Raw genomic sequence first — 57,671 nt, 5'->3', positions numbered from 1 at the left:
GAAACTGACTTCCTGCGCGCCTTTCAGCGCGGCCCGCACCGGCCCCAGCCCTTCCTCGATGTGCCGCGTAATATTTTCCAGCACCACAATGGCGTCATCGACCACGAAACCGGTGGAGATAATCAGCGCCATCAGCGAGAGGTTATCCAGGCTGTAGCCGAGCAGATACATCACCGCGCAGGTGCCGATCAGCGAAACCGGCAGCGCCACCGCCGGGATCAGCACCGCATTCCAGTTACGCAGGAACACAAACACCACGGCGATCACCAGAAGCGTGGCTTCCAGCAAGGTCATTTCGGTATCGCGCAGGGAAGCAGAAACGTTCGGCGAGCGATCCAGCGCCAGATTAAGCTGCACGTCGCCCGGCAGACTTTCTTTCATCAGCGGCAGCGCGGCCTTGATCGCCTCGATGGTTTCCAGCATGTTCGCGCCAGCCTGACGCGTCACGCCGATCATGACCGACGGTGTGCTGTTGTAATAACCGACGTTGTATTTATCTTCAACGGAATCATACACATTGGCAATATCGCTCAGGCGGATTGCCGAGCCGTTGATGTAGGTGACGATCAGCGTTTTGTACTGCGCGGCTGTACTTTGCTGGCCGTTACCTTCAATCATCCACGACTGATCCGAGCCCTGCAGCAGCCCTTTTGGCAGGTTGCTGGTGCTGTCGGCAATGGCGGTGCGAATGGTGTCGAGGGAAATTCCGTAAGAGGTGATCGCTTCCGGACGCAAATCAATGCGCACCCCCGGCAGCGCGGAACCGACCAGCGAAACCTGGCCGACACCGTTCACCTGCGCGATTTTCTGTTGCAGCTGGCTCGAGGCGATATCGTACAGCTCGCCTTTACTGCGCGTAGCCGACGTCAGCGCCAGCATGATAATCGGCGCATCAGACGGGTTGGCTTTACGATAGGTCGGCAGCGACGGCATGCTGCTCGGCAGCAAGGCGCGGGAGGCGTTGATCGCCGCCTGTACGTCGCGCGCCGCGCCGTTGATATCGCGATCCAGATCGAATTGCAGGATAACGCTGGTCGAACTCTGCGAGCTGCGTGAGGTCATTTCCGTCACACCGGCGATTTGCCCGAGCGCCCTTTCCAGTGGCGTCGCCACCGTTGCCGCCATGGTTTCAGGGCTGGCACCGGGCAGACTGGCGCTGACCAGAATGGTCGGAAAATCCACCTGTGGCAGCGGCGCAACCGGCAGCAGGCGATATCCCAGCAAACCGAGCAGGAGTATCGCCAGCGTCAGCAGCATAGTAGCGACCGGACGGAAGATGAAGAAACGCGAAATATTCATTTATTCCGCCTGGTTCGCTGCGCGGCGATGACGCGGATTCAGTCGGTGAGAAAGCCGGTCAAACATCAGGTAAATCACCGGCGTGGAGAACAGTGTCAGAATCTGACTGAAGATCAGACCGCCGACGATCACCAGTCCCAGCGGCTGACGCAGTTCCGCGCCGGATCCGCTCGCCAGCATCAGCGGCAGAGCGCCGAGCAGTGCGGCCATGGTGGTCATCATGATCGGACGAAAACGCAGTAAACAGGCCTGATGGATCGCCTCACGCGGCGACAGCCCCTGTTTGTTTTCCGCATCCAGCGCAAAGTCGATCATCATAATGGCGTTCTTTTTCACGATCCCGATCAGCAGGATCACCCCGATCAATGCGATCAGACTGAATTCCGTACCGGCAAAGATCAGCGAGAGCAACGCGCCCACCGCCGCCGACGGCAGCGTGGACAGAATGGTCACCGGATGAATAAAGCTTTCGTACAGAATGCCGAGCACCACATACATGGTCAGCAGCGCGGCGAGGATCAGCCACAGCGTGTTGCCGGTGGCACTTTCAAACGACGCCGCCGCACCCTGATAACGCAAAGTGATGCTGTCCGGCATGGCGATATCGGCCACGGTGGTTTTGATCGCCTGCTGCGCCTGTTCCAGCGAATAACCGTCTTTGAGGTTAAAGGAGACAGTGACCGCCGGGAACTGGTTGAGGCGCGCCTGCAACAGTGCGCCGGTGCGCATATGGATTTTGGCAATCGACGTCAGTTTCACCATGCCGTTAGTCGCACCGGAATTGGTGGTCGGGTTACCGCTGTCCGACGTTGTGGTCGTCGTCGTCGTCGCTGTCGCTACCGTGCCGCTGCTCGAAGAACTGTTGTTGGTCGCCAGATACACATCATCAAACGAAGCCGGTGACTGCTGGAACTCCGGGGCGACTTCCAGCACCACGCGGTACTGGTTCGCCTGGGTAAAGATGGTGGAAACCAGCCGCTGGCCGAACGCGTTGTACAGCGCGGTATCGACGTCTGAAGCGGTAATGCCGTAACGGGCGGCGGCATCGCGGTCCAGTTCTACATACGCAATCTGCCCCTGATTTTGCAGGTTGCTGACCACTTCGCTGAACTCCGGCTGCGTGCTGAGTTTTTCAATCAGCTTAGGCGTCCATTCCACCAGATTTTCACTGTCAGAATCATCCAGCGTGAACTGGTACTGGCTCGGCGTGACCTGATCGTCCACGGTCAGATCCTGCGAAGCCTGCATGTACAGTTCGATGCCCGGCACGTTGGCCGTCTCCTGTTGCAGACGCGCAATGATTGCCGGCGCACGTTCGCTGCGCTCATCGAAAGATTTGAGGCTGATCTGCAAACGCCCGCTGTTCAGGCTGGTGTTATTGCCGTCCACGCCAATGGTGGACGACACGCTTTCCACATCCGGATCGTTAAGAATGGCCGCGGTCAGCAGTTGCTGGCGGCGTCCCATTTCACTGAAAGAGACATCCTGCGACGCCTGGGTGATCCCCTGGATCATCCCGGTATCCTGCGACGGGAAGAAGCCTTTTGGCACAATCACATACAGCAACGCGGTAAATACCAGAGTGGCGGCGGCAACCAGCAGGGTGAGCTTCTGGTGATTGAGCACCACGATCAACATGCGGTCGTAACCGGCGATCATTTTGTCGAAGAACTCGCCGCCTTTACGGTAAAACTTGCTCTGTTTTTCTTCCGGCGTGTGGCGCAGTAAATAGGCGCACAACATCGGTGTAAGCGTCAGCGACACCACCATCGACACCAGTATCGACACCGCCAGCGTGATGGCGAATTCGCGGAACAAGCGCCCGACCACATCGCCCATAAACAGCAGCGGGATCAGCACCGCAATCAGCGAGAACGTCAGGGAAATAATGGTGAAACCGATTTGCTGCGAGCCTTTCAGCGCGGCCTGCATCGGCGTTTCGCCCTCTTCGAGGCGTCGGGAAATATTCTCGACCACCACGATGGCGTCATCGATAACAAAACCGGTGGCGATAGTCAGCGCCATCAGCGAGAGGTTGTTAAGACTGAAACCGCACAGGTACATCACGCCAAAGGTGCCGACCAGCGAGAGCGGCACCGCAACGCTCGGGATCAGTGTCGCGGCGACATTGCGCAGGAACAGGAAGGTGACCATCACCACCAGCGCGACAGACAGCAACAGTTCGAACTGGACGTCGCTGATCGAGGCGCGAATAGTTTGCGTACGGTCGGAAATCACGCTGATTTTGACCGATTCCGGCAGCGCTTCCTGCAATTTCGGCAGTTGCGCTTTGATGGCGTCCACCACCTGAATCACGTTGGCACCCGGCTGGCGCTGCACGCTGATAATAATGGCCGGTTGTTTGTTCGCCCAGGCAGACAGGTACTGGTTTTCCGGCGCTTCGGAAAGCGTCGCGACATCGCGCAGACGCAGCGCTGCCCCGTTTTCGTAATTGACGATCAGGTTGCCGTATTCGGCGGCGGTGCGCAGCTGATCGTTGGCATCAATGGTGATCGAATGATGCGGGCCGTCGAAGCCCCCTTTCGAGCCGTTGACGTTACTGTTGCCGATCAGCGTATTGATGGTTTCCAGACTGAGGTTATGCGCCGCCAGTTTACGCGGATCGACCTGCACGCGAACCGCAGGCTGATGACCGCCCGCCAGCGTGACCATACCGACGCCGGAAATCTGCGACAGTTTCAGCGCCACGCGGGTGTTGACCAGATCCTGCACTTTGGTCAGTGGCAGGGATTCGGACGTCGCCGCCAGGGTCAGCACCGCGGCATCTGCCGGGTTCACTTTTTTGTAGGTCGGCGGATTCGGTAAATCGCTGGGCAGCAGGCTGTCCGCGGCGTTAATCGCCGCCTGGACTTCCTGCTCGGCCACGTCGAGGGACAAATCCAGCGAGAATTTCAGCGTGATAATCGAAGAGCCGCTGGCGCTGGTGGAATACATCTGGCTCAGACCGGCCATCTGACCGAGCTGACGCTCAAGCGGCGCGGTAATTCCTGATGCCATCACATCCGGACTGGCGCCCGGATACAGCGTGGTCACCTGAATGGTCGGATAATCGACCTGCGGCAGTGCCGAGGTCGACAGCATGTTGTAGGCGAAAATCCCCGACAACAGCACGGCGACCATCAGCAGAATGGTCGCGACCGGCCGGAGTATAAAGAGGCGTGAAGGATTCATTTAGACCCGCTGTCTTTACCGGCTGTATTTGGAGTTGCATCGGGCGCGGCGACAGTTTTGTCGGCACCGGTGGTGGCTTTATCCACACCGCCACTTTGCTCGCGGGCTTTAGACGAGCCGTCCGCTGCTGCAGCTTCACCGGAATTCGGCGTGACAATCTCGACTTTGGTGCCATTGTTCAGGCGGTCAATACCGGTAGTCACCACCTGCTCGCCCGGCTTCACACCGGACAAAATCGCCACCTGATCGTCACCAAAGTCTGGCCCGGATTTCACGCTGCGGCGCTCAATGGTGCTGTCGGCTTTCACCACATACACGAAATCGCCGTCGCTGCTCAGTTGCAATGCTGCCGCCGGGATCACCGTGGCGTCTTTCAGGGTCGCGACCTGTAAGCGGGCATTCACAAACTGGTTCGGATAGAGTTTTTCATCGGCATTATCGAACAGCGCTTTCAGTTTAATGCTGCCGGTGCTGGTATCAATTTCGTTGCTGATAAATTGCAGTTTGCCCTGTCCGAGCACTTCGCTGCCGCTCTGGTCAAAGGCAGTCGTCGGCAACTGATTGCCGCCACGCAACGCTTTAAGCAAGGTTTGCAGATTGCTTTGCGGCACGCTGAAGGTGACGGCAATCGGCTGGGTCTGAGTAATCGTCACAATGCCGGTGGTGGAACTGCTGGTGACCATGTTGCCCGGATCGACCAGACGCAGACCAACGTGTCCGCTGACCGGTGCGGTGATTTTTGCGAACTCAAGATTCAGCTTGGCGGCAGCGATTTGTGCCAGATCGGCTTTCACTGCACCGGCATACTGACCGGCGGTTGCAATCTGGCTTTCCAGATCCTGACGTGCCAGGGAATCTTGCGCATACAGTTTGCGGTAACGCGCCAGCGTCAGTTCAGCGCTTTTCGACAGCGCCTGATTCTGCGCCAAATCACCCTGATATTGTTCCAGCGTGGCCTGATAACTGCGCGGATCAATCTGCGCCAACAGCTGCCCCTGCTCGACTTTCTGCCCTTCGGTGAAATACACCTTCATCAGCTGACCATCCACCCGGCTGGTGACCGTGACTGTCGCGTTGGCGACAACGGTACCCAGCGCACGCAGATACACCGGCACATCGGCCTGCGTGGCTTTTCCGGCCTGCACCGGTGTGGCCATTCCGGCCATCATCTGGCCGCGCATCGCACGCATTCCGCCGCGGCCCGGCTTTTTATGGGCAGATGAGTCGGAAGCACTTTGATGGAAAGCAAAGAACCAGACCAGGATCGCAGCAACGATAATGGCGACGATAACCCACACGAGAGTGCGTTTTTTGGAACGAGACGAGGCAGTCGGCAGCATAAATTTCTTGGTTTCGCAGTATTAAAGAGGAGAAAGCAGCTGAAAAATGACCTTCAACCAGAGATTTTCAATATCAGTCAAAAACACATTATCCCTAAAAGGCTCACCGGCTGTTTTTAGGACAACGTAAAGATTTCGTTAGCAATTAAGAATTTTTATTTCATTCAGCCGGATGAATTATACGCACCAATTTATCCTTTCTGACCCTTTAATGTTAAGAACTAAATGAGAATGAATATTGAAGACACAGACAGAAAATCATTATGAAGTGTCAGCCAGTCGTGGAATTTTGTCAGGAAAACGCAGGATTAGCGTGAAATTTAACCTGCCCGCTCACCTTAACTGGTTATAAAATCAGAGGTAAATCCCGAAAATTGGATGTATTGATAATTTATATTGTTTGCGCCGACCACGGCTTGATAAGGTGAATTTTCTGATTGGTTTTCATCTTCTTGAAAGGGATTCAGGCGAATGCAGAAAAAATTTCAATCCAGACCGGTGATTGGGGTAACGCTGGACAGTGAGGAAGCCGGTGGCTACGCCGATTTTCCCTGGTATGCCCTGCGTCAAAACTACCTGAAAAGTCTGGCAGAGCTGGGCGCAGTGCCGCTGGCTTTGCCGCACCACGCGGAACTGGCGGATGAATATCTGTCGATGTGCGACGGTATTGTCGTGACCGGCGGCGCGTTTGATGTTCCGCCTGAACTCTTTAATGAGCAACAGACCAGCGATCAGGTGCGTCTGAAACCGGCCCGTACTGAATTTGAAAAAGCCATCGTCAAAGGTGCCATGCAGCGCAATATGCCGCTGCTGGGGATTTGCGGCGGTCAGCAGCTGCTTGCCGTGTTAACCGGCGGCACGCTTCATCAGCACATTCCCGATGCACTGCCCGATGCCCTTGAACACAGCACGACCGTCGATACCGAAAACGCCGGCGGCAAAAAGCGCGCCCGTCATCCTGTAGAGATTGTTGAAGGTTCGCTGCTCAGCCGCTGCGTCGATCGGGATCATTATGAGGTCAACAGCTCGCATCATCAGGCGGTGAAATCGGTCGGCCCCGGCTGCATTGTGAATGCTTATGCGCCTGACGGCGTGATCGAAGGCATTGAGTGCGAGGAGTATGATTTCTGCCTGGGCGTGCAATGGCACCCTGAATATCAGCAACATCAGCAGGATACGCAACTGCTGAAAGCCTTTGTCGCAGCATCGTCGCGCTATCAGCAGTCAATGCGCACAGCAGGTAAAGCCATGACAGAAGCGATGAACGACGCGATTTCCCGTCCGGGGAATGAGCAGGCGTGAATCAGGCGGCGCTTAAAATCAGAACCGGCCAGATACTGCATGATCTGGGCATCGACCCGCAGGTTATCGCACACCGTACGCTGCCTTACTTTGAAGAAGTAAGTGAGTACTTACTGGAGGATACTGAAACCGACGCAGAGAGCGGCAAAGTTTACCGGCTGATCTCCCCCGCTGCTGCCGCCTGGCATCAGATGAAACAACAGGCTGCCGCCGACGGCGTGGGCATTTATCTGGTCTCTGCTTTTCGCAGTCTGGATTATCAGGCGGGATTAATCCGCATCAAACAACAGGCAGGCATCCCACCGGAAGATTTCTTCACCTCGCTGGCGCCGCCCGGATGCAGCGAACATCACACCGGTCGCGCTATAGATATCAATACCCCCGGCTGCGACGAAGTGACCGGCGTTTTTGGCGAAACAGACGCTTTTCGGTGGCTGCAAACTCATGCCGCCCGCTTCGGTTTCGTGATGTCCTTTCCGCTGAATAATCCCTGGGGCTTTATTTATGAGCCGTGGCACTGGTGCTGGCATCCGCAATAAAACACAGTGACCTGCGTCTCAGTTTCCATAACTAAAATTGTCGTCGAAACATTTATCTGTTAGGCCAATTTTCTGTTTCATTTTTAGCACAAATAAAACACACTATGCCCTCAACAGGTGTCTGCCAGACAGATGCCTGATCCCAACATCTTCTTATAAGTCATAAATTTCAATGCAATCAGATACCGTTTCGCGCAGGACAGCATGGCTCCGCGTTGTGATGATGGCTATTGCCGCGTTCATCTTCAACACCACTGAATTCGTGCCTGTCGGATTACTTTCCGATATCGCCGCCAGTTTCAACATGAAGACCGCACAGGTCGGTCTGATGCTGACCATCTACGCCTGGGTTGTGGCGCTGATGTCACTGCCGCTGATGCTGCTGACCCGCAATGTTGAGCGAAAGCGCTTACTGATCGTCATCTTCGTGATATTCATCGCCAGCCATATTCTTTCGGTCGTGGCCTGGGATTTCTGGAGTCTGGTCGCCTCGCGCGTCGGTATCGCCCTCGCCCACGCGATTTTCTGGTCGATCACCGCATCACTGGCAATCCGTGTCGCACCGGCCGGTAAAAAAACACAGGCGCTCAGTATGTTAGCCACCGGTACCGCGCTGGCGATGGTGCTGGGCTTACCGCTGGGACGCCTGATCGGACAATACCTCGGCTGGCGCACCACCTTTATGAGCATCGGCATCGTTGCGCTGCTGACGCTGATTTGCCTGATCAAACTGTTGCCGCCGCTGCCAAGTGAACATACCGGTTCACTGAAAAGCGTGCCGATGTTATTCCGTCGTCCGGCGCTGGTCGGCATGTATCTGCTGACTGCACTGATAGTGACTGCTCACTACACGGCGTACAGCTACATCGAGCCGTTTATCCAGACCGTCGCGAATATGGGTGAAAACTTCACCACCTTCCTGCTGCTGATTTTTGGTGGCGCAGGTATTCTCGGCAGCATTGCGTTCAGTGTGCTTGGCAACCGCTTCCCGGCGGCGATGCTCAGCGGCCCGATCTTGCTGGTCACCCTCAGCATGTTGCTGTTATTTGTGGCGGTGATGAATCCGGTCGCTATTTCAGTCCTTTGTGTGATCTGGGGGCTGGCAATGATGATTATCGGCCTGGCACTGCAGGTGCGCGTGCTGGCGCTGGCGACCGATGCAACGGACGTTTCAATGGCGCTGCTTTCCGGCATCTATAACATTGGTATAGGCGCGGGCGCGCTGATCGGGAATCAGGTGAGTCTGCATCTGGAAATGAGCAACGTCGGCTATGCGGGCGGGCTGATCGGCTGCATCGCGTTGGTCTGGTGTCTGACGATTTTTAAACGCTATCCGCAGCTGAAAGTAACGAACTGATATCGGGACTTGAAAAGGAAAACCGGCACATCTGCCGGTTTTTTTATGCCTGAATGTTCAAGGAATTATCGCAATAACTTCAGATTCCCCGTCAGCGATTTAATCCATTTTTCCGGCCCGACCAGACCCACGCCATCCAGCACTTCATCGTATAAATCCCGCAGCGGAAATGTCATTTCGTATTGCTCGAACTGATGCATCGTGCGCGCAAATGCCGGGAACGGCACCACGCTGCGCTCGCCTGCTGCGTCCAGCGCTTTGAACATCAGCGCCTTAATGTGATCCGGCGTTGCCTGCAGAATGGGCAGCGGAGTTTTAGAGATAGTATCGGTCATGACGCCCTTTGCATCAGTCAGCGAACTGCCCGCCAGCATCGGGAATTTTGCTGCTAATCCGATACCAATTACGCCTGCCGTGTTCGCCAGTAATCCCGGTGGAAGTTCGGGATTGAGGATAATTGCCACCCGCAGGTTATCTGCCATTTTGTCCGCCCTTTTCATCATCATTGATGACAAAAATGATAGCGTTGAGCCGCGGAAAGGTGCTTTCTTTTTACGCGATAAAATGCCCTAATCTGGTCATCCCTTCCCCATAATCACATTTAAAAGGCAGATTATGTCTGTATCTGAAATTTCGCCGGCAGACCTTCGCATTCTTAGACAACTACAGAGTTCCGGCAGAATGACCAATCAGGAGCTGGCGGAAAAAGTGGGCATGGCTGCCTCGCCTTGCTGGCGGCGCATGAAACAGCTGGAAGACAGCGGTGTGATCACCGGTTATCAGGCGAACATTGACCGGAAAAAAATCGGGCTGGGGCTGCTGGCATTTATCCGGGTGAAAATCGACAGCCACAGCGAGGAAGATGCCCGGCGTTTTGAGCAGGAAGTCGGCGCGCTGCCCTCAGTGATTGCCTGCTATGCAATTGCTGGTGATGCGGACTTTCTGTTGCAGGTGGTGGCGAAAGATCTCGACAGTTTTTCCAGCTTCGCGATGGAAGTCGTGCGCCGGTTACCGGGGATTAAAGAGATGCAAACCTCGTTTGTACTCCGGGAGGTGAAACCGCTGGATGTGTTGCCACTGGAAGGGATTTAAGGACATTCGAGGGTATGGCAAAATGCTGAACGATGTTGAATAAAACACTTCCTGGCCAACATGACAAATAGATAGTTATGCGATAAAATTTACATAAATATGCAGAATCCCTTTTACCTGAAACCGGTTTTGCGTTATCAATATAGGCATTGAAACCTTTAGCAGACAGACCTAATTCATACAGGATTTAATCGATGACAACTATTCTCAAGCACCTTCCTATCAATCAGCGTGTCGGTATCGCGTTCTCCGGCGGTCTGGACACCAGTGCGGCGCTGCTGTGGATGCAGAAAAAAGGCGCGATCCCTTATGCGTACACGGCAAACCTGGGTCAGCCTGATGAAGAAGATTACGATGCCATTCCGCGTAAAGCGATGGAGTACGGTGCAGAGAAAGCCCGCCTGATTGATTGCCGTAAACAACTGGTTGCTGAGGGCATTGCCGCCATTCAATGTGGCGCATTCCATAACACCACCGCCGGTGTGACTTATTTCAACACCACGCCGCTGGGTCGCGCTGTGACCGGCACCATGCTGGTTGCCGCAATGAAAGAAGATGGCGTGAATATCTGGGGTGACGGCAGCACTTACAAAGGTAACGATATTGAGCGTTTCTATCGTTACGGTCTGCTGACCAATGCTGAACTGAAAATTTATAAGCCGTGGCTGGATACCGACTTTATCGATGAACTCGGCGGCCGTCATGAGATGTCCGAATTCATGATTCAGTCTGGTTTCGACTACAAAATGTCGACCGAGAAAGCCTACTCAACCGACTCCAACATGCTGGGCGCGACGCACGAAGCCAAAGATCTGGAATTCCTCGATTCCGGCGTCAAAATCGTTAATCCGATTATGGGCGTGAAATTCTGGGATGAGAACGTGGTCGTGAAAGCGGAAGAAGTGGTTGTCCGTTTTGAACGTGGCTACCCTGTTGCGCTGAATGGCGTGACTTTTGACGACAGCGTTGAGCTGATGATGGAAGCCAACCGCATCGGTGGCCGTCATGGTCTGGGTATGAGCGACCAGATTGAAAACCGTATTATCGAAGCCAAAAGCCGTGGCATCTACGAAGCTCCGGGAATGGCGCTGCTGCACATCGCTTACGAGCGTCTGCTGACCGGTATTCATAACGAAGACACCATCGAGCAATATCACGCAAATGGCCGTGTTCTGGGTCGTCTGCTGTATCAGGGCCGTTGGTTCGATCCACAAGCGCTGATGCTGCGTGACTCCGCTCAGCGTTGGGTCGCCAGTGAAATCACCGGTGAAGTCACTCTGGAACTGCGTCGCGGTAATGATTACACCATCATGAATACCGTGTCTGAGAACCTGACATACAAACCAGAGCGCCTGACCATGGAAAAAGGCGATTCTGTGTTCTCACCAGATGACCGTATTGGTCAGCTGACCATGCGTAACCTGGATATCACCGATACCCGCGAGAAACTGCAAAACTACGTTGAGACAGGCTTGCTGACTTCTTCCGCCTCTACCGGTTTACCGCAGGTGGATAACAATAATCTGCCACGCGGATTGCAGGTGAAGAATAAGTAATTGCTGTTGGTTTAAACAATTTGCAAGAAGTTGCAGAAGTCCCTTGTGTGCTCCTCCCCCTGCGAAGGGGGAGGCTGGGAGGGGGTTTCGCAAACCATAAAATAGCAAAAGCTTCCGCATTCCGATCTGACCTTAATACCCCACCCCAACCCTCCCCTTCGCAGGAGAGGGAGCTGATCGGTATCGAATTTTTGTTCTGGGATCAAATTTAAGATGTGTGAAAACGACGTTCAGGCAATACGAATAAAAGATATTGGGTAGTGAATTTTGTAGGGTAGTGAACAGATTTAAGGAAGAAGCTTTTGGAGCGGGTGAAGGGAATCGAACCCTCGTATGCAGCTTGGGAAGCTGCCGTTCTACCATTGAACTACACCCGCATCGGTGTGCGACTGGCATTATAACCGGTTACGACGGCGGAGCAAGGCGTGATTGCGGATAAACGCTGGAGTTTTAAGCAGTTAGCGTATGGCGTGATCTGCGGCATGAAAAAGGGCGCCGGAGCGCCCTTTTGTGGTTTCTGATGAAACTTATTTTTGTGTCTGCGGACGCATTGCCGGGAACAGGATAACGTCGCGGATGGTGTGGCTGTTGGTGAACAGCATAACCATACGGTCGATACCAATGCCCAGACCGGCTGTCGGTGGCAGGCCGTGTTCCAGCGCTGTTACGTAGTCTTCGTCGTAGAACATCGCTTCGTCGTCGCCTGCATCTTTCGCAGAAACCTGATCAGCAAAACGCTGTGCCTGGTCTTCTGCATCGTTCAGCTCAGAGAAGCCGTTACCGATTTCACGGCCGCCGATGAAGAATTCGAAACGGTCAGTGATTTCAGGGTTCTCGTCATTACGGCGCGCCAGCGGAGAAACTTCTGCCGGATACTCGGTAATGAAGGTTGGCTGGATCAACTGTGCTTCAGCGGTTTCTTCGAAGATCTCGGTCACGATACGGCCCAGACCCCAGCTCTTCTCGATTTTGATGCCGATAGATTCTGCGATAGCGGTCGCTTTAGCCAGATCGTCGAGATCAGCAACATGAGTTTCCGGACGGTATTTGCAGATCGCTTCGCGCATGGTCAGCTTGGCGAAAGGCTTGCCGAAATCGAAAGTCTGATCGCCGTACTGCACAACGCTGCTGCCCAGAACGGATTCAGTCAGCGTGCGGAACAGGGTTTCAGTCAGAACGATCAGGTCTTTGTAATCCGCGTACGCCATGTAGAGTTCCATCATGGTGAACTCTGGGTTGTGACGCGGAGAAACGCCTTCGTTACGGAAGTTACGGTTGATTTCGAATACGCGATCGAAGCCACCAACAACCAGACGCTTCAGATACAGTTCCGGCGCGATACGCAGGTACATGTCGATGTCGAGGGCATTGTGGTGGGTGATGAACGGACGTGCCGCTGCGCCACCAGGGATCACCTGCATCATCGGGGTTTCGACTTCAATGAAGCCGTTTTCCACCATGAAGCTGCGGATGCCAGACATGATCTGAGAACGGATTTTGAAGGTCTTACGGGAATCTTCGTTAGCGATCAGGTCGAGATAACGCTGACGGTAACGCGCTTCCTGATCCTGCAGGCCATGGAATTTATCCGGCAACGGACGCAGTGCTTTGGTCAGCAGACGCAGTTCAGAACAATGGATCGACAGTTCGCCGGTCTTGGTTTTGAACAGTTTACCGGTCGCACCCAGGATATCGCCCAGGTCCCATTTCTTGAATTGCTCGTTGTAGATGCCTTCCGCAAGGTCATCACGCGCAACGTAAAGCTGGATACGGCCGCCGACATCTTGCAAGGTCACAAAAGATGCCTTGCCCATGATACGGCGGGTCATCATACGGCCACCGACGGTGACTTCGATGTTTAATGCTTCCAGTTCTTCGTTGGTCTTTTCGCCATATTTCGCATGCAATTCATCAGAGATGCTGTCACGACGGAAATCGTTAGGGAAAGCGATACCGGATTCACGCAGTAAAGCCAGCTTCTCACGACGAGCTTTAAGCTCGTTGTTAAGATCTGGTACGTTTTCTGCGCTTTGCGCTGCTGGTTGTTGCTCAGACATTTTGGTTCCTCATAACCCGGCTTTCAAACTTGCCTCAATGAATTTATCCAGGTCGCCATCCAGTACGGCCTGCGTATTTCGCGTTTCGACGCCCGTGCGTAAATCTTTGATACGGGAATCGTCCAGCACGTAAGAACGAATCTGGCTGCCCCAGCCGATGTCAGACTTGTTGTCTTCCAGCTGCTGTTTGTCCGCATTTTTCTTTTGCATCTCATACTCATAAAGCTTCGCACGCATCTGCTTCATGGCCTGATCTTTGTTTTTATGCTGGGAGCGGTCGTTCTGACACTGAGTCACAATGTTGGTCGGAAGGTGAGTAATACGTACCGCAGATTCCGTTTTGTTGACGTGCTGACCACCCGCACCGGACGCGCGGTATACGTCGATACGCAGGTCGGCAGGGTTAATTTCGATTTCGATATCATCATCCACTTCCGGATACACAAACGCGGAACTGAAAGACGTATGGCGACGGCCACCGGAGTCGAACGGGCTTTTACGCACCAGGCGATGAACGCCGGTTTCTGTACGCAGCCAGCCGAACGCGTAATCACCGATAATCTTGATGGTTGCAGATTTAAGCCCTGCGACTTCACCGTCAGATTCTTCGATAACCTCAGTTTTGAAACCTTTGGCTTCTGCCCAGCGCAAATACATACGCAGCAGCATGCTCGCCCAGTCCTGCGCTTCCGTACCACCGGAACCCGCCTGGATATCGAGATAGCAGCTCGCGTTATCGTATTCGCCGGAGAACATGCGGCGGAATTCCAGCTGTTCCAGTTTGGCGGTCAGTACATCGAGTTCGGCAACCGTTTCGTTGAACGTGTCTTCATCGTCGGCTTCAACAGCCAGTTCCAGCAGGCCGGTCACATCTTCCGCGCCCTGCAACAACTCATCGATGGTTTCAACGATAGCTTCCAGAGAGGAACGTTCTTTGCCCAGCGCCTGTGCGCGTTCTGGCTCGTTCCAGACGTCCGGCTGTTCCAGCTCGGCGTTTACTTCTTCGAGGCGTTCTTTCTTGGCATCATAGTCAAAGATACCCCCGAAGAACGACTGTCCGCTCGGACAGGTCCTGAATGCGGTTCTTAACCGGATTAATTTCAAACATGATTTTTCGCGTCTTACGTTAGATTCGGAGTTGGCCCAATGCCATTCGAACCGCCGATTCTAACGGAATTAGCGGTCTTTTTATAGCAACGAGCCGTTTTTTTGCAGGGTTTATTGCGGGTGAAAATCGCTTATTTCGGCCATAAATGTTCGATGATCAACTGAACGCTTCGATTTCCCCGAAATTCATTGATATCCAGCCGGTACGCCAGCTGCACTTCGCGGATACTGCTGTCCGGCCAAAACGTCGGATCAATGTTAAAGGCGATACCGTCGAGCAGCGGGCCTCCGCCGACCGGTTCGATCATCAGTTTGAGATGGCGTTCTTTCAGCAGTTTTTGTTGCAGGATGCGGAAGGTGCCGTCAAACGTCGGTTCAGGAAACGCCTGTCCCCACGGACCACCGTCACGCAGCATTTCAGCCGTATCTATTGTCAGTTCATGAGCCGACAATTCGCCATCCGACCAGACCACGCCTTCAAGATGTGAAGGATCCAGCCATTCACCGACCAGTTCGGCGAACTTGTCACGAAATTCGTCGAACTTGCTTTCTTCAAGCGACAAACCGGCAGCCATCGCATGCCCGCCGAATTTCATCATCAGACCGGGATTAAGCGTATCGAGACGTTCCAGCGCATCTCGCATGTGCAAACCCGCAATAGAACGGCCGGAGCCTTTCAGAATGCCATCGCCTGCGGGAGCAAACGCAATCACCGGCCGGTTGAAACGCTCTTTCAGACGTGATGCCAGAATACCGACCACGCCCTGATGCCATTCCGGATGGTACATCGCAAGCCCAAACGGCAGCGCGTCGGTGCTCCGCTCGAGTTTGTCGCACAGCGCCAGCGCTTCAACCTGCATGCCCTGCTCTATTTCACGTCGGGTCTGGTTCAGCGCATCCAGATCACTGGCCAGCGCACGCGCCTGACCGATATCTTCGCTGAGTAAAAGCGCCACGCCAACCGACATATCATCAAGACGTCCGGCGGCATTGAGCCGTGGCCCGAGCGCGAAACCTAAATCGCTGGCGCACAATGTGCGGGCTTCGCGCCCCGCCACTTCGAGCAGCGCGCGGATCCCCGCCCGGCATTTTCCGGCACGGATACGGTTCAGCCCCTGATACACCATGATGCGGTTATTAGCATCAAGCGGCACAACATCCGCCACGGTTCCCAGCGCCACCAGATCCAGATGTTCAGCCAGATTAGGGATCGCCAGACCGTTTTGCTCGAACCAGCCGCTGTCACGTAAAGCACTGCGTAACGCCAGCATCAGATAGAACGCTACGCCGACGCCCGCCAGCGATTTAGACGGAAACTCGCAGCCGACCAGATTCGGGTTAATAATCGCTTCGGCATCCGGCAACGTTTCGCCTGGCAAGTGGTGATCGGTGACCAGCACCTGAATGCCCTTTTCATGGGCGAGCGTGACGCCTGCATGAGATGAAATACCGTTATCAACGGTCAGGATCAGCTCTGCGCCGCGTGACGCTGCCTGTTCGACGACTTCCGGGCTGAGGCCATAGCCGTCTTCAAAACGGTTAGGTACCAGATAATCCAGATTCCCGCAGCCCATGCTGCGTAAAGACAACAGCGTCAGCGCGGTGCTGGTTGCGCCATCCGCATCAAAATCACCGACGATAATAATACGCAGACGTTCAGCCAGCGCTTTTTGCAATAACGCGACCGCAGTATCAATGCCGTCGAGTTGCTGATAAGGCAGCATTCCGCGCACGCTGCGCTCAAGTTCCTGACTTTCTTTCACGCCCCGGGCGAGATACAAACGGCGCAACAAAGGGGAAAGATCGGCGGGAAGTTCCACGCCAGTCGCTGCCTCACGGCGGCGAAGTTGAGTCTGCAAGGTCACGAAAAATCAACCACCCGTTTTATGTGAAGGATCCTGCTGATCAAGCATGGCGGCCATTTCTTTTGGCGGCTGATAGCCAGGGATCAAAGTACCGTCTGCCAGCACCACAGCCGGCGTGCCGGTGACGCCAAACTGCACGCCCAGCTCAAAGTGTTTCGCTATATCGCTGGTTTTGCAGGTCGCTGATGTGATGTCATCACCACGCATTGCCGCATCAAAACTGGTTTTGCGGTTACCTGTACACCAGATCGACTGCATATCTTTCTCAGTTTTAGAATTCAGCCCCTGACGCGGAAACGCCAGATAACGCACCGTAATCCCGAGATCGTTATACTCTTGCATCTGCTGATGAAGTTTGTGGCAATAGCCGCAGGTGATGTCGGTAAACACCGTAATCACATGTTTTTCGTTTTTAGCTTTGTAGATGATCATCTCGTTTTGCAGCGCATCCAGCTTTTTAACCAGCGCTTTGTTGGTCACGTTGACCGGATGAGTGCCGCTGACGTCATACATCGGCCCCTGCAAAACATGCTTGCCATCTTCAGTGATATAAATCGTGCCGCTGTCGGTGGAAACGGCGCTCAGGCCTTTTACCGGCGTAGGCTGTACCTCGGCATTGCTCATACCCAGTTTGCCCAGTGTGGCTTTGATTGCTGCATCGTCAGCATGGACCGCGGAGCTCATACACGCAGTCAGGAATGTCAGCAGCAGTAAACCTTTTTTCATCATGTCGTCCTTTCTCTCCGGCGTGTTACGCGCGGGGATGATGTTGTTGATGTAGCTGTTTGAGTCGTTCAGTCGCTACATGGGTGTAAATTTGAGTGGTTGATAAGTCACTGTGACCTAACAACATTTGCACCACGCGCAGATCCGCACCGTGGTTTAGTAAGTGAGTGGCGAAAGCGTGGCGCAGAACGTGGGGTGACAAACGTTCCGCATCAATGCCCGCAAGGATCGCATAGTGTTTGATACGATGCCAGAACGTCTGACGCGTCATTTGCTGCGCGCGGTTACTCGGGAAGACGATATCCAGCGACTGACCGTTGAGCAGCCACGGTCTGCCGTGCTCGAAATAATTCTCGATCCAGTACACCGCTTCCTCGCCCATCGGCACCAGGCGTTCTTTATTCCCTTTACCGATAACCCGCACCACTCCCTGCCGCAGGCTCAGATCACTGAGCGTCAGCCCGACCAGTTCAGAAACACGCAACCCGGTGGCGTACAGCAGTTCGAGCATGGCTTTATCGCGCAATTCCAGGGGAACATCCACACTTGGCGAAGCCAGTAACGCATCGACCTGCGCTTCACTGAGATCTTTCGGCAGCCGCTGCGGTAATTTTGGCGAAGACAGCAAAGCTGTCGGGTCATCCTGACGTACAGATTCGCGGTTCATATACTGGAACAAACGGCGCATCGCGCTGAGCAACCGCGCCGAACTGGTGGCTTTGTAACCACCTTCAATACGTTCGGAAAGGAAAGACTGCAAATCTTCCGCACTGACATGCAGCAAATCGGTCTTATTGTAATGCAGCCAGCCCAGCAGAGATTTCAGATCCTGCCGGTAAGACGAGAGCGTATTTTCTGCGAGATTCCGCTCAATCCACAGCATATCCAGAAACTGTTCTGTCAGGCTCTGATCCGCCTGATTCACCGCTTGCAGAGCCTGCTCAGAGGTCACATCCTGAGTGTTCACATTATCTTGTTTTGGCATTCCGACTCCTGTTTCCTGAGCACATACTGCGCCAGCCATTATGCCTTTCATGCATCCAAATCTGCTACACTGCCTGCCATTCGTATTCTTATGACGTTATGGCAACAAGCATGAAAATTGGACTTTTCTACGGTTCCAGCACCTGTTACACCGAAATGGCTGCGGAAAAAATTCGCGACATTCTGGGCGAAGAACTGGTTGATTTGCACAACATTAAAGATGTTGATCCTGATGTGATGGAAGACTACAGCATCCTGATCCTCGGCATCCCGACATGGGATTTCGGCGAAATTCAGGAAGACTGGGAAGCCGTCTGGAATCAACTTCCTACGCTTAAATTACGCGGCAAAATTGTTGCCATGTACGGTATGGGCGACCAGCTCGGCTACGGCGAATGGTTCCTTGACGCGCTTGGGATGCTTTACCATCAGCTGGTGCCGCTGGGAGTTCGCTTTATCGGTTTCTGGCCGACTGAAGGCTTTGAATTTACCAGCCCGAAACCGCTAAGTGCCGATGGCAAACATTTCGTCGGACTGGCACTCGACGATGTGAATCAGTTTGATCTCACCGAAGAGCGCCTGCAACAGTGGTGCGAGCAAATCCTGCTGGAAATGGACGCCCTGCTGTAACGCCTCGCCTTCCGCAACAGGTACGCCGCAACTTCAGCCCGGTTTTGCCGGGCTTCGCGGATGAGTATTCAGCAGTATCTGGCGCAAATGCCGCCACTCTTCCTGACTCATGCTGTCCGAGGCAAGCCACAAACGCTGCCTTCTGCTGCGCATTGCCTGCGCCAGACCGCCTTTGAGTTTCTCCCGACGCAGTGAAAGCAACGCGCCGTGACTTATCATCCACACCGGGTGTTTAATCTGCCATTCATGACCTCGCCACAAAAGACGGTAATCATCAGTCAGAACAATTTCACCCGTACGTGCCGTGATACGCCGCTGACTACGAATGCATTCAAACAGCACCAGCAACAGCAGCGTCATCCAGAAAGGCCAGTAACCCGCAGGCCAGGGTGCCAGCAAAATCATCAGCATCACCCCACCGTAACATCCCAGTGAGAAAAGCTGACTGCGCCAGGACACCCTGAGATCACATCGCCACAGGGCCACGGGCTTTGTTTCGCGTCTGAATAAGGGCAACCATGCGTTGTAATTCGGTATCGTTTGGCTCGCCGTGATTCATCAGCCAGTTGAACAGATCTGGGTCATCGCAGGTCAGCAGGCGGACAAACACCTCTTTATCGGCCTCACTCAGCGAATCATATTCATGCTCGAAAAACGGCATGATAGAAATATCCAGCTCGCGCATACCACGGCGGCAGGCCCAGTGAACTCGGGAACGGTTATTAATATCCAGTTGATTTTTGCTTTCCATAACAAGGCTCTTTGTTGGGATACAGAACGTGAGTTTCTTTATGTCTGCGATGATTCTACCAGCGGCACGTCAAGCAACGTAACTTTTCAGTGCCCTGTTTTGTCAATCTACGTGATGTGCCGTAAAACCTGCTGTAAACCTGTCGGATGTTTTACATTCTCTGGAAGGCATCCCGTAAAAGGCACCAATAACTGTTTTCAAAGCGGGTGGGCTCTTTTACCATGAGGTATCAGTCACATTTCATTGACCGGGATTAGAAAATGGCTAACGAATTTCCCTTTCCACCGCAAAAACCTTCAGCGTCGTCTCATCTGCCGCTGACGTTGATCTCTCTGGAAGACTGGGCGCTGGTAACCATGACTGGCGCAGACACCATGAAGTACCTGCAAGGTCAGGTCACTGTGGATGTCGATGCGCTGGCAGCCGACAGCCACGTTCTTTGCGCGCATTGTGACGCGAAAGGAAAAATGTGGAGTAACCTTCGTCTGTTCAAACGTGGCGACGGTATGGCGTTTATTGAGCGTCGTAATTTGCGCGACACTCAGTTAACCGAAATGAAGAAATACGCGGTGTTCTCTAAAGTGACGTTCACGGCTGACGACGACGTCGTATTGCTCGGCGTGGCAGGTTTTCAGGCCAGCGCCGCGCTGACAGGTCTCTTTTCAACATTGCCAACGGCAGAGCAACAGGTCGTGCAACAGGATGAAACCACCCTGCTGCATTTCTCCCTGCCGGCAGAACGTTACCTGATTGTGACCAGCCCGGAAAAAGCCCGTCAGGTGGTCGAAGAATTAGGCGAGCAGGCGCAGCGTAACGACAGTCAGCAATGGCTGGCGCTGGATATCGAAGCCGGTTTCCCGGTGATTGATACACCAAACGCCGTTCAGTTTATTCCTCAGGCGACCAACATTCAGGCGCTCGAGGGCATCAGCTTTACCAAGGGCTGCTACGCCGGTCAGGAAATGGTGGCGCGAGCAAAATACCGTGGCGCCAATAAACGCGCGCTTTACTGGTTGTCCGGCAAGGCGAGCAAAGTGCCCGCTCCGGCAGATGACCTTGAATTGCAACTCGGGGAAAACTGGCGTCGTACCGGTACCGTTCTGGCGGCCGTTCAGCTCAGCGACGGCACGGTTTGGGTTCAGGCGGTGCTGAATAATGACCTTGAAGCCGACGCTAATCTGCGTGTGCGTGAAGATGCCACCAGTCAGCTGAGCATTCAGCCATTGCCGTATTCGCTGGAAGAAACGAAGTAACAGTAACTGACATCACCGCCTTCGATCCGTAAGGCGGTGATTATTCACTTAATCGTGAGGGTGTTTGCCTTTGGCATTGAGCAAATCAACATAAGCCTGATCGACCAGTTCCTGCCGCTCAATGCCTAACTTTTCCAGTAAATCCTCAGCAATCGCAATGCTCTGTTCCGGCGTTTCGCTCTCATCCAGCACCACTTCAAACTCAAGATAATCCCCAAGATGTTTGACCCGATCGAGATGCAAACGGGTCTGGCCGGTCATAAATAACGTCCGCTGTTTGATGACCCGCCCGGCAGCGCCGTAAGCCAGCGTCAGAGTTTCACGCAGACTGTCCGGATCCTGAGTTTCGGTCAGCTGGTAGAAACTGGTTTTCGGGCCTGCCTGATCCGGACGCTGATAGAAAATCAGTTCACCGCGATCAGGCGAAAAAGTGCGTAATTTAAGTCGTCCGTGCGGGCAGATAAAAAAGGTATCGTCCTGATCAATGATGTCCGGCAAGCCGTCGGCAAGCAGAGCAAGTTTTTCATACATCGCTGAAAAATCATCAATTCTGGCTTTAATTTCAATGTTTCTGGCCATCCGTTACTCCTTTAATGGTTCACGCTTTTTATCTGATTTAATCAATATCCCATGACCTTACAATGACATTCTGCGAAGCGGGCGCAAATTCTTTGTCACTCCTTCACGTATTTCCTGTCATTAGCAGATAAACTCCCCACATCGGGTGTTGCATGCACCTTTCACATCACGCCAGAAAAGGCCGGAGGCCAGAGTCCAGAATGATATGGATTATGCTTGCTGCAATTGTTGTGGTTTTTATTGTGGGTTATTGGTTTATGACGGCAGACACCCGTAAAGCGAACGCGTCTCTCGCCAGTCTGTTGAAAATTAAGCCGGTTTATATTGATTCAATGCTGCTGGAAATGGGCAAACGACAAAGTCAGATGTTTATCCGCTCAATAAGCGGTGGATACGCTGAAGAGATCCGCAAGGCTGCCTACGTTGTGTTTATTTATCAGACCTTTATTAAAGATGCCTCAGAAGAAAATATCATCCGCTGGCGTAATATTCTGGTGCGCGCGCATTTACCGCCACAGCTGAGCAGCGAACACGCCGAACTGGCGTTGTTTTATTTCGCTGAACTGGATATCGAACCTTTCGAACTGGCGCAGTTTCGCCGCGACTACAATCAGACGTATAACCAAATTCATCTGGTATAGACGCAAAAAAGCCGCTGATACAGCGGCTTTTTCTTATCAGATCGACCTGCCTGATTATCTGAATACATTATCCAGATAGCTCGCCAGAATCTGACGCGAACTGAAACCGTGGCAAATTCCATAATAGGTTTCGTTGTCGCTGGAAACATCCAGCGGGAAATTCTTGTACGCATCGCTGCTGCGAAAAGATGCCGTAGGTTCTGCAAATCGTTCACTGCGCTCTTTCAGCGCCGGGTGTATTACCAGGGCAGTCCGGCCAAACCGCGCTTCCCGGTTTACATACACATAATGCTCGCCCCGGCGATAACCGTAAGCTTTATCATCAATAAAATCGCGTTCAAAACCTGATGTTTCTAAAACGCGTGCCACTTCATCTGGCCGTAAATACATGGTTGCTCCTCGCTTCTTTAACCGCAAGGCGACCTTACCGCAATAACTCTGCCAGACAATGCGTTTATCCCAAATTTTGGCGTATTTAGGATTTATCTACACTCAGCATTCACACTGTAAAATGGTTATTCAGTCTGAGTCTGACGCCCGTTTTGCAGCCATATTTTGAGTGTCAGTAACCAGGCGACCACGACCATAAAAGCTGCCGCCAGATAAATAGAGGGCGTGCCCAGATGCGAAATAATCAGTCCGGCAACCGGTCCGGTGATCCCCAGGCCGAGATCTAAAAATGCAGAATATAAGCCCAGCGCCGTGCCCTGATTTTGCGGCGGCACCTGTTTTACCGCCTCCACGCCCAGCGCAGGGAAAATCAGCGAGAAGCCGGAACCGGTAAGGAACGCGCCAAACTGCACAGAAAGCGGATCGTGCCCCAGCCAGATCATCAGCAGCCCCGCTACTTCAAACACAAACGAAACCAGTGACACGCGCAGGCCGCCAAAGCGATTAATCATATTGCCGAAAATCAGACGCGCGCCAACAAATCCGAGGCTGAATAAAGTGAGCGTGAACGCCGCCCCGCTCCAGCCTTTATCGGCGTAATACAGCGTGATAAAGGTGGCGATAACGCCGAACCCGATCGTGCCGAAACCCAGCCCCAGTCCGTAAAGCCAGATGCGTCCGACCACCGCTTTAAAGGCAATACGTTTACCGGCGGTGACAGAAATCGCCGCTTTCATACAGGCAAGAATGGCGGCAAATGCAGCAGCGACAATAATCAGAACGGCTACGCCCATCAGCCCGTAAGCATGATTGAGCAATACCCCGAGCGGCGCTCCGACAGCCATCGCGCCATAGGTAGCCACACCGTTCCACGAGATCACCCGCGCCGTATGTTTCGCACCCACCGCGCCAATCCCCCACAAGGTGGTTCCGGTGCTGCCGAAGCTTTCGCCTACGCCTAAGAAAACGCGTGCCAGACAAAGTAATAGCAGGCTCGCCAGCGGATAAGCAGCAAACCAGAAGGCAATCGCGTAAAACACGCCACTCATCCCGCAGCAAATCAGACCAAAAATCACCACCCGTTTTGGCCCAAGCATATCCGCGTAACGCCCGGCATGCGGGCGGCTGATGAGCGTCGAAAAATACTGAACGCTGATCACCAGTCCGGCTAGCACCGAATTGTATCCCAGCGTGTTATGCACAAAGCCCGGCAAGACGGCGAGCGGTAAGCCGATGGTCAGATAGACAACGAAGGTAAACAGCATGAACGACAAAATGCGTTTATTGAGCAGAGCGTTAGAACGAAGCGTACTTAAAGACATGGGCGGACCCGAAAATGAGATCACTGAGAGTGGAATCAACAGTATAAACAGGTTTTAGCCTCGAAACGGGCTAAAAATGTTATTGGCTGTAACGCAGATTTTGTTTTGCAGAGAAATCTGAGACGTATCACGTCAGCCCGCGCCCCGCCTGACTTGCTGCCATAGGGTCATGGCCTGAAAAGCCCCATCATCACAGGTCTTTGTCCTTAAAGAACCATCTGGTACGACATTATGGTCTATGCTTAATCCAACAGTCACACAAGGAGAGACGGAATGTTTAAGAAAACAGATAAAGTAGAAAAAAATATCAATCAGGACGTAACCCTGCTGGCGGATACGCTGGATGAAGTACTTCAGTCTGCAGGCGATAAATCCAAGGATGAATTGGATAAACTCCGCAGCAAAGCACAGGGCGTTCTGCGTGATACGCGTGCACGTTTCAACACCGATAAAATTAGCCAGCAGGCACGTGATGCGGCGGCTACAGCCAATGATTATGTGAAAGATAATCCGTGGTATGGCGTCGGTGCCGGTGCGGCAATCGGTATTGTTATTGGTGTCCTGCTGGGACGTCGCTAACAAAAAAGGCAATTAGTGATGTTTCACTCCTGTGTCGGGAATATGCCTTAAAAAGCTGAAACATCCGCGTGGCTCCCTCATTGCCGCGCAATTGCTAAAAAGACGACGGAGCCTTCGGGCTCCGTTTTCTATTTCAGGAAACCAGAAATCACCCCCTCCAGCCGCTGCACCAGTTCGTCCGCCTGCTCCTGTGAACTGATATTAGGAAATCCCATCAGCAAACCGTTCGGGCGTAACGCTTCGCCACGCTCACGCCGCTCAACCTGCCAGTCGGAAAGCGCCTGCACCGCCAGCCCCTGTTCACGGGCATTTTTGGCGATCAGCGCGTCATCCAGACGGGTATTCAGGCTGGCGGATAACTGGATCCCGCCGACCTGCTGATTCACGCGTAACACTTCGGCCGGAAACTGCGCCGCCAGCGCCTGCTCGAGATAACCACGGCGTTCAGCATAAAGCTGGCGCATCCGTTTCAGATGCCGGTAGAAATGTCCCTGTTCGATGAACTCCGCGATACTGCTTTGCACCAACGGCGGCGTGCCGCAAATTCGCAGCGGGCAATACGCCTCGATTTTTTCCACCAGACTTTCCGGCACCACCACATAGCCGCAGCGAAGCGCCGGGAACATCACTTTGCTGAACGTTCCGGCGTAAATCACCCTCCCCTGCGTATCGAGACTTTTCAGCGAAGGCAAAGGCTGGCCGTGATAACGGAACTCGCTGTCGTAATCATCTTCAATAATCCATGCCTGTTGCTGTGCTGCCCAGTCCAGCAGCGCCATGCGCCGCCCTAAACTCATGGTCACACCGGTTGGGCTTTGGTGCGCGGGCGTAACAACGGCAAAACGTGCGTCTGGATACTGCTTCACCGCCTGCGGCACATTCATGCCCTCATCATCCACGTTCACCGGCATGGCAACCGCACCTGCCGCACGGAAAAATGCCTGTGTAACCGGATAACCGGGATTTTCCAGCCAGACGCCGTCGCCCGGTTGCAGCAGACTGCCGATGATCAAATCCAGTACCGGCGCATAACCGCCGCAGATAAATATCTGTTCCGGACGGCAGGTAAATCCGCGGGAAAGCTGCAGATAACGGGCAACCGCGTGGCGTAAAACGTCTGTACCCGCCAGCGGCGGATGGCCTAAATCATTCATGCCGGTGTGCCGGATTTGCCTAGAGACAATGCGCGACCAGATAGCACGCGGGAACGCATCCAGCGCCGGAAGTCCGAGCTGGAAAGGAAGGGAAGAAACAGAAGGCAACATCGGGTTGATGGGCTTACGCGCGGCGTCTTTTCTGACCGGCGCTGGCTCGGGGGAGGATAAACTTTCCGGCGCGCTGACCACTGTTCCGGCCTGTCCGCGGCTTTGCAAAAAGCCTTCCGCCATCAGCAGGCCATAGGCATTTTCCACCGTGGCGCGCGCCACGCCGAGTTCACTGGCCAGCGCCCGCACCGACGGCACACGGCTGCTGCGTTTAAGCTGTCCTGCCATGATCGCCTGTTTTACCCGCTGATAAATCTGGCGGTAAAGCGGTTCTTTGTGCCGGGGATCGAGCTGAAAGGAAAGACTGAAGCCGCGCATCATGACCTGTTTAAATATGTATTTTATGGCCCTGTAGTATAGACCATGCGAGGCGTAAAGTTACGGTCATTGAGACGCACGGTGCGTCACTGTTTACTCCAATATCTCCCAGAGGAAATCATCATGACTGCACTTCGCCTGCCTTACTATTCCCTGTCTTCTTCGGTGATGGAACCGATGAAAGCGGCGCTCAGCGCGCTGGAAAACGGTCCGCTGGATAACGTGATTATCGAACTGGCTTTCCTGCGTGTTTCGCAAATTAACGGCTGTGCATATTGTCTGGATATGCACTCTAAAGCGTTGCGCAAAATGGACGTCGCGCAGACCAAACTGGATCAGCTGGCGGGCTGGCAGGTCAGCCACGCGTATTCTGAGCGTGAACGCGCGGCGCTGGCCTGGGCTGAATCACTCACTCTGATTGCCGCTACCGGCGCACCGGATAACGCCTTTGAGCCACTTAAAGCACAATTCAGCGACGTGGAAATCTCAGAACTGACCTTCGCCATCGGTCTGATGAATGCGTTTAACCGCCTCGCGGTGGGTATGCGCCAGTAATCTGGCCGCTTAAAAATTAAACTAAAAAAAGTTTCCCCTCTCCAGCCCGCTGCCTGCGGGCTTTGCCGTTTTTGCAATAAGCAAATTTAGAAAATCTACATATTGTGTGGTTGAAAATTTAAATCACCACATCTAGTATTCAGTCCATCGGAACGCCACGATGGCACCGACTCTCGCGCCTTTCCCCCGGCTGAAACAGCCGCGCAGCGGGCAGGCAAAAATTGTCTCTGATTTCTTACTAGATGGAAATACGAATCATGAGCATTATTATTTACAGTAAACCAGACTGTGTCCAGTGCAACGCGACTTACCGTGCATTAGATAAACAAGGCATCGCCTACGAAGTTGTCGATTTGACTCAGGATGAGCAGGCTCTCGGGCAGGTTCGTGCGATGGGTTATCAGCAGGTTCCGGTGATTGTAGCCGGTGACGACCACTGGTCTGGTTTCCGTCCGGACAAAATCAGCGCCCTGCGCCAGCTTCAGAACGCGTTCTGAGGACCGGCGGATGAATCCGTTGGTCTATTTTTCCAGCAGTTCAGAAAACACCCATCGCTTCGTCGGCAGAACGGGATTGCCGGCGATCCGCATCCCGATAGATCGTCAGCCTGAAAAATTGCGTGTCGACACACCGTATATTTTGGTGGTGCCGAGCTACGGCGGCGGATCGGCCAAAGGCGCGGTGCCGACACAAGTGATCCGTTTTCTGAACGATGAACATAACCGTTCACTCATCCGCGGCGTTATCGCCGCCGGTAACACCAACTTCGGCGCAGCGTATTGCATTGCCGGTGAGATTATTTCCCAGAAGTGTCAGGTGCCTTACCTGTACCGCTTTGAATTGCTGGGAACGCCGGAAGACGTTGCAAAGGTCAGACAGGGAGTAACAGAATTTTGGCAGCGACAGAACTAGCAATTACCGACCCCGGCACCAGCAGCCCGGATTATCACGCGCTTAACGCGATGCTGAATCTGTTCGACGCTAACGGCCAGATCCAGTTTGATAAAGACCGCCTGGCCGCGCGCCAATACTTCCTGCAACACGTCAATCAAAACACGGTGTTTTTCCATAATCTGGCGGAGAAACTGCGTTATCTGGTGGAAGAAGGCTATTACGAAGCCGCCGTGCTGGATCAGTACGCGTTTGACGATATTAAAGCGTTATTCAAACAGGCTTACGCCAAAAAATTCCGCTTCCAGACCTTTTTGGGCGCATTCAAGTATTACACCAGCTACACGCTGAAAACCTTTGACGGCAAACGCTACCTGGAGCGTTATGAAGATCGCGTGTGTATGGTGGCGATGACACTGGCACGCGGCGATATTCAGCTCGCCCGCCATTTTGTTGATGAGATCATTTCCGGCCGCTTCCAGCCGGCAACGCCGACATTCCTCAACTGCGGCAAAAAACAGCGCGGCGAACTGGTGTCCTGTTTCCTGTTACGTATTGAAGACAACATGGAATCTATCGGTCGCTCGGTCAACTCGGCCTTACAGCTCTCCAAACGCGGCGGCGGCGTGGCCTTTATGCTGACCAACATCCGTGAAGTGGGCGCGCCGATCAAGCGCATCGAAAACCAGTCTTCCGGCGTTATTCCGATCATGAAGATGCTGGAAGATGCCTTCTCTTACGCCAATCAGCTCGGCGCGCGTCAGGGCGCGGGCGCGGTGTATCTGAACGCTCATCACCCGGATATTCTGCGTTTCCTCGATACTAAGCGCGAAAACGCCGACGAAAAAATCCGGATTAAAACGCTGTCGCTCGGTGTAGTCATTCCGGATATCACGTTCGAACTGGCGAAGAACAACGAAGATATGTACCTGTTCTCGCCGTATCACGTGGAGAAAGTGTATGGTGTGCCGATGTCTGAAATCAGCATCAGCGAGAAATACCGCGAGATGGTGAATGACAAACGCATTCACAAAAGCAAAATCAACGCCCGTGAATTCTTCCAGGTGCTGGCGGAGATTCAGTTTGAATCCGGCTATCCGTACATGATGTTTGAAGACACGGTGAACCGCGCCAATCCGATCAAAGGTCGCATCAATATGAGCAACCTGTGTTCGGAGATTTTGCAGGTGAATTCGCCGACGATCTACGGCGAAGACCTGTCTTATCAGGAAATTGGCAAAGACATTTCCTGTAATCTCGGCTCACTGAATATCGCCTCGGCGATGGATTCACCGGATTTCGGCAATACCGTGGAAATGGCGGTTCGCGCACTGACGGCAGTCTCTGACATGAGCCATATCCGTTCGGTGCCATCTATCGATCAGGGAAATCAGGATTCGCACGCCATCGGCCTCGGCCAGATGAACCTGCACGGTTATCTGTGCCGCGAGCGTATTTATTACGGCTCAGAAGAAGGTCTGGATTTCACCAATATCTATTTCTGCACCGTGGCTTTCCATGCGATCCGCGCCTCAAACCAGATCGCTATCGAGCGCCAGCAGTCGTTTAAAGGTTTCAGAGATTCCACCTACGCCAGCGGCGCGTATTTTGACAAATATGTCGATGACACACTGGCTGCGAAATGGCAGCCGAAAACCGACCGCGTGCGCGAACTGTTTTCTGAGGCCGGGATTGTTATTCCGACTACCGCAGACTGGGCGGCGCTGAAAGATTCCGTGATGCAGCACGGGCTGTATAACCAGAATTTACAGGCGGTGCCACCGACGGGTTCTATTTCTTACATCAATAACTCGACGTCGAGTATTCACCCGATTGTGTCCCGCGTAGAAATCCGCAAAGAGGGCAAGATTGGACGCGTGTATTATCCGGCGGCGTTTATGACCAATAACAATCTGGATTACTACCAGGATGCCTACGAAATCGGCCCGGAAAAAATCATTGATACCTACGCCGAAGCCACACAGCACGTCGATCAGGGGTTGTCACTGACGCTATTCTTCCGCGATACCGCCTCCACGCGCGACATCAATAAAGCGCAGATTTACGCCTGGCGCAAAGGCATCAAAACCATTTATTACATCCGTCTGCGCCAGATGGCGCTGGAAGGCACCGAAGTTCAGGGCTGCGTTTCCTGCACGCTGTAACCGATTGAAAGGACTTAAAAGATGAGCGCAGTAAAAACATTCACAGTAAAACAAAGGTTAGTACCGCAACCGGTCAGCAAAGCCATTAACTGGAACAAAATCCAGGATGATAAAGACCTCGAAGTGTGGAACCGCCTGACCTCGAATTTCTGGCTGCCGGAAAAGGTGCCATTGTCGAACGATATTCCGTCCTGGGCGACGCTCAGCGCGAAAGAGAAGCAACTGACGATCCGCGTGTTTACCGGCCTGACGCTGCTGGATACCGTGCAAAACGTGGTCGGCGCCCCCACATTGATGAAAGACGCGGTGACGCCACACGAAGAAGCGGTTTACTCGAATATCTGCTTTATGGAAGCGGTGCATGCGCGTTCTTACAGTTCGATTTTCTCGACACTGTGCGCCACCGTGGACGTGGATGAAGCCTACCGCTGGAGCGAGGAAAACGTCGCGCTGCAAAATAAAGCGGCGATCATTTTGTCGTATTACGACGGCGAAGATCCGCTGATGAAGAAAGTCGCCAGCGTGTTTCTCGAATCGTTCCTGTTCTACTCGGGCTTCTATCTGCCGATGTACTGGTCGAGCCGCGCCAAGCTCACTAACACCGCGGATCTGATCCGTCTGATCATCCGCGATGAAGCGGTTCACGGTTACTACATCGGCTATAAATTCCAGAAAGCACTGGCACTGGAAAGCGAAGAGCGTCAGCGTCAGATCAAGGAGCAGGCGTTTGATCTGATTCAGGATTTGTACGACAACGAGATCCGCTACACCGAAGAACTGTACGACGGCGTAGGCTGGAGCGAAGACGTGAAGAAATTCCTGCATTACAACGCCAACAAAGCGCTGATGAATCTCGGCTACGAAGCCCTGTTCCCGGCCAGCATGGCAGATGTGAATCCGGCGATCCTTTCCGCATTATCGCCAAACGCCGACGAAAACCACGACTTCTTCTCCGGATCCGGATCTTCATATGTGATCGGCAAAGCCGTTAATACCGAAGACGAGGACTGGGATTTCTGATGTTGCTGTAATTTCTTCAAGGGTTACAATAAAACAGTGTTTCAAAAATAACCCTACTTCCTCTAAAAAGAAGGAAACATCATGCCGTATCAGGCCTCCCCCTCCCGCTATGAAACCATGCAATTCCGCCACTGCGGTCAGAGCGGTTTAAAACTCCCTGCACTGTCCCTTGGCCTGTGGCACAGCTTCGGCCATGTCAGCCAGCTGGAATCCCAGCGCGCATTACTGCAAAAAGCCTTTGATTTAGGCATCACTCATTTTGATCTGGCGAATAACTACGGCCCGCCTCCGGGTTCAGCCGAAGAGAATTTTGGTCGTTTGCTGAAGCAGGATTTCGCCCCGTATCGCGATGAACTGATTATCTCAACCAAAGCCGGTTATGACATGTGGCCCGGCCCTTACGGGTCCGGCGGTTCACGCAAATATCTGCTGGCAAGCCTTGATCAAAGCCTGCAACGCATGGGACTGGATTACGTCGATATTTTCTATTCACACCGTGTGGATGAAGAAACGCCGATGGAAGAAACCGCAGCAGCGCTGGCGTATGCCGTGCAAAGCGGCAAAGCGTTGTATGTCGGGATTTCGTCTTATTCGCCGGAACGTACACAGAAAATGGCTGAACTGCTGCGCGAGCTGAAAGTCCCGCTGCTCATACATCAGCCTTCTTACAATCTGCTGAACCGCTGGGTCGATAAGAGCGGTTTGCTGGATACGCTGGAACAAAATGGCGCGGGTTGCATCGCCTTTACGCCGCTGGCGCAGGGCTTGCTGACCGGTAAATACCTCAACGGTATTCCGGACGGTTCGCGGATGCAGGTGGAAGGGAATAAAGTGCGCGGGCTGAATGCCAGGATGCTGTCTGAGGAAAACCTGAACAGCCTGCGGTTGCTCAATGAAATGGCGCAACAGCGCGGACAGACGATGGCGCAGATGGCGCTGAGCTGGCTGCTGAAAGACAACCGCGTGACGTCAGTGCTGATTGGTGCCAGCCGTCCTGAACAACTGGATGAAAACGTCAAGGCGCTGGACAATCTGCGTTTCACCGCAGAAGAACTGGCAGCGATTGATAAACATGTGGCGGATGGTGAATTGAATCTGTGGCAGGCGTCATCAGATAAGTAAATATTCAAAGTAAAACAGGCGGATATCCTGAAAAGGATCCGCCTTTTTTTCAGCTCATCAGCTCTAAACGTCGTGCTGTTTCGTAATGCTCGACCCAGTACTGATTATCCAGTGATGAAATCGTGACGCCTTCAATTTTCGAGGCATGAATAAACTGATGATCCCCGACATACACGCCGACATGACGATCCCCCGGCGACGTTTTGAAAAAAACTAAATCTCCCGGTTTCAGGCTATTTTTACTCACTTTTCTGCCGTTCCTGATTTGCTGAAACGTGGTTCTCGGCAGGCGTTTTTGCAGGGAATCCCGGAAGAGATGTTGCATCAGCGCCGAACAATCGATGCCTTTGTGTGTGGTTCCACCCCAGCGATAATGCGTCCCTTTCCAGCGCGGATATTCAGCCAGCAGCGCACTTTTAATATTTTCTGAATTGCCGGTGTTGACCGCAGTGATGGTGGATCCCTTTCCATCAAAAAGCTCGCTATGGAAAAATTTATAGGTATCCATAGACTCAAACTCTTCAGGCATATCAAAAGCAAAGGAATGGGTGCTGAATAAACCCGCTACAAGAAGCAGTAAGGCAGAAACAAGAGATTTAATACGGAACATGCGTGGATTCTTTCGTTAAAAAATAATGCTCTTCCTTACGTGGGAACCGGCTCTCGGGGCGGGTGACTCGTCTCTGAGTGCGCAAATAATAACCAGATAAAGTGAAATAATCTGGCTATTTTCTGTCCAGTTTTGGACTGGGGATTTTTTCTCAGTGAAACCAGCCCCTTCGGTGAAAGGGGCTGTTACGGGGATTATGAAAAGAACTTCGCCAGCACAAATAATCCGACAGAAACGTTGATTGCACCACCGATGCGGGTAGCGATTTGCGCGAAAGGCATCAGCGTCATACGGTTACCGGAAGTCAGAATAGCCACGTCGCCGGTGCCGCCCTGCCCGCTCTGGCAGCAGGAAACAATTGCCACATCAATCGGATGCATACCGATTTTCTTGCCGACATAAAAACCGGTGCCGACCAGCGCCAGCACGGTGGTCACGATCACGAGGAGGTTTTGCAGGGTAAAAGCGTTGATCAGTTCCTGCCACGGCGTGATCGCCACGCCCACCGCGAACAGCACCGGATAGGTCACTGCAGTGCGGAAGAATTTATACACCGTCATCGAGCCGTGCTGAATGGTCGGTGAAACGCCATTTGCCAGTTTTACCAGTACTGCCGCGAATAACATGCCGACCGGCGCGGGCAGGCCGATCCACTTCTGACCGAGCATCCCGACCATGTAAAGCAGGATCGCCAGCAGCGCGCCACAGGCCAGCGCATTCACGCCCGGATTTCCTTCGAATTTGTCAGTACCGCTGCCCAGCTCACCTTTTTTCGACGGCATCAGCTGCCCCTCACCGGTCAGATGCGGATAACGTTTCCCCAGCTGATTCAGCACGCCCGCCAGCACAATTGCCGTCAGACCGCCCAGCATCACGATCGGCAGAATACGCCCCAGCGCCACACCTTGTTCCATGTGCAAAATCGTCGCATAACCCATCGACAGCGGGATCGCACCTTCACCTACGCCACCGGCCATGATCGGCAGGATCAGGAAGAAGAAGGTTTGCATTGGCGGTAAACCTAACACCGTGCCCATCGCCATTCCGGCAATCATGCCCACCACTTCACCGCATAACATCGGCACAAAAATGCGCATAAAGCCCTGGATCAGCACCTGGCGGTTCATGCTCATGATACTGCCGACAATAATGCAGCAGATGTAGAGATACAGAATATTGGTGGATTTATAGAATTTGACCGTGGAATCCACCACGACGTCCGGCAGTAATCCGTAATGCACCATCGCCGAAGGAATAAAGGTGGCGCAAATTGCCGCCGCGCCGAGTTTGCCGACGACGGGTAAGCGTTTGCCGAATTCGCCACAGGCAAAACCGAAGAAGGCCAGCGTGGCAACCATCACCACAATGTCGCTGGGTAATTTGCCGTTCAGGCAGTCGAGCAGGATCAGCACACCGGCCAGCAGGAAAAAAGGCAGCGGGATAATGCCTATCTTGTAGTTATCTAGAATGTGCCACCATTTTTGCCTGGCCGAGAGGCCGGAGGTTTTCTTTTCTTTGACTGCGATGTAGGAATCGTCGGTTGTGCTCATGACATTGCCTCTTTCTTATAAATACTTTTCTTATTGATGTTCTGAGGATAAGAAAACAGCAGGTGAGCCGGATGTGAGTTTGTTCAAATTAAAACCGCAGGGATTAAGGTTGTTATGGTGTTTATGGAGTTAATGTTATTTGATTTATAAGGATTATCAGATTTGTAGTAAAAAGCCCTATTACCCTTGTAATCACTGAGTGAATTCATCACTATTTATATTGCCTGTTCACAACTCTGTCTTTGTCCGATTACTGCTCCTTCTGCCCCGTGGTACGCTTATTCAATGTGTGTCTTTACGTTAATCTTGCAGCAGGCCGTATGAAACTCCGCATGCCTTTTCAGGTAAAACTCTTTTTATCTCTGGTGGTATTTTCCTGCCTTTTGCTGGCACTGCTGGGTGCTATTTTATTTCATATCATCGATCGTCAGTTGCATCACGACCTCGGCCAGCGCGCACGGGTTCAGGCCAGTGAAATCGCGCTGATGCCGGGACTGGCGCAGAAGGTTAAGGCGCGGGATACCACCGGGATCGCACGACTTATCCAGCCTTTACGCGATAAAAGCGATGCCAGTTATATCGTCATCGGTGATAACCGAGAGCTGCATCTTTATCATTCACAATCCCCGGAGCGAATCGACCTGCCGATGATTGGCGGTGATAACGCGCAGGTGCTGGCGGGGAAAACCATTATTTCCGTCCGGCAAGGCGGTATAGGTGTTTCATTGCGAAGTAAAGCGCCGATCCTGGATGAGAATAATCGGGTCATTGGTATTGTCTCCGTCGGCTACCTCACTTCTTATATTGATAATATTAACGGCCATCGTCTGGCGCAGGCCGGTTTATACGGTTTGCTTCTTTTATTACTGCTGTTCATTTTTTCGTGGATGTTCACCCGCAACGTTAAAAAACAGATGTTCTGGCTTGAACCCAAAGATATCGCGCTGCTGGTTCGCCAGCAAAAAGCCTTGCTGGAAGCCATGTACGAAGGCGTATTCGCAGTTAATGCCCAAAAACAGCTGATTTCCATTAACCGCGCCGCACGCGAGTTACTTGATATCCATCAGCCTGAAAATGAACTGCTGGGTAAACCACTTAATGAGGTGCTGGAGACACCGCCCACCTTCTTCACGCAAAGCGGTATCAGTGAAAATAACAGCCAGCATGATCAGATTACGGTGCTGAATCAGAGACAGGTGATCGTCAACCGCGTCCCCATCGAGCTGGAACCGGGTAAAGAAAGCGGCTGGGTGTTCAGTTTCCGCGATAAAAACGACATAAATACGCTGAGCAGCCAGCTGAGTCAGGTGAAACGCTACGCGGACAATCTGCGCATCATGCGCCACGAACAGCTGAACTGGACCGCGACACTGGCGGGTTTGCTGCAAATGCAGCGTTACGACGATGCGATGCACTATATTCAGGCGCAGTCGGAAGGTGCGCAGGCGGTGCTGGATTTTGTCTCGGCGCGCTTCACTTCGCCTGCACTTTGCGGCCTGCTGCTGGGGAAATACGTCAGTGCGCGCGAAAAAGGCGTTGAACTCAGTTTCGATCCCGCCTGCCAGCTCACCCGCATTCCGGCGGCTATCACTGAAACCGAGCTGATGTCGGTGGTCGGTAATCTGCTGGATAACGCCGTGGATGCCACCCTCAAAGCGCTCACGCCTTCTGTGCCGGTCGAACTGTATATTTCAGACAGGAATCAGGAGCTGCTGATTGAAGTCGCCGATCAGGGCAGCGGCGTGGATGATGCCCTGAAACCGCGTCTGTTTGAACAGGGCGTGACAAGCAAGCCCTCAGGCGACCACGACACGACCGGCGCGGAACATGGTATCGGGCTTTATCTGGTGGCCGGATATGTCCGTCAGGCCGGTGGCAGCATCGAAATCTCAGACAACACGCCGCAAGGTACGATATTTTCAGTCTTTATCCCGTACCCGGCTGAGGCTTTAACAGGAACGAATCATGAATAACAGCAGCGCTCTCGATGTCGTGATTGTGGAAGACGAGCCGCATCTGGCCGGTCTGCACCGCGATTTTATCGAGCAAAATTTCAATCTGCGTGTCGTGGGCATCGCCGCCACGCTGGAACAGGCGCGCTCGTTGTTGCGCCTGCATGAGCCACGGCTGATTTTGCTCGATAACTATTTACCGGACGGCCAGGGTGTAGATTTAATCGACAGCCCGCTGCTGAAAAGTTTCGACTGTTCGGTGATTTTCATTACCGCTGCCAGCGATATGCAAACCTGTAGTCAGGCGATGCGGAGCGGCGCGTTCGATTACATTATCAAACCGGTGTCTTTCCACCGGCTGCAAAGTTCACTGGAACGTTTTATGCAACTGGTGCAAACGCTGCGTAGTGTGAAAGTCGTCGATCAGCGGGCTCTGGATAAGTTGTTCAATCTGCCCACCAGCGATACACCGGCAGCCCCTTCTGCCAAAGGTATCGAGCCCAATACGCTCGAACTGTTTCAGCGCGCATTTAACGCGAAACCGGACGTCAGCTGGTCGGTTGAAGAAGTCGTTGAGGAAGTCGGGATCAGCAAAACGACAGGCCGCCGATATCTGGAATATTGCGTGGAAATTGGCTTTATCGGCGTCGAGATGCAGTACGGAAATATCGGCCATCCCCGGCGCCTGTACCGGAAAATAGCCATCACAAAAAATTCTGAGGCCTGAGGCTGAATTTCCTCTTTTTTCTGTGACGAATTTCACGTTCATCGCCGGTGTCAGCACCGGCAAATTACGCCCTCTGCCCGCCGAATCCTGCCATTATATCAACTCAATTTCCTCTTTCAGACAACCGGTAAATTCACCGGTAATCACCCTCCCTGAAATCACTATTTACACCTGTAAAGTCTGCGCAAAAAATTCGCATTTCCCGGTTAAATTCCCTGCAATTATTAATGATAAAAAATCGACAACAAGATCATAAAATAAAACGATTAAAAACAATCACTTAAATATATATTCTGAATAATATACTTAATTTAAATGCAGCGAAAAACCGCCCGCTATGAAGCCCTGAAAATTGTCATTAAATGTCAGCGGATCCAGACAAAATTAGACAAGCCCGATACACACAAATACGTAACCCGAAACACAATCACGAATATTCTTCAGAAACATTGAGACTTGTCTCAGAATTTCGATGTGTTAGGGTATAAAGCGTTCACTATTTTGTTACAGGCAAAATCTTATACGGTCCAACACAAAAACTAGACATCGAGCCGATACGGCTATTTATATCCAAGGAATGCACATTGCATGGCAATTAAAATCGAAGTAAAGAATCTTTATAAGGTATTTGGCGAAAACCCGGATCGCGCTTTCAAGATGATTGATGCAGGCAAGGGTAAAGAAGAAATTTTTGAGAAAACCGGTCTTTCACTTGGCGTTAAGAATGCCAGTCTGGCCATTGAAGAAGGCGAGATTTTCGTCATCATGGGGTTATCCGGTTCCGGTAAATCCACCATGGTACGCCTTCTCAATCGTCTGATAGAGCCCACCCGTGGCGAAGTCCTGATCGACGGCGAAGATATCGCCAAAATCTCAGAAGCAAAATTGCGCCAGGTGCGCCGCAGTAAAATCAGTATGGTCTTTCAGTCCTTTGCGCTGATGCCACACCTGACCGTGTTGAATAACACCGCGTTTGGTATGGAACTGGCCGGTGTGCCGGTCGAAGAGCGCAATGCCAAAGCGATTGACGCCCTGCGTCAGGTCGGGCTGGAAAACTATGCCAACTCTTATCCTGATGAACTGTCGGGCGGTATGCGCCAGCGTGTCGGTTTAGCCCGCGCCATGGCCAATAATCCTGACATTCTGCTGATGGATGAAGCCTTCTCGGCACTCGATCCGTTAATTCGTACTGAAATGCAGGATGAGCTGGTGAAGCTTCAAGCTCAGCATCAGCGCACCATTGTGTTTATTTCTCATGATCTCGACGAAGCCATGCGCATCGGCGACCGCATCGCCATTATGCAGGGCGGCGAAGTGGTGCAGGTCGGCACGCCGGAAGACATTCTTAATAATCCGGCCAACGACTATGTGCGCACCTTCTTCCGCGGTGTCGATATCAGTCAGGTCTTCAGTGCCAAAGACATTGCCCGCCGTCGTGGCACACTTATTCGTAAAACCCCCGGTTTTGGTCCCCGTGCCGCCCTTAAGCTGCTCGAAGACGAAGACCGTGAATATGGTTATGTGCTTGAACGTGGACAGAAATTCATCGGCGTGGTGTCGATTGAATCCCTGAAAACTGCGCTTAAAGCCAATCAGTCGCTGGAAAGTGCCCTGCTGGAAACTCCGGCAGCCGTGCAGGCAGACATGCCGCTCAGCGAACTGATTTCTCATGTCGCCGCCGCGCCTTGTGCCGTACCGGTGATCAATGAGGACAATAACTATATCGGCATTATTTCCAAAGCCATGCTGCTTCAGGCTCTGGACAAAGAAGGGGGTAACGAATGAGCACTTCAACCGTAACGAACACGATGACACAGCACGCACAGGCCGCTCAGGCACAGGCTCTCGATCCGTCCGTCGATCCGTGGAGTGCCGATAACGCCAGTGGCGGTGTTGCACCACAAGCTGACGCCGCGACGAGTGCAGCGCCAGCCGATGCGGGCAGCAGTGATCCGTGGGGCGGTGGCAGCGATGCCGCGACCAGCGCACCGGATGCCACCCATCATGCAGCCGCGCAGGCCAACGACTGGCTGAGCGTCGCACCTGAACAGCATCAGCATTTTAATATTCTCGATCCGTTTCACAGCACGCTGATCCCGCTCGACCGCTGGGTCACTGAGGGGATCGACTGGCTGGTCGGTAACTTCCGCCCTGTCTTCCAGGGGATCCGCGTCCCGGTCGATTTCGTGCTGAGCGGTTTCCAGCACGGTCTGGAATCTCTGCCCGCTCCGATTGCGATCCTGGTCTTTGCCCTGCTTGCGTGGCAGATGGCCGGTTTGGGTATGGGTGCAGCCACGCTGGTTTCGCTGGTGCTGATCGGTGCGATCGGTGCCTGGTCACAGGCAATGGTGACGCTGGCGCTGGTTCTGACCTCGTTGTTCTTCTGTATCCTGATAGGTTTACCGCTTGGAATATGGCTGGCGCGCAGCCAGAAGGCGGCCAAGATTATCAGGCCGTTACTGGATGCCATGCAGACCACACCAGCGTTCGTTTATCTGGTGCCGATCGTCATGCTGTTTGGTATCGGTAACGTACCTGGCGTCGTGGTGACGATTATCTTTGCCTTGCCGCCTGTCGTGCGTCTGACCATTCTGGGTATCAATCAGGTGCCGGAAGACCTGATCGAAGCCGCGAAATCATTTGGTTCCAGCCCGCGTCAGATGTTGTTTAAAGTTCAGCTGCCGCTGGCGATGCCGACCATCATGGCCGGTATTAACCAGACGCTGATGCTGGCGCTGTCGATGGTGGTCATCGCCTCGATGATCGCCGTGGGTGGTCTGGGTCAGATGGTTCTGCGCGGTATCGGTCGTCTGGACATGGGTCTGGCATCGGTCGGTGGTGCGGGTATCGTTATCCTCGCCATTATCCTCGACCGCCTCACCCAGTCGATGGGTCGCGACAGCCGCAGTAAAGGCGGTCACCGCTGGTTCACCCGCGGTCCTGTCGGTCTGGTGATGAAGCCTTTCACCAAAAAAGCCTGATTCACACACTGCATTTTTCCCGGCGGTTCGCTGCCGGGAACTCTCAAAAGCTAAAACAACGCAGTCCACTCTTACGTATTGATAAACAATCCTCAAAATCATTCGGGCGGCATCAAGGCGGCAACTGAATGAATCCCCGGGAGCTTACACTGGTAAGTGACCGGGGTGAATGAAGGCAGCCAACGCAGAGGCAGCCTGAATGATGAAGAGGAAAAGAATAAGGGTTCACCATGCGCATAACTCAGAATAAGACACACATCAAAACACTCATCCTCGCATTATCTATTGCGACACCTGCCGCTTTCGCTGCCGATTTACCGGGCAAAGGCGTGGTCGTCAAACCGTTGCAAAGCACCATTGCAGAAGAAACTTTCCAGACCGAACTGGTTAACCGTGCATTGCAAAAACTGGGCTACGACGTTCAGCAAACCGGTGAAGTAGATTACAACGTGGCGTACACCGCCATCGCCAGCGGTGATTCCACTTACATGGCCGTGAACTGGGAACCGCTGCAAAAAGACATGTACAACGCAGCCGGTGGCGACCAGAAATTCTACCGTCAGGGCACTTATATCACCGGCGCGGCACAGGGTTATCTGATCGACAAGAAAACCGCCGACAAATACCACATTCATGATTTATCCCAGCTGAAAGACCCGAAAATCGCCAAACTGTTTGATGCTGACGGTGACGGTAAAGCTGATATGGCAGGCTGTAATCCGGGCTGGGTTTGCGGTCAGGTGATCAATACCCAAATCAAGGCTTACGGCCTGAGCGATACCGTGACGCAAAACGAGGGGAACTATTCGGCGATTATCGCTGACACTCTCACCCGCTTTAAATCCGGTAAACCAGTGTTGTACTTCACTTGGACACCGTACTGGGTCAGCAACGAGATGAAACCGGGTAAAGACGTGGTCTGGCTGACAGTGCCGTTCTCGGCAAATCCGGGTTCGCAGAAAGACATGGATACCACCCTGCCTAACGGCAAGAACTATGGCTTCCCGGTCAATAACGAACACATTGTGGCAAACAAAGCCTGGGCTGAGAAAAACCCGGCGGCCGCGAAACTGTTCGCCATCATGAAATTGCCACTGGCCGACGTGAACGCGCAGAACCTGCGAATGCATGAAGGTGAATCCTCATCAGAAGATATCCAGCAGCACGTTGATGGCTGGATCAAGGCGCATCAGGCGACCTTCGATGGCTGGATTAAAGAAGCTGCTGCCGCAGCAAAATAACGCATTATAAAAATCGAGGAATTTATGAAAAAGACAGGAATCTGGGCGGTTGCCGCCCTCACCACATTTGCAACAGCCACTACATTCGCTGCCGATCTGCCGGGTAAAGGCATCAGTGTGACGCCAGTCCAGAGCACCATCAGTGAGGAGTCTTTTCAGACCGAACTGGTAAGCAAGGCGCTGGAGAAACTGGGCTATGACGTGCAGCCAACCCGTGAGGTCGATTACAACGTCGGTTACACAACGCTGGCTGCCGGTGATGCGACCTTCACCGCCGTCAACTGGTCACCGCTGCATGATGAAATGTACAAAGCCGCCGGTGGCGACAAAGTCTTTTACCGCGAAGGCACCTACGTGACCGGCGCAGCACAAGGCTGGCTGATCGATAAAAAAACTGCTGAGAAATACCACATTACCAATATTGAACAGCTGAAGGATCCGAAACTGGCCAAGCTGTTTGATACCAACGGCGACGGTAAAGCCGATCTGACCGGTTGTACGCCGGGCTGGGGTTGTGAAGCCGCGCTGAATGAGCAGCTGAAAGCCTACGGACTGGAAAATACCGTGACCCACAATCAGGGTAACTATTCCGCGATGATTGCCGACACCATCACGCGTTACAAAGAAGGTAAGCCGATCTTCTATTATACCTGGACGCCGTACTGGGTCAGCAATGTGCTGGTTCCGGGCAAAGACGTGCTGTGGATGCAGGTACCGTTCTCTGTGGTACCGGGTGATAAAAATGCCGATACCACACTGCCAAACGGCAAAAACTACGGTTTCCCGGTGAGTACCATGCACATCGTAGCGAACAAAGCCTGGGCTGAGAAAAACCCGGCGGCGGCAAAACTGTTCGCCATCATGAAACTGCCACTGAAAGACATCAATGCGCAGAACGCCGCCATGCACGCGGGTAAAAATTCAGATGCTGATATCTCCGCGCAGACAGATGGCTGGATCAAAGCCCACCAGGAACAGTTCGACGGCTGGGTAAAAGAAGCGGCTGCGGCAGCGAAATAACATTACATCAGACTCAGTAAGGCCAGCGGGCGGGGAGAAATCTCCGCCCGTTTTTTTTGTCAATCGCCCTGGTGTGTATTCGTGTGTATAATGACATATTGTTAAGGAGAGCCCATGAAATCGACGGAATTGATTAAAGCGCTGCTTGCAGCGGGTTGTGAACTCAGGCGTCACCGGGGAGGAAGTCATCAAATTTGGTGGTCACCTGTCACCAACAAAACTTTTCCCGTTCCTCACCCCAAAAATGATTTACCTGTGGGAACCCTCAAATCCATTATGAAAATGGCAGGGATATGATCCTGCAACTGGAGGTTGAATATGTTCTTTTCAGTCGGGCTTGAAACGCCAAAAGATGATAAAACCGCGTACGGTATGGTGGTACCAGCATTTACCAAATTCGATTACGGGTGCTTCTCTGCAGCGGATACCCGTGAAGAAATCGCCCCTATGGTTCGCGAAGCCATCCTGATGACGGTAGAAGATTTGATCGAAAGCGAACGCTTTGTTGTTGATGATATTTTTGATGCCGGGCATTTGGTGTATGCCGCTAATCCCGAATATTCCGACTTCGATACCTGGTTTCTGATCGATATTGATCTGTCAGAGTTCGAAGGGAAGGCACACCGGATCAATATTTCGCTGCCTGATACTTTGATCAAACGTATTGATAATAAAGTTAAAAATCATCCGTCGTATCGCGACCGCAGTCATTTTCTGGCGATGGCCGCGCGTAAGGAATTGCTGGCTTAAGAGTCTCGCAGCAGGGAAATCCCCTGCTGCAAACAAGCCTGCCGGTACGGCTATTGCAAAACCAAATAGTTGCCATGAAAACTATTCATTGGTTTAATATTTCAACCAAAACGATAATCGTTTTTCGCATTCCCCTGCTTCTTCAATAAGATCTGTTATCCCCATTATGAAAAAAACGACCACACATTCACCACTCAGCCCGGCGCTGATTATTCTGATGGCAGTCGCCACCGGGCTCGCCGTCGCCAGTAACTATTACCCGCAGCCGCTGCTGGAAACTATCGCACGCGCATTTGATCTTTCCGTCAATCAGGCTGGATTTATCGTCACCGTGGCACAGCTTGGTTATGCCTGCGGGCTGATGTTTATCGTACCACTCGGCGATATGTTCGAACGTCGCGGGTTAATCGTGCTGATGACGCTGCTTTCCGCGGCAGGATTGCTGCTCACAGCCATGGCACCTACGCTGACCATCATGCTGGTCGGGACGGCGCTGACCGGGCTGTTCTCGGTGGTAGCGCAGATTCTGGTGCCGCTGGCGGCTACGCTGGCTGAACCAGAGCGTCGCGGTAAGGTGGTCGGGCTGATTATGTCCGGGCTGCTGCTGGGTATTTTGCTGGCGCGTACCGTCGCCGGTGCTCTGGCATCGCTGGGCGGCTGGCGCACGGTTTACTGGGTAGCGAGCGCACTGATGATCGTGATGGCGCTGGTCTTGTGGCGCAAGCTGCCGAAACACCAGCAGAAAACGGATCTGAATTATCCGCAGTTGCTGAAATCCATCTTCACGTTGTTCATCCACACGCCGGTGTTACGCACCCGCGCGCTGATCGGCATGTTCTGTTTCGCTAACTTCAGTATTTTATGGACGTCAATGGCGTTTCTGCTGGCGGGCCCGGCGTATCACTATTCCGAAGCCGTGATCGGACTGTTCGGGCTGGTGGGCGCGGCGGGTGCGCTGGCGGCTACCCGTGCTGGACATCTGGCGGATAAGGGCAAAGCGCATCTGACCACCACGGCGGGTCTGATTCTGCTATTGCTGTCCTGGGCGGCGATTGCCTGGGGCCAGCACTCGGTGATTTCGCTGATTATCGGCATCATCGTTTTGGACCTTTCGGTTCAGGGCGTCCACATCACCAACCAAAGTGTCATCTACAAAACCATGCCGGAAGCACGTAACCGCCTGACCGCGGGATACATGACGACGTACTTTATTGGGGGTGCGGTCGGCTCGCTGGTGTCCGCATCCGCCTATCAGGCCGCAGGCTGGTACGGAGTGTCAGCAGCAGGAACCCTTATGTGTGTGCTGAATTTACTGGTCTGGCTAAAGGGATATAAATACAAGCTGGCGTAATAACGTACGAAATTACATCAGGGGGGAACCATCACCCCTCCTGATTAGCTTGCGAATAATCATATTGGAAATTTATTTGAACCAAAGGGTGTTAACAATACTTACAGTCTGGTAATGTTTGCACCATGAATTATTTGCCGGAACTCATCCGGTTTCACAATCTTTTAAACACCCATGCAAAGCAACCCAGATCTCGAAGCACCCGACCCCGTCCGTGTTTCAACATTCGCACAAGGTATTACCGACAGCCTGCCCATTGTCATTGGCTATCTGCCCATCGCTTTTGCATTTGGTCTCAGCGCCGTAAAACTGGGATTCACCCCAGCTGAAAGTCTGCTTTTTTCCATTCTTATCTACGCTGGCGCCAGTCAGTTTGTGATCACCGCGCTTCTCAGCGCCGGAATGTCCCTGTGGGTTTCTGCCCTTACCGTGATGGCAATGGATGTACGACATGTGCTGTACGGGCCGTCGCTGCGTAACCGTCTGGTGGGCAAACTCAATGGCAAAAAAACCGCGCTGTGGGCATTTGGCCTGACGGATGAAGTGTTTGCCGCCGCCACGGCCCGGCTTATCCGTGATAAACGCAGCTGGAGCGAAAACTGGATGTGCGGCATTGCGCTGTCTTCCTGGCTTTCATGGGTATTTGGCACTGCTGTGGGGGCGTTATTTGGCAACGGGCCACTGGAAAATTTCCCGGCTATCGAAGCCGCACTCGGCTTTATGTTACCGGCGCTGTTTCTGAGTTTTCTGCTCGCGGCGTTTAAGCGCCAGCAAAGTATGGTGTTTGTCGCGTCGCTGGCTGGCGCGCTGGGCGGACTGCTGTTCTGGTCAATTCCCGCCGCTATCGGCTGCGGTCTGGCCGCCGGGTGCGTTGCCGCCCTGCTGCAACGCCCTCAATCCTCTTCTGCCACGGAGATAACCTCAGATGAGCACTAATGTCATTCTGGTTTGTCTGCTCGTCGGCACCGTGAATTACCTGTTCCGGTATTTGCCTTTGCGCATGGGCGCAAGGCAGAAACCCGGGCCAAAAAGTGGCCCTCTGTCCCGCGTGCTCGACAGCATCGGTATCGCGTCTATCTGCGCGTTACTGGTGGTTTCAAGCACGCCTGAAATTTTGCGTGATCATCAAAAGCTGCTGCCTTCGCTGGCCGGTTTTGTGCTTCTCGCGCTGATTTTCTGGCGAACCAAAAGTATCATTATTGCCACACTGACCGGTGCGCTGGCGTACGGGCTGGTGTTTAAGGTGATGCTGATGGCCGCAGGCTGAAGACCTTTTTTTACTGCAGAGTAACCGCAGGGCAAACTCTGCCGAATACTTTAAACATCGAATAATTCACCGGAGTTATGAATCACACTAATTGCTAAAGAATTGGTGATTCATGACATTGATATTATTAATTACCATCGTTACTATGTCATCTGTAACTAATGAGGCTTCTCATATGGACAGTTCGTTCGCGCCAATTGAAAACATGTTAAATTTCCGGGCCAAAAAGCAAAAAGATTTCCCTTATCAGGAAATTCTGCTGACCCGCCTGTGTATGCACATGCAAAGTAAATTGCTTGAAAACCGCAATAAAATGCTGAAAGCACAAGGGATTAATGAAACGCTGTTTATGGCGTTACTGACCCTGGATGCGCAGGAAAGTCACAGCATTCAGCCTTCTGAGCTCAGTTCTGCGCTGGGTTCTTCCCGTACTAATGCCACCCGTATTGCGGATGAGCTGGAAAAACGCGGATGGATTGAACGCCGTGAAAGCGATAACGACCGCCGGTGCCTGCATTTGCACCTGACGCCTGACGGGGAAGCCTTTATCCAGAAGTTACTGCCGCCTCAACACAAGAGTCTGCATTTTCTCTGGTCAACTTTAGACGCAGATGAGCAGAAGCAGTTAGAAACCCTGACCCGCAAACTGTTAACTCGCCTTGATCAGATGGATGCAACAGCACTACAACAATTCTAAATTTCTGTTCAGGTAAACTACACATGTCACTCCAAGCTCGCTGGAGGCTTACGCCGCTGTTTGCCGTTTTGATTTTGGCCGGCTGTGCCTCCAGTAATAATATTGCTCCTCAGTCGTCGCTGCTGGATACGCAACAGCTTCATCTGCAGCAGGCAAAAGTCAATTCCCTGACCCTCGGCCCTCAGTGGTGGCGCAGTCTTAATGACTCGCAACTGGATAACCTGATGACCACGACGTTGCAAAACTCGCCGTCATTACGTCAGGCCGCCGCTCGCGTGCGCGAAGCACAAAGCGTGATGGGAGAAGCCGATGCCGCCAATGGTCCGTATCTGGATTTGAATGGTTCTACGCGTCGTGAACGTGTCGCAAAAAACACGATCCCGCCGTTCCTGACCAGCTATCCTGAAGCGCCGATCTACGACAGCAGCAACAGCCTCGGGCTGAATCTGAGCTATGAGTTTGACTGGTGGGGTAAATACCGCAATCAGGTGAATGCCGCAAAAGCACAGGTGGATTCCGCCCGTGCTGAACAGGCTGAAGCCGCTCTGACGCTGACCAGTTCGGTCGCGTCAGCCTATTATCAGTTGCAGGCCAATCTTGCCTTACAAGATGTTCTGCAACATGAAGTGGATAACAACCAGCGTCTGGCAGATTTGCGGAAAGCGCAATATCAGGCTGGGGTCTATGGCATTGAAATTCCGCAACAAACCCAGGCTCAGGCTGACAGTGCCAAACAGCAGATCATCAACCTGAAATCGCAAACTGAACAGCTGAGACATCAGCTTTCTGCGCTGGCAGGACGTGGTCCGGATGCGATGAATGGCCTCCACGCCGTGGCATTGCCACCGGCAGAAGCGCTGGCACCGAAAGCCGAACTGACGCTGGATTTACTGGGTAAACGCCCGGACATCGCCGCACAGCGTGATCTGGTGGAGTCCTATTCCCAGCGGGTCAGTGCCGCGAAAAAAGAATTTTATCCAAGCCTTTCCATCAGTGCCTTCGGCGGTCTGACGACCACCAATTACGGCGGCACCAGCCCGAATCTTTTTGAAGCAGCCAGTAAAGCCTGGAATATCGCGCCAGCCATTTCGCTGCCGATTTTCCACGCTGGTGCACTGCGCTCCAAACTGGGCGAAGAGTCCGCGTTATATGACCAGTCAGTTGAGTCGTATAACCAGACCATCCTGAACGCCATCCAGCAAACTGCGGATGCCATTACAGTCTCGAAAAGCAGCGCGGAACAATTGCAGCAGGCATCTTCTGCCGCTAAGTCGCTGGAAGAGGTGTATCGCGTTTCGGATGCAAGATACAACGCTGGCGTCATCGGACGGGATGAGCTGTTAAGCAGCCAGTCAGCGCTTCTGCAACAACAACAGGCGCAACTCAACGCCAGCAGTCAGTTGATGCAGTCAAAAATCAGTCTCATCCGTGCGCTTGGGGGTGGCTATCAGGCCCCGGTCGCGGACCAAAAATCATAATAAAAGACTCAGTGTGGAGAAGACCATGAGCGCAAATGCCGAAACTCAGGCAACGACGCAAGCTCCGAAAAATAAGAAAAAAACGCGCAAAGTCGCGATGCTCTTGTTAACCGGGATTTTCATTATTATCGCCATCGCCTACCTGTTCTACTGGCTTCTGGTGTTACGTCATTTCCAGTCTACCGACGATGCATATGTGGCCGGTAATCAGGTTCAGATTATGGCGCAGGTGTCGGGCAGTGTGACCGACGTCAATTTCGACAGCACCGATTTTGTTAAAAAAGGCGACGTGCTGGTGACTATCGATCCGACCGATGCAGGGCAGGCTTTCGAACGCTCTAAAACGGCGCTGGCCAACAGCGTGCGTCAGACGCATCAGTTGATCATCAACGGTAAACAATATCAGGCCAATATCGCGCTGCGTCAGACCCAACTGCAACAGGCGCAGACTGACCTCAAACGCCGTATCGTGCTGGGTAATGCCGATGCGATTGGTCGTGAAGAACTGCAACACGCCCGTGATGCAGTCGATACGGCGAAAGCGCAATACGATGTCGCCGTTCAGCAATACAACGCCAATCAGGCGATGATTCTGGATACGCCGGTCGATAAGCAGCCGCAGGTTCTGCAGGCCGCCGCTCAGGTGCGTGACGCATGGCTTGCCCTGCAACGTACCAAAGTGCGCAGCCCGATTGACGGTTTTGTCTCACGTCGTGCCGTACAGATTGGTCAGCAGATCAGTCCGACAACCTCCCTGATGGCGGTGGTTCCGGCGCATCACATCTGGGTCGATGCCAACTTTAAAGAAACCCAGCTGGCGAATATGCGTATTGGTCAGGTGGCAACCGTGGTCAGTGACATGTACGGCGATGACGTGAAATACCACGGCAAAGTCGTCGGTATGGACATGGGCACTGGCGGCGCGTTCTCGCTGTTACCGGCGCAGAATGCCACCGGCAACTGGATCAAAGTGGTTCAGCGTCTGCCCGTTCGTATCGAACTTAACGATCAGGAAGTGGCTGAGCATCCGCTGCGTATCGGTTTATCCACGCTGGTGACCGTCGATACTCAAAACCGTGATGGTCTGGTGCTGGCGAATAAAGTCCGCAGCGAACCGCTGTATCAGACCAGCGCGCTGACGCTGGATCTGGCGCCGGTCAACGCCATCATTGCTGACGTTATCCATGCCAATGCAGGCTAAAATCTCCGGAGGCCTTCGTGGCAAATAAACCGCTGGTAGGCGCCCCGCTGGCCTGGATGACGGTGGCTTTGTCTTTGGCTACCTTTATGCAGGTGCTGGACTCGACGATCGCCAACGTGGCGATCCCGACCATCGCCGGGAATCTGGGTGCCTCGAACTCACAGGGCACCTGGGTTATCACGTCGTTCGGGGTGGCGAACGCCATCTCGATCCCGATCACCGGCTGGCTGGCAAAACGTATTGGCGAGGTCAAACTCTTCCTGTGGTCCACGGTGCTGTTTGCGATTGCATCGTGGCTGTGCGGTATGTCCACCAGTCTGGAAATGCTGATCTTCTTCCGTGTGGTGCAGGGTGTGGTGGCAGGTCCGCTGATCCCGCTTTCGCAAAGTCTGTTACTGAATAACTATCCGCCGGCCAAGCGAAGTACCGCGCTCGCGCTCTGGTCGATGACGGTGATCGTCGCCCCGATCTGCGGGCCGATCCTGGGCGGGTATATCAGTGATAATTACCACTGGGGTTGGATCTTCTTTATCAACGTGCCGATCGGCATTGCGGTGGTGTTCCTGACGCTGAGAACGCTGAAGGGGCGCGAAACCGCGACGCAAATCAGGCCCATCGACAGTGTGGGGTTAGTGCTGCTGGTACTGGGCATTGGCGCATTGCAGGTGATGCTCGACAGGGGTAAAGAACTCGACTGGTTTAACTCGACGGAAATTATCGTGCTGGCGGTCGTGGCGGTGGTCGCGCTCTGTTTCCTTGTGGTCTGGGAACTGACCGACGACCATCCGATAGTCGACCTGTCACTGTTTAAATCGCGAAACTTCACCATTGGTGTGCTGTGTATCAGCCTGGCCTACATGCTCTACTTCGGCGCAATTGTGTTGCTGCCGCAGCTATTGCAAGAGGTCTATGGGTATACCGCCACCTGGGCGGGTCTGGCGTCCGCGCCGGTGGGGATTTTGCCGGTTCTGATGTCGCCGATTATCGGGCGTTTTGCGCATCGTCTGGACATGCGAAAGCTGGTGACCTTCAGCTTTATCATGTATGCCTACTGCTTCTTCTGGCGTGCGTATACGTTCGAACCGGGGATGGATTTTGGCGCATCTGCGTGGCCGCAGTTTATTCAGGGCTTCGCCGTCGGCTGCTTCTTTATGCCGCTGACGACCATTATTCTGTCCGGTTTACCGCCTGAACGCATGGCGGCAGCATCAAGTTTGTCGAACTTTATCCGTACGCTGGCAGGCTCGATTGGTACGTCGATCACTACCACCATGTGGTCTAACCGTGAATCGCTGCACCACGCGCAATTGACGGAAAACATCACGCCGTTTAATCCGGCGGCAACGCAAACCTATCAGCAGCTGGAAGGGATGGGCATGAGCCATCAGCAGGCTTCTGGCTGGATAGCGCGGGAAATCACTAATCAGGGACTGATCATCTCTGCCAATGAGATTTTCTGGTTATCCGGTGGCGCATTCCTGGTACTGCTGATCTTAATCTGGTTCGCCCGTCCGCCGTTCACCAGCGGTGGCGGAGCCGGTGGCGCGCACTGATCCAGGTATTCCCTGAATGTCAGAAAGCAAAACGGACGCATTACGCGTCCGTTTTTTATGGCTAAAACCGGGCGATTACGCCTGGTTCTGACGCCACCATTCTGCCAGCAAAATACCGGATGCCACGGAAACGTTGAGGCTTTCCACTTTACCGGTACCGCCGATTGACACGCTCAGGTCACCCTGCTGCCAGGCGCTGTCAGACAAACCATCACTTTCTTCACCCAGCACCAGCACCATTTTAGCCGGTAACTGCGCTTTGCCCAGCGCCGTACCTTTATGGCTCGACGTGGTCACGATGGTGTATCCCGCGTTACGGAAGGTTTCCAGCACTTCAAGGAAATTATCAGCACTGATGGCTTTAACGTGTTCCGCGCCGCCTTCAGCGGTACGGACTGCGGCGCCAGATTCCAGCTGAGCCGGATCCTGAACCATCATCCCGTTGATACCGAAATGCGCACAAGAACGCATGATACCGCCGAGGTTGTGCGGGTTGCCGACGTTTTCCAGCGCCAGTACGCAGTCTTTCGCCGGAGCCGTTTGCAGATACGTTTCTGCATCCAGACCCTGACGTTTTTTGATCAGGAAACACACCCCGCCGTGGTGTTCGGTACCGGATGCTTTCGCCAGTTCGTCATCTTCAACCACATGGTAGGCTTTGCGGTTTGCCGCCATCCAGCGCAGTGCTTCACGGAAACGCGGGGTAACGGATTGCACAAACCACGCACGGACGATAGCGTCCGGGCGGCTGGCGAACAGTGCCTTACAGGCGTTTTCGCCATACACGCGGGTTTCTTCCTGACGTTGACGACGCAGTTGCTCAGGATCGATAAAGCTTTTACCGCTGATACCCCCGTGATCCGGAACAGATTCATCTGCCGGCGGACGTGAAACAGTTTTCCACGGCGAAGAGTACGGGCCGTCGTCATCACGCGCCGGACGACGCGGGCGATCATCGCCACGACGCGGAGCCGGACCGCGGGAATCACCACGGGAGTCGCTGCTACGACGCTCATTGCGGCGGGCATCGTCGGGACGGGAACCCTGGCGAGGTTTATCGCCCGGACGTCCTTTATTGTTGGAAGGACGTTTATCGTTATTGCGGTTATCGCCGTCGTCGTCACTACGGACGTACATCACTTTGACTTTGCCGTTCTTGCCACTGAATGAATCGTTCATTTTTCTCTCCACCTACGCGCAGGGCGCGAAGATTACCTGATGTCTGTGAGCTAAGCCACAGGCTTTGGACCAAAAGCTTAAAACTATCGTATTCATTGAATAAACCACGTTGTTTAGGTGAGGTGTCGCCCTCATACTTACAACATACAAGCAACATATCAGCCGTTTTATTCACCGTTTTTAAGGGTAAAACGGGTTTGTGGTTGATACCCTTCTCACGTTAAGCAATGTAGAGGCTATTTATGAATACGGTTTGTTCATCATGTCAGGCCACAAACCGCCTGCCTGAGGATCGTATCGACGACGGCGCAAAATGCGGCCGCTGCGGTCACGCACTTTTTGAAGGTGATGTGGTTCACGCCACCGCCGCTACCCTGGACAAATATCTGCAAGATGATTTGCCCGTTGTCATCGACTTCTGGGCTCCGTGGTGTGGCCCTTGCGTTAACTTCGCGCCAATTTTCGAAGATGTGGCTCAGGAACGCGCCGGTAAGATCCGTTTCATTAAGGTTAATACCGAAGCAGAACCTGAACTGAGCGCGCGGTTCCGTATCCGCAGTATTCCGACCATTATGGTGTTTAATGAAGGCAAAATGGTCGATATGTTAAGCGGAGCGATGCCTAAAGCCCCGTTCAACAACTGGCTTAATGAATCATTGTAACGCATATGCCGTCATAAAGCCCTGCCGAAGGCCCGTACAATACGGGCCTTTTACTGTTATTCGCAGTTGCCACTTGCCTGCCCTGACCGGGTGATTAGAATAGCCGTTTTTCGTTAACCGGAATGCTTATGTCAGACAATGCCGTTCTTCGCCTGCGTGAGCAGCGCTTAGCCCGTTCCACCCGCCCTTTCCTTGCGCGCGGATCCCGGGCCATTCGCTGCCAGACCTGCCTGTTACCCACACGTAACTGCATCTGCGCCACGCGCGAAATCCATCAGGCCGCCAGCCGTTTTTGTCTGGTGATGTTTGACACAGAGCCAATGAAACCGAGCAATACCGGCCGGTTAATCGCGGATGTATTGCCCGATACCCAGGCGTTTTTGTGGTCACGTACTGAAACAGATCCGGCGTTGCTGGAAGCCATTGCCGATCCCGAACGTCAGGCTTACGTGGTGTTTCCCGCGTCTTTCGCAACTCCGCCGCGACAGGTATTTACAGAAGTCCCGGCAGGCAGCAAACCGCCTTTATTCATTATGCTCGACGGCACCTGGAACGAAGCCCGCAAGATGTTCCGCAAAAGCCCATATCTGGATAATCTGCCCGTGTTCTCCCTCGATGTAAGTGCCAGCTCCGGTTATATCCTGCGTGAAGCCTCGCGCCCGGAACTGCATTGCACCGTGGAAGTGGCCGCAGCCCTGCTGGAAAAAGCCGGTGATGTTGACGCTTCTGCGGGTCTGTCACGACACTTCACCCATTTCCGTACCCAGTATCTGGCCGGAAAACCCCACCATCCGGTGCATCAGCTCACAGCAAAGAACGAAGAAAGCCTCTAGAATCATGGGAACATGATGAACCGGAGAAATTATGAGTCAGCGCGGACTGGAAGCACTTTTACGACCTGAATCTATCGCGGTTATTGGTGCCAGCAATAAGCCGGGCCGCGCCGGATATCTGATGATGCGCAACTTGCTCGACAGCGGATTTAATGGCCCGGTTCTGCCAGTCACGCCCGCTTATCGTGCCGTATGTGGCGTACTAACCTGGCGGGATGTCGCCAGCCTGCCGATGTCACCGGATCTGGCTATTCTCTGCACGCACGCTGACCGCAATCTCGCCCTGCTCGAACAGCTTGGCGAACGCGGCTGTAAAACAGTCATTGTGCTTTCCTCACAGCCACAACAATTCGCTGATCTGAAATCCTGCGCCCAGCGCTTTTCGATGCGTCTGCTTGGCCCCAACAGTCTGGGTATTCTTGCCCCGTGGCAGAAACTGAACGCCAGCTTTTCACCGGTACCGATCCTTCCCGGCAAACTGGCGTTTATTTCGCAATCGGCGGCCGTCGCCAATACTATTCTCGACTGGGCGCAACAGCGTGCCGTGGGATTTTCTTATTTCGTTTCTCTCGGTGACAGCCTGGATATTGATGTCGATGACCTGCTCGACTTCCTTGCCCGCGACAGTAAAACCAGCGCCATCCTGCTGTATCTCGAACACATCAGCGATGCACGACGTTTTCTTTCCGCCTCACGCAGTGCCTCACGAAATAAACCGATTCTGGTGATCAAAAGCGGTCGAAGCGGACAGGCACAGCAGCTGCTCAACAGCCCGCTCAGCCTCGACGCAGCCTATGATGCCGCTATTCAGCGCGCCGGTTTACTGCGTGTGCAGGATACGCATGAACTGTTTTCCGCTGTTGAAACGCTGAGCCATATGCGCCCGTTGCGCGGTGAGCGCATACTGATTATCAGCAACGGCGCCGCACCGGCTGCGATGGCACTGGATCAGTTACTCTCGCGTAACGGCAAACTGGCGAAACTCAGTGATGAAACCCGTCACGCTCTGAGCGCCGTTTTGCCACCATCGATTACCGCCGCCAATCCGTTAGACTTGCGCGACGATGCTACACCCAAACTGTATCAGGCGGTCATGACCGCGCTGCTCGACAGCACAGATTACGACGCAGTGCTGGTTATCCACGCTCCCAGCGCGGCGGCACATGGCACCGTGACGGCCAGCCAGCTGATTGAAGCCGTTCGCCAGCATCCCCGAGGTAAATACATTACGCTGCTGACTAACTGGTGCGGTGAGTTTTCGTCGCAGGAAGCCCGCAAACTGTTCACTGAAGCCGGCATCCCGACTTACCGGACGCCGGAAGGCACGGTGACGGCATTTATGCACATGGTGGAATATCGTCGTAACCAGAAACAGCTGAAAGAAACGCCGGCACTACCGGCAGATCTTGAACAGAACACCGATCAGGCACATCAGCTGATCGCCCGGACATTAGCGGAAGGCATTACACAGCTCGATACCCATGAAGTGCGCGCAATTTTGCAGGCGTACGGAATGAATGTATTGCCGACATGGATAGCCAGTGACAGTGCAGAAGCGGTGAATATCGCCAGTCAGGTTGGCTATCCGGTGGCGCTGAAGCTGCGTTCTCCGGACATCCCGCATAATTCAGAAGTCCAGGGCGTTATGCTATATCTGCGCACCGCGAGTGAAGTGGAACAGGCGGCGAATGCGATATTTGACCGCGCCAGGCAGGCATTCCCGCAGGCGAGAATTCAGGGGCTGCTGGTGCAAACCATGGCTAACCGGCCCGGCTCACAGGAGCTTCGCGTGGTGGTCGAACAGGATCCGGTCTTCGGCCCGCTGATTATGCTGGCCGAGGGCGGCACTGACTGGCTTCCGGAAAGACAGGCGGCGATTTCACTGCCGCCGCTGAACATGACGCTGGCACGCTATCAGGTCGTTCAGGCGCTCAAGAGCGGCAAAATCAGGGGGCGCAATGCGTTGCATCCTCTCGATATCCCGGCGCTCAGTCAGCTGCTGGTAAACGTGTCGAACCTGATTATTGATTGCCCGGAAATCGAACGTCTGGATATTCATCCTTTGCTGGTTTCCGGTAATGAACTCAGCCTGCTCGATGTTTCAATGCAGCTTTCGGCACAGAAGCCCGGCGCACCGTCACGACTGGCAATTCGTCCTTATCCACGTGAACTCGAAGAGCACGTTATACTGAAAGACGGGTCGCAAGCATTGTTCCGCCCGATACTGCCTGAAGATGAACCGCTGCTTAAAGCGTTTATCCTGAAAGTGACGAAGGAAGATCTCTACTATCGCTATTTCAGTGAGATCAACGAATTCACACATGAAGATTTAGCGAATATGACGCAAATCGACTACGACCGCGAAATGGCGTTCGTGGCTATCCATACTGTTAATGAAAAAAGTGAAATTATTGGTGTCACCCGAGCGGTATCAGATCCCGATAATACTGACGCCGAATTTTCGGTTCTGGTTCGCTCAGACCTGAAAGGTTTAGGGCTCGGAAGACGCCTGCTGGATAAGATGATCAATTACGCCTCAGAGCATGGGCTGCAACGTCTGACCGGAATCACTATGCCCCACAATCGCGGCATGATTACGCTGGCCAGAAAGCTGGGATTTGACGTCGATATTCAGATTCAGGACGGTATCGTGAACCTCTCCCTGACGCTGGAAAAGACCCGAATTTTGTAGCAGGAAACCGTGAGCCTGCGCGATGAACAGGCAAAAGATGCGCACATCAGACAGGACTAATGGTATTATCGACCGATTGTGCGGTTACCTATATCTGTTTGTGCCGCTAAAGCCATTACATGAAGAGAGAAGAAGCGCACTGTGATGTTGTCAAAATTCAAACGTAATAAACATCAACAACACCTTGCTCAGCTACCCAAACTCCCCCAAACGGTTGATGCTGTAAAAACGCTCTACTGTCCGACAGATTTCCGTACGACGCTGCTCGAAGCCATTGCTAACGCCACCCAACGGATTTATCTGGTCGCGCTCTATCTTGAGAACGATGATGGCGGTCGCGATGTGCTGTCGGCGTTGTATGATGCCAAGCAGCGTCGCCCCGAGCTGGAGATTTGCGTGCTGGTTGACTGGCACCGCGCTCAGCGTGGTCGTATCGGCGCTGCAGCGGCAAACACCAATGCTGACTGGTATTGTCGTATGGCGAAAGAGCATCCCGGACTTTCCGTGCCGGTATATGGTGTGCCCGTAAATACCCGCGAAGCGCTGGGCGTTTTGCATCTCAAGGGTTTTGTGATCGACGATCAGGTCATTTACAGCGGCGCGAGCCTTAACGATGTCTATCTGCATCGCCATGAAAAGTATCGTTATGACCGTTATCAGTTACTGACGAATACGGCGCTGGCCAACACAATGATCGACTTTATGAAGAAGTCGATCCTGACCGCGTCTGCCGTACAGCGACTGGATCGCGAAGATCGTCCAAAAAGTATTGAGATCAAGAACGAAACACGTCAGTTCCGCCAGACCTTACGTACCAGTGGCTATCATTTTAAAGATAGCGCCGGTAATGATGAACTGGCCATCACGCCGATTGTGGGTCTTGGCAAACAAAATGAGCTGAACCGGACTATCCATCATCTTATGGCCAGCACGGATCATAAGCTGACATTGTGTACGCCTTACTTCAATATGCCTGCCATGCTGGCGCGCAACATTATTCATCTGCTGCGCCGTGGAAAGCAGGTGGAAATTATTGTGGGTGATAAAACAGCGAACGATTTCTATATTCCGCAAGATCAGCCATTCAAAATCATAGGTGCCTTACCGTACTTGTATGAAATTAACCTGCGCCGCTTCCTGAGCCGTTTACAGCGTTTTGTTGACAGCGGACAGTTAATTGTCCGTCTGTGGAAAGACGGTGATAACAGCTATCACCTGAAAGGCATGTGGGTGGATGACCGCTGGCAACTGATTACCGGTAATAACCTCAATCCCCGCGCCTGGCGTCTGGATCTTGAGAATGCCATTTTGATCCACGATCCGCATAAAGAAATGGCCGCTGCGCGTCATAAAGAGCTGGAAGAAATTCGCCAGCATACGCATGTGGTTTCGCACTATATGGAACTGGAGAGCATTCCAAATTATCCGGTCAAAGTTCGTAAGCTTATCCGACGCTTACGGCGGATAAGAATCGACAGACTCATCAGCCGAATTCTGTAATTGGCTATACTGAAAGCCTGATCATCGTGATCGGGCTTTTTTTTATCTGGAATTCCACCCTATGATGCAAAGATTATCTGTAGCGCTCAGACTTCCTCTTATCGCGCTGATATTGGGATGCAGTGGGTGCACGCATTATGCGAATGACGCATGGACAGGCAAAGATAAAGCCGAGCACTTTGTGGGATCAGCAGTATTAGCAGCAGCTGGAACTGCCTATGGTGATCGTCAGGGATGGAATGAAGCACGCAGCCGCTCATTCGGACTGATGTTTTCTGTCGGACTGGGTGCGGCGAAAGAGCTTTATGACAGCCGGGAAGGCGGAAGCGGATGGAGCTGGAAAGATTTTAGCTGGGATATCGCAGGCGCAGCTGTCGGATACAGCGCTTATCATCTGACTCATTACTGACAGGGGTTCTGGCAGAGCTCAAGCAGAGTAATAAATGCCAAAATCAGGGCAAGTAACGTCCAAACATCAGCAGATTCCTCATAGCAAAAAGCCCTGTACGTCAGTACAGGGCTTTCCACTA

At 53.2% G+C, this 57,671-nt stretch carries 54 protein-coding genes and 1 tRNA gene (1 of these 55 running past the window's edge); 36 read left to right on the top strand and 19 right to left on the bottom strand.

Annotation, left to right across the window (positions count from 1 at the left end; all coding sequences use genetic code 11):
- The 3 genes in view from ACJY2G_RS14655 to ACJY2G_RS14645 are tightly spaced (each overlapping or abutting the next) and all read right to left on the bottom strand, a layout consistent with a single transcriptional unit that may run on beyond the window.
- Nucleotides 1–1,299: the start of an efflux RND transporter permease subunit gene (locus ACJY2G_RS14655; RefSeq protein WP_430320464.1), read on the bottom strand. Its footprint begins 1,827 nt before the window's first position; 1,299 of the gene's 3,126 nt are visible here — the first part of the coding sequence; it begins with the start codon at nt 1,297–1,299; its stop codon lies off the left edge, out of view.
- On the bottom strand, nt 1,300–4,491 hold the full coding sequence (locus tag ACJY2G_RS14650) for an efflux RND transporter permease subunit (RefSeq protein WP_430320463.1): 3,192 nt from the start codon (nt 4,489–4,491) through the stop codon (nt 1,300–1,302).
- Complete coding sequence (locus tag ACJY2G_RS14645) at nt 4,488–5,831, bottom strand: MdtA/MuxA family multidrug efflux RND transporter periplasmic adaptor subunit (RefSeq protein ID WP_159282974.1); 1,344 nt, start codon at nt 5,829–5,831, stop codon at nt 4,488–4,490. Before ACJY2G_RS14645 ends, ACJY2G_RS14650 begins: the two co-directional genes overlap by 4 nt.
- A gap of 471 nt (nt 5,832–6,302) precedes the next feature.
- Here ACJY2G_RS14645 and ACJY2G_RS14640 point away from each other — a divergent pair, with 471 nt between their 5' ends.
- The 3 genes from ACJY2G_RS14640 to ACJY2G_RS14630 all read left to right on the top strand — a co-directional run bounded on the left by ACJY2G_RS14640 (nt 6,303) and on the right by ACJY2G_RS14630 (nt 9,029).
- Nucleotides 6,303–7,133, top strand: coding sequence for a gamma-glutamyl-gamma-aminobutyrate hydrolase family protein (locus ACJY2G_RS14640; protein WP_113877556.1), 831 nt, complete (start codon nt 6,303–6,305; stop codon nt 7,131–7,133).
- On the top strand, nt 7,130–7,672 hold the full coding sequence (locus ACJY2G_RS14635; RefSeq protein ID WP_430320462.1) for a M15 family metallopeptidase: 543 nt from the start codon (nt 7,130–7,132) through the stop codon (nt 7,670–7,672). The genes ACJY2G_RS14640 and ACJY2G_RS14635 overlap by 4 nt, the downstream gene beginning before the upstream one ends.
- A gap of 172 nt (nt 7,673–7,844) precedes the next feature.
- Nucleotides 7,845–9,029 carry a sugar transporter gene (locus ACJY2G_RS14630; protein ID WP_112290324.1) on the top strand — a complete coding sequence of 395 codons (1,185 nt, stop codon included), beginning with the start codon at nt 7,845–7,847 and terminating at the stop codon, nt 9,027–9,029.
- A 65-nt stretch (nt 9,030–9,094) separates the two neighbouring features.
- Here the strand turns inward: ACJY2G_RS14630 and ACJY2G_RS14625 are convergent, their stop codons facing one another.
- The gene (locus tag ACJY2G_RS14625) at nt 9,095–9,511 is read right to left on the bottom strand and encodes a DUF2000 domain-containing protein (protein ID WP_120163730.1); all 417 of its coding nucleotides are present in this window, start codon (nt 9,509–9,511) and stop codon (nt 9,095–9,097) included.
- 133 nt (nt 9,512–9,644) lie between these two features.
- On the opposite strand from ACJY2G_RS14625, the gene ACJY2G_RS14620 reads away from it, so the two are divergent.
- Nucleotides 9,645–10,121 carry an Lrp/AsnC family transcriptional regulator gene (locus ACJY2G_RS14620; RefSeq protein WP_120163729.1) on the top strand — a complete coding sequence of 159 codons (477 nt, stop codon included), beginning with the start codon at nt 9,645–9,647 and terminating at the stop codon, nt 10,119–10,121.
- Nucleotides 10,122–10,315: 194 nt separating this feature from the next.
- Nucleotides 10,316–11,677 (top strand): argininosuccinate synthase, encoded by a 1,362-nt coding sequence (argG, locus tag ACJY2G_RS14615; RefSeq protein WP_112290320.1) that lies wholly within the window; start codon nt 10,316–10,318, stop codon nt 11,675–11,677.
- 303 nt (nt 11,678–11,980) lie between these two features.
- Here argG and ACJY2G_RS14610 read toward each other — a convergent pair.
- The 6 genes from ACJY2G_RS14610 to xerD form a co-directional block, all read right to left on the bottom strand.
- A tRNA-Gly gene (locus ACJY2G_RS14610) sits at nt 11,981–12,054 on the bottom strand.
- Nucleotides 12,055–12,204: 150 nt separating this feature from the next.
- A complete protein-coding gene (lysS, locus tag ACJY2G_RS14605) occupies nt 12,205–13,734 on the bottom strand; it encodes a lysine--tRNA ligase (protein ID WP_120163728.1) in 1,530 nt (509 codons plus the stop codon).
- A gap of 9 nt (nt 13,735–13,743) precedes the next feature.
- Nucleotides 13,744–14,842, bottom strand: a protein-coding gene (gene prfB, locus ACJY2G_RS14600) for a peptide chain release factor 2 (RefSeq protein ID WP_112291244.1) whose coding sequence is annotated in 2 segments (ribosomal slippage) — nt 13,744–14,766 and nt 14,768–14,842 — 1,098 coding nt in all. Because the reading frame shifts where the segments join, the coding sequence is not laid out codon by codon here.
- A gap of 130 nt (nt 14,843–14,972) precedes the next feature.
- Nucleotides 14,973–16,706, bottom strand: a complete 1,734-nt coding sequence (recJ, locus tag ACJY2G_RS14595) for a single-stranded-DNA-specific exonuclease RecJ (RefSeq protein ID WP_439291878.1) — start codon at nt 16,704–16,706, stop codon at nt 14,973–14,975.
- Nucleotides 16,707–16,712: 6 nt separating this feature from the next.
- Entirely contained in the window at nt 16,713–17,432 is a 720-nt protein-coding gene (gene dsbC / locus ACJY2G_RS14590; protein WP_120163738.1) for a bifunctional protein-disulfide isomerase/oxidoreductase DsbC, read from the bottom strand.
- Nucleotides 17,433–17,457: 25 nt separating this feature from the next.
- The gene (gene xerD, locus ACJY2G_RS14585; protein WP_430320459.1) at nt 17,458–18,417 is read right to left on the bottom strand and encodes a site-specific tyrosine recombinase XerD; all 960 of its coding nucleotides are present in this window, start codon (nt 18,415–18,417) and stop codon (nt 17,458–17,460) included.
- A gap of 110 nt (nt 18,418–18,527) precedes the next feature.
- On the opposite strand from xerD, the gene fldB reads away from it, so the two are divergent.
- Nucleotides 18,528–19,046 carry a flavodoxin FldB gene (gene fldB, locus ACJY2G_RS14580; RefSeq protein WP_112291250.1) on the top strand — a complete coding sequence of 173 codons (519 nt, stop codon included), beginning with the start codon at nt 18,528–18,530 and terminating at the stop codon, nt 19,044–19,046.
- A 33-nt stretch (nt 19,047–19,079) separates the two neighbouring features.
- Here the strand turns inward: fldB and ACJY2G_RS14575 are convergent, their stop codons facing one another.
- Nucleotides 19,080–19,532 (bottom strand): protein YgfX, encoded by a 453-nt coding sequence (locus ACJY2G_RS14575; protein ID WP_439291877.1) that lies wholly within the window; start codon nt 19,530–19,532, stop codon nt 19,080–19,082.
- Nucleotides 19,513–19,779 carry an FAD assembly factor SdhE gene (gene sdhE / locus ACJY2G_RS14570; RefSeq protein ID WP_112291258.1) on the bottom strand — a complete coding sequence of 89 codons (267 nt, stop codon included), beginning with the start codon at nt 19,777–19,779 and terminating at the stop codon, nt 19,513–19,515. The genes ACJY2G_RS14575 and sdhE overlap by 20 nt, the downstream gene beginning before the upstream one ends.
- A gap of 278 nt (nt 19,780–20,057) precedes the next feature.
- Between sdhE and ygfZ the strand changes: the two genes are divergently transcribed.
- Complete coding sequence (gene ygfZ / locus ACJY2G_RS14565) at nt 20,058–21,050, top strand: tRNA-modifying protein YgfZ (protein WP_112291253.1); 993 nt, start codon at nt 20,058–20,060, stop codon at nt 21,048–21,050.
- A 48-nt stretch (nt 21,051–21,098) separates the two neighbouring features.
- Here the strand turns inward: ygfZ and ACJY2G_RS14560 are convergent, their stop codons facing one another.
- Nucleotides 21,099–21,629 carry a class IV adenylate cyclase gene (locus ACJY2G_RS14560; protein WP_430320457.1) on the bottom strand — a complete coding sequence of 177 codons (531 nt, stop codon included), beginning with the start codon at nt 21,627–21,629 and terminating at the stop codon, nt 21,099–21,101.
- Nucleotides 21,630–21,829: 200 nt separating this feature from the next.
- Here ACJY2G_RS14560 and ACJY2G_RS14555 point away from each other — a divergent pair, with 200 nt between their 5' ends.
- Nucleotides 21,830–22,270 carry a DUF1198 domain-containing protein gene (locus ACJY2G_RS14555; protein WP_112291257.1) on the top strand — a complete coding sequence of 147 codons (441 nt, stop codon included), beginning with the start codon at nt 21,830–21,832 and terminating at the stop codon, nt 22,268–22,270.
- A gap of 54 nt (nt 22,271–22,324) precedes the next feature.
- On the opposite strand, the gene ACJY2G_RS14550 is transcribed toward ACJY2G_RS14555, so the two are convergent.
- A complete protein-coding gene (locus tag ACJY2G_RS14550) occupies nt 22,325–22,660 on the bottom strand; it encodes a DUF2002 family protein (RefSeq protein ID WP_112289777.1) in 336 nt (111 codons plus the stop codon).
- Nucleotides 22,661–22,785: 125 nt separating this feature from the next.
- On the bottom strand, nt 22,786–23,982 hold the full coding sequence (locus ACJY2G_RS14545) for an MFS transporter (protein WP_426785442.1): 1,197 nt from the start codon (nt 23,980–23,982) through the stop codon (nt 22,786–22,788).
- Between the two features lie 273 nt (nt 23,983–24,255).
- On the opposite strand from ACJY2G_RS14545, the gene ACJY2G_RS14540 reads away from it, so the two are divergent.
- Nucleotides 24,256–24,561: a DUF883 family protein gene (locus tag ACJY2G_RS14540; RefSeq protein ID WP_112289780.1), complete on the top strand. Its 306-nt coding sequence runs from the start codon at nt 24,256–24,258 to the stop codon at nt 24,559–24,561.
- Nucleotides 24,562–24,689: 128 nt separating this feature from the next.
- On the opposite strand, the gene ACJY2G_RS14535 is transcribed toward ACJY2G_RS14540, so the two are convergent.
- Entirely contained in the window at nt 24,690–26,144 is a 1,455-nt protein-coding gene (locus tag ACJY2G_RS14535) for a PLP-dependent aminotransferase family protein (protein ID WP_430320505.1), read from the bottom strand.
- A gap of 123 nt (nt 26,145–26,267) precedes the next feature.
- Between ACJY2G_RS14535 and ACJY2G_RS14530 the strand changes: the two genes are divergently transcribed.
- From ACJY2G_RS14530 to mgrA, 6 genes are all read left to right on the top strand, one after another.
- Nucleotides 26,268–26,699, top strand: a complete 432-nt coding sequence (locus tag ACJY2G_RS14530) for a carboxymuconolactone decarboxylase family protein (RefSeq protein ID WP_120163722.1) — start codon at nt 26,268–26,270, stop codon at nt 26,697–26,699.
- Nucleotides 26,700–26,956: 257 nt separating this feature from the next.
- Entirely contained in the window at nt 26,957–27,196 is a 240-nt protein-coding gene (gene nrdH, locus ACJY2G_RS14525) for a glutaredoxin-like protein NrdH (RefSeq protein WP_013574097.1), read from the top strand.
- A gap of 10 nt (nt 27,197–27,206) precedes the next feature.
- Nucleotides 27,207–27,611 carry a class Ib ribonucleoside-diphosphate reductase assembly flavoprotein NrdI gene (gene nrdI, locus ACJY2G_RS14520; RefSeq protein WP_120163721.1) on the top strand — a complete coding sequence of 135 codons (405 nt, stop codon included), beginning with the start codon at nt 27,207–27,209 and terminating at the stop codon, nt 27,609–27,611.
- Nucleotides 27,593–29,755, top strand: coding sequence for a class 1b ribonucleoside-diphosphate reductase subunit alpha (nrdE, locus tag ACJY2G_RS14515; RefSeq protein ID WP_430320456.1), 2,163 nt, complete (start codon nt 27,593–27,595; stop codon nt 29,753–29,755). Before nrdI ends, nrdE begins: the two co-directional genes overlap by 19 nt.
- Before the next feature lie 21 nt (nt 29,756–29,776).
- Complete coding sequence (gene nrdF / locus ACJY2G_RS14510; protein WP_430320455.1) at nt 29,777–30,775, top strand: class 1b ribonucleoside-diphosphate reductase subunit beta; 999 nt, start codon at nt 29,777–29,779, stop codon at nt 30,773–30,775.
- A gap of 81 nt (nt 30,776–30,856) precedes the next feature.
- The gene (gene mgrA / locus ACJY2G_RS14505) at nt 30,857–31,897 is read left to right on the top strand and encodes an L-glyceraldehyde 3-phosphate reductase (RefSeq protein WP_430320454.1); all 1,041 of its coding nucleotides are present in this window, start codon (nt 30,857–30,859) and stop codon (nt 31,895–31,897) included.
- A 49-nt stretch (nt 31,898–31,946) separates the two neighbouring features.
- Here mgrA and ACJY2G_RS14500 read toward each other — a convergent pair whose 3' ends face one another.
- The gene (locus tag ACJY2G_RS14500) at nt 31,947–32,507 is read right to left on the bottom strand and encodes an NlpC/P60 family protein (protein WP_120163717.1); all 561 of its coding nucleotides are present in this window, start codon (nt 32,505–32,507) and stop codon (nt 31,947–31,949) included.
- Between the two features lie 194 nt (nt 32,508–32,701).
- Complete coding sequence (locus tag ACJY2G_RS14495) at nt 32,702–34,057, bottom strand: 2-hydroxycarboxylate transporter family protein (protein WP_113877537.1); 1,356 nt, start codon at nt 34,055–34,057, stop codon at nt 32,702–32,704.
- A gap of 320 nt (nt 34,058–34,377) precedes the next feature.
- Between ACJY2G_RS14495 and ACJY2G_RS14490 the strand changes: the two genes are divergently transcribed.
- From ACJY2G_RS14490 to emrB, 15 genes are all read left to right on the top strand, one after another.
- Nucleotides 34,378–36,030 carry an ATP-binding protein gene (locus ACJY2G_RS14490; RefSeq protein ID WP_430320453.1) on the top strand — a complete coding sequence of 551 codons (1,653 nt, stop codon included), beginning with the start codon at nt 34,378–34,380 and terminating at the stop codon, nt 36,028–36,030.
- Nucleotides 36,023–36,736 (top strand): response regulator, encoded by a 714-nt coding sequence (locus ACJY2G_RS14485; protein WP_430320452.1) that lies wholly within the window; start codon nt 36,023–36,025, stop codon nt 36,734–36,736. The genes ACJY2G_RS14490 and ACJY2G_RS14485 overlap by 8 nt, the downstream gene beginning before the upstream one ends.
- A gap of 588 nt (nt 36,737–37,324) precedes the next feature.
- A complete protein-coding gene (proV, locus tag ACJY2G_RS14480) occupies nt 37,325–38,521 on the top strand; it encodes a glycine betaine/L-proline ABC transporter ATP-binding protein ProV (protein WP_430320451.1) in 1,197 nt (398 codons plus the stop codon).
- A complete protein-coding gene (gene proW, locus ACJY2G_RS14475; RefSeq protein WP_279919238.1) occupies nt 38,518–39,717 on the top strand; it encodes a glycine betaine/L-proline ABC transporter permease ProW in 1,200 nt (399 codons plus the stop codon). The genes proV and proW overlap by 4 nt, the downstream gene beginning before the upstream one ends.
- A 230-nt stretch (nt 39,718–39,947) precedes the next feature.
- The gene (gene proX / locus ACJY2G_RS14470; protein ID WP_430320450.1) at nt 39,948–40,958 is read left to right on the top strand and encodes a glycine betaine/L-proline ABC transporter substrate-binding protein ProX; all 1,011 of its coding nucleotides are present in this window, start codon (nt 39,948–39,950) and stop codon (nt 40,956–40,958) included.
- A 24-nt stretch (nt 40,959–40,982) separates the two neighbouring features.
- Entirely contained in the window at nt 40,983–41,978 is a 996-nt protein-coding gene (proX, locus tag ACJY2G_RS14465) for a glycine betaine/L-proline ABC transporter substrate-binding protein ProX (RefSeq protein WP_112290456.1), read from the top strand.
- Nucleotides 41,979–42,092: 114 nt separating this feature from the next.
- Nucleotides 42,093–42,275 carry a type II toxin-antitoxin system HicA family toxin gene (locus tag ACJY2G_RS14460; RefSeq protein WP_430320449.1) on the top strand — a complete coding sequence of 61 codons (183 nt, stop codon included), beginning with the start codon at nt 42,093–42,095 and terminating at the stop codon, nt 42,273–42,275.
- Between the two features lie 21 nt (nt 42,276–42,296).
- The gene (locus ACJY2G_RS14455) at nt 42,297–42,728 is read left to right on the top strand and encodes a type II toxin-antitoxin system HicB family antitoxin (RefSeq protein WP_113877531.1); all 432 of its coding nucleotides are present in this window, start codon (nt 42,297–42,299) and stop codon (nt 42,726–42,728) included.
- A 166-nt stretch (nt 42,729–42,894) separates the two neighbouring features.
- Complete coding sequence (locus tag ACJY2G_RS14450) at nt 42,895–44,079, top strand: MFS transporter (RefSeq protein WP_112290457.1); 1,185 nt, start codon at nt 42,895–42,897, stop codon at nt 44,077–44,079.
- Between the two features lie 174 nt (nt 44,080–44,253).
- Complete coding sequence (locus ACJY2G_RS14445; protein WP_430320447.1) at nt 44,254–45,015, top strand: AzlC family ABC transporter permease; 762 nt, start codon at nt 44,254–44,256, stop codon at nt 45,013–45,015.
- Nucleotides 45,005–45,346: an L-valine transporter subunit YgaH gene (ygaH, locus tag ACJY2G_RS14440; protein WP_112290461.1), complete on the top strand. Its 342-nt coding sequence runs from the start codon at nt 45,005–45,007 to the stop codon at nt 45,344–45,346. Before ACJY2G_RS14445 ends, ygaH begins: the two co-directional genes overlap by 11 nt.
- 175 nt (nt 45,347–45,521) lie before the next feature.
- Nucleotides 45,522–46,043, top strand: coding sequence for a transcriptional repressor MprA (gene mprA, locus ACJY2G_RS14435; RefSeq protein ID WP_095923421.1), 522 nt, complete (start codon nt 45,522–45,524; stop codon nt 46,041–46,043).
- Nucleotides 46,044–46,066: 23 nt separating this feature from the next.
- Entirely contained in the window at nt 46,067–47,521 is a 1,455-nt protein-coding gene (locus ACJY2G_RS14430; RefSeq protein WP_430320446.1) for an efflux transporter outer membrane subunit, read from the top strand.
- Nucleotides 47,522–47,546: 25 nt separating this feature from the next.
- Nucleotides 47,547–48,722, top strand: coding sequence for a multidrug efflux MFS transporter periplasmic adaptor subunit EmrA (gene emrA, locus ACJY2G_RS14425; RefSeq protein ID WP_430320445.1), 1,176 nt, complete (start codon nt 47,547–47,549; stop codon nt 48,720–48,722).
- Between the two features lie 17 nt (nt 48,723–48,739).
- Nucleotides 48,740–50,275, top strand: a complete 1,536-nt coding sequence (gene emrB / locus ACJY2G_RS14420) for a multidrug efflux MFS transporter permease subunit EmrB (protein ID WP_113877526.1) — start codon at nt 48,740–48,742, stop codon at nt 50,273–50,275.
- Between the two features lie 75 nt (nt 50,276–50,350).
- On the opposite strand, the gene ACJY2G_RS14415 is transcribed toward emrB, so the two are convergent.
- The gene (locus ACJY2G_RS14415; RefSeq protein ID WP_095923430.1) at nt 50,351–51,454 is read right to left on the bottom strand and encodes a tRNA/rRNA methyltransferase; all 1,104 of its coding nucleotides are present in this window, start codon (nt 51,452–51,454) and stop codon (nt 50,351–50,353) included.
- 242 nt (nt 51,455–51,696) lie between these two features.
- On the opposite strand from ACJY2G_RS14415, the gene trxC reads away from it, so the two are divergent.
- From trxC to ACJY2G_RS14385, 6 genes are all read left to right on the top strand, one after another.
- Nucleotides 51,697–52,116, top strand: a complete 420-nt coding sequence (gene trxC, locus ACJY2G_RS14410) for a thioredoxin TrxC (RefSeq protein WP_015695963.1) — start codon at nt 51,697–51,699, stop codon at nt 52,114–52,116.
- Nucleotides 52,117–52,244: 128 nt separating this feature from the next.
- The gene (locus ACJY2G_RS14405; protein ID WP_430320980.1) at nt 52,245–52,949 is read left to right on the top strand and encodes a tRNA-uridine aminocarboxypropyltransferase; all 705 of its coding nucleotides are present in this window, start codon (nt 52,245–52,247) and stop codon (nt 52,947–52,949) included.
- A 31-nt stretch (nt 52,950–52,980) separates the two neighbouring features.
- Nucleotides 52,981–55,641, top strand: a complete 2,661-nt coding sequence (locus ACJY2G_RS14400) for a bifunctional acetate--CoA ligase family protein/GNAT family N-acetyltransferase (protein ID WP_430320979.1) — start codon at nt 52,981–52,983, stop codon at nt 55,639–55,641.
- Nucleotides 55,642–55,760: 119 nt separating this feature from the next.
- On the top strand, nt 55,761–55,808 hold the full coding sequence (locus ACJY2G_RS14395; RefSeq protein WP_217203873.1) for a hypothetical protein: 48 nt from the start codon (nt 55,761–55,763) through the stop codon (nt 55,806–55,808).
- Complete coding sequence (gene pssA / locus ACJY2G_RS14390) at nt 55,789–57,141, top strand: CDP-diacylglycerol--serine O-phosphatidyltransferase (RefSeq protein ID WP_430320982.1); 1,353 nt, start codon at nt 55,789–55,791, stop codon at nt 57,139–57,141. The genes ACJY2G_RS14395 and pssA overlap by 20 nt, the downstream gene beginning before the upstream one ends.
- 64 nt (nt 57,142–57,205) lie before the next feature.
- Nucleotides 57,206–57,550 (top strand): YfiM family lipoprotein, encoded by a 345-nt coding sequence (locus ACJY2G_RS14385; RefSeq protein WP_430320981.1) that lies wholly within the window; start codon nt 57,206–57,208, stop codon nt 57,548–57,550.
- The last annotated feature ends 121 nt before the right edge of the window (nt 57,551–57,671 follow it).

This window comes from Rahnella sp. ATs2 (assembly GCF_051851855.1).
Classification (GTDB): domain Bacteria; phylum Pseudomonadota; class Gammaproteobacteria; order Enterobacterales; family Enterobacteriaceae; genus Rahnella; species Rahnella variigena.
Note: the sequence above shows the minus strand (reverse complement) of the source record. Positions and strands in the feature narration are given on the sequence as shown.

Excerpts from the sequence above, each read along its gene's own strand:
- nrdF (WP_430320455.1), top strand. The coding sequence starts at position 29,777 with ATGAGCGCAGTAAAAACATTCACAGTAAAACAAAGGTTAGTACCGCAA.
- argG (WP_112290320.1), top strand. The coding sequence starts at position 10,316 with ATGACAACTATTCTCAAGCACCTTCCTATCAATCAGCGTGTCGGTATC.
- ACJY2G_RS14485 (WP_430320452.1), top strand. The coding sequence starts at position 36,023 with ATGAATAACAGCAGCGCTCTCGATGTCGTGATTGTGGAAGACGAGCCG.
- ACJY2G_RS14650 (WP_430320463.1), bottom strand. The coding sequence starts at position 4,491 with ATGAATCCTTCACGCCTCTTTATACTCCGGCCGGTCGCGACCATTCTG.
- emrA (WP_430320445.1), top strand. The coding sequence starts at position 47,547 with ATGAGCGCAAATGCCGAAACTCAGGCAACGACGCAAGCTCCGAAAAAT.
- xerD (WP_430320459.1), bottom strand. The coding sequence starts at position 18,417 with ATGCCAAAACAAGATAATGTGAACACTCAGGATGTGACCTCTGAGCAG.
- ACJY2G_RS14560 (WP_430320457.1), bottom strand. The coding sequence starts at position 21,629 with ATGGCCAGAAACATTGAAATTAAAGCCAGAATTGATGATTTTTCAGCG.
- ACJY2G_RS14445 (WP_430320447.1), top strand. The coding sequence starts at position 44,254 with ATGCAAAGCAACCCAGATCTCGAAGCACCCGACCCCGTCCGTGTTTCA.
- ACJY2G_RS14530 (WP_120163722.1), top strand. The coding sequence starts at position 26,268 with ATGACTGCACTTCGCCTGCCTTACTATTCCCTGTCTTCTTCGGTGATG.
- mprA (WP_095923421.1), top strand. The coding sequence starts at position 45,522 with ATGGACAGTTCGTTCGCGCCAATTGAAAACATGTTAAATTTCCGGGCC.
- ACJY2G_RS14625 (WP_120163730.1), bottom strand. The coding sequence starts at position 9,511 with ATGGCAGATAACCTGCGGGTGGCAATTATCCTCAATCCCGAACTTCCA.
- nrdI (WP_120163721.1), top strand. The coding sequence starts at position 27,207 with ATGAATCCGTTGGTCTATTTTTCCAGCAGTTCAGAAAACACCCATCGC.
- proX (WP_430320450.1), top strand. The coding sequence starts at position 39,948 with ATGCGCATAACTCAGAATAAGACACACATCAAAACACTCATCCTCGCA.
- dsbC (WP_120163738.1), bottom strand. The coding sequence starts at position 17,432 with ATGAAAAAAGGTTTACTGCTGCTGACATTCCTGACTGCGTGTATGAGC.
- ACJY2G_RS14620 (WP_120163729.1), top strand. The coding sequence starts at position 9,645 with ATGTCTGTATCTGAAATTTCGCCGGCAGACCTTCGCATTCTTAGACAA.
- ACJY2G_RS14400 (WP_430320979.1), top strand. The coding sequence starts at position 52,981 with ATGAGTCAGCGCGGACTGGAAGCACTTTTACGACCTGAATCTATCGCG.
- nrdH (WP_013574097.1), top strand. The coding sequence starts at position 26,957 with ATGAGCATTATTATTTACAGTAAACCAGACTGTGTCCAGTGCAACGCG.
- ACJY2G_RS14540 (WP_112289780.1), top strand. The coding sequence starts at position 24,256 with ATGTTTAAGAAAACAGATAAAGTAGAAAAAAATATCAATCAGGACGTA.
- ACJY2G_RS14385 (WP_430320981.1), top strand. The coding sequence starts at position 57,206 with ATGCAAAGATTATCTGTAGCGCTCAGACTTCCTCTTATCGCGCTGATA.
- proX (WP_112290456.1), top strand. The coding sequence starts at position 40,983 with ATGAAAAAGACAGGAATCTGGGCGGTTGCCGCCCTCACCACATTTGCA.
- ACJY2G_RS14450 (WP_112290457.1), top strand. The coding sequence starts at position 42,895 with ATGAAAAAAACGACCACACATTCACCACTCAGCCCGGCGCTGATTATT.
- ACJY2G_RS14455 (WP_113877531.1), top strand. The coding sequence starts at position 42,297 with ATGTTCTTTTCAGTCGGGCTTGAAACGCCAAAAGATGATAAAACCGCG.
- ACJY2G_RS14415 (WP_095923430.1), bottom strand. The coding sequence starts at position 51,454 with ATGAACGATTCATTCAGTGGCAAGAACGGCAAAGTCAAAGTGATGTAC.
- ACJY2G_RS14490 (WP_430320453.1), top strand. The coding sequence starts at position 34,378 with ATGAAACTCCGCATGCCTTTTCAGGTAAAACTCTTTTTATCTCTGGTG.
- ACJY2G_RS14545 (WP_426785442.1), bottom strand. The coding sequence starts at position 23,982 with ATGTCTTTAAGTACGCTTCGTTCTAACGCTCTGCTCAATAAACGCATT.
- ACJY2G_RS14460 (WP_430320449.1), top strand. The coding sequence starts at position 42,093 with ATGAAATCGACGGAATTGATTAAAGCGCTGCTTGCAGCGGGTTGTGAA.
- ACJY2G_RS14495 (WP_113877537.1), bottom strand. The coding sequence starts at position 34,057 with ATGAGCACAACCGACGATTCCTACATCGCAGTCAAAGAAAAGAAAACC.
- ACJY2G_RS14500 (WP_120163717.1), bottom strand. The coding sequence starts at position 32,507 with ATGTTCCGTATTAAATCTCTTGTTTCTGCCTTACTGCTTCTTGTAGCG.
- ygaH (WP_112290461.1), top strand. The coding sequence starts at position 45,005 with ATGAGCACTAATGTCATTCTGGTTTGTCTGCTCGTCGGCACCGTGAAT.
- ACJY2G_RS14550 (WP_112289777.1), bottom strand. The coding sequence starts at position 22,660 with ATGTATTTACGGCCAGATGAAGTGGCACGCGTTTTAGAAACATCAGGT.
- ACJY2G_RS14405 (WP_430320980.1), top strand. The coding sequence starts at position 52,245 with ATGTCAGACAATGCCGTTCTTCGCCTGCGTGAGCAGCGCTTAGCCCGT.
- ACJY2G_RS14630 (WP_112290324.1), top strand. The coding sequence starts at position 7,845 with ATGCAATCAGATACCGTTTCGCGCAGGACAGCATGGCTCCGCGTTGTG.
- mgrA (WP_430320454.1), top strand. The coding sequence starts at position 30,857 with ATGCCGTATCAGGCCTCCCCCTCCCGCTATGAAACCATGCAATTCCGC.
- ACJY2G_RS14640 (WP_113877556.1), top strand. The coding sequence starts at position 6,303 with ATGCAGAAAAAATTTCAATCCAGACCGGTGATTGGGGTAACGCTGGAC.
- proW (WP_279919238.1), top strand. The coding sequence starts at position 38,518 with ATGAGCACTTCAACCGTAACGAACACGATGACACAGCACGCACAGGCC.
- proV (WP_430320451.1), top strand. The coding sequence starts at position 37,325 with ATGGCAATTAAAATCGAAGTAAAGAATCTTTATAAGGTATTTGGCGAA.
- ygfZ (WP_112291253.1), top strand. The coding sequence starts at position 20,058 with ATGGCTAACGAATTTCCCTTTCCACCGCAAAAACCTTCAGCGTCGTCT.
- ACJY2G_RS14430 (WP_430320446.1), top strand. The coding sequence starts at position 46,067 with ATGTCACTCCAAGCTCGCTGGAGGCTTACGCCGCTGTTTGCCGTTTTG.
- fldB (WP_112291250.1), top strand. The coding sequence starts at position 18,528 with ATGAAAATTGGACTTTTCTACGGTTCCAGCACCTGTTACACCGAAATG.
- lysS (WP_120163728.1), bottom strand. The coding sequence starts at position 13,734 with ATGTCTGAGCAACAACCAGCAGCGCAAAGCGCAGAAAACGTACCAGAT.
- ACJY2G_RS14555 (WP_112291257.1), top strand. The coding sequence starts at position 21,830 with ATGATATGGATTATGCTTGCTGCAATTGTTGTGGTTTTTATTGTGGGT.
- ACJY2G_RS14535 (WP_430320505.1), bottom strand. The coding sequence starts at position 26,144 with ATGCGCGGCTTCAGTCTTTCCTTTCAGCTCGATCCCCGGCACAAAGAA.
- ACJY2G_RS14645 (WP_159282974.1), bottom strand. The coding sequence starts at position 5,831 with ATGCTGCCGACTGCCTCGTCTCGTTCCAAAAAACGCACTCTCGTGTGG.
- trxC (WP_015695963.1), top strand. The coding sequence starts at position 51,697 with ATGAATACGGTTTGTTCATCATGTCAGGCCACAAACCGCCTGCCTGAG.